Genomic DNA, 57671 nt, shown 5'->3' on the forward strand with positions numbered 1-57671 from the left:
GCCTCGTCTACCTGACCTCGGAAGGCCTGCGCGCCCGCTGGCGCACGCGGCGCTCATAAGGGTTGTGGCGGCGCGCGCGAACCATCAACAGGATGCATCGATCAGGTCAACAATCCTGATTGGTCGCGAGTGAAAGGATGGGGCATGATCGTTCCATCCCTTCCCTGCTAGAAGCCATCCCATGACCACGCTCGCTCCCGGCGCCGCCCTTCGCGACGACCCTGCCCTTTCCCCTCTGGACATGGGGCTTTACGGCCTCACCGTGCTCGCCTGGGGCTTTTCCTGGTACGCACTGAAGCTGCAGCTCGGCGTGGTGGCGCCGGAAGTCTCGGTGTTCTGGCGCTTCATGCTGGCTGCGGCGATCATGATGGGCTGGGCGATGGCGCGCGGCGCGCAGCTGCGCTTCCCCTTGCGCACGCATCTGCGCTTCGCCGGGCTCGGCTTCTTCATTTTCTCGACGAATTTCACGCTGTTCTACTACGGCGGCCAATATGTGCCCTCGGGCCTTTTGTCCGTCGTGTTCTCGCTCGCCTCGGTCTTCAACATGATCCTGGGCTTTGCGATCTTCGGCCAGCGCATCAGCCGGCGGGTGATGCTGGGCGCGCTGCTCGGCTTTGCGGGCGTCGCGCTGCTGTTCCGCCCGCAGATCATGGGCGCGGCCGACAGCGGTCTCGATGCCACCGCCCTGCTCGGCCTTGGACTATGCGTTGCCGGAACGCTGTCCTTCTGCCTCGGCAACATGGTCTCCACCGCCAACCAGAAGAGCGGCATTCCGCTGGTCTCGGCAACAGCCTGGGGCATGGTCTACGGGACGGTGTTGCTCGGCCTGTTCGCGCTGGCGCGCGGGGCATCCTTCGCCATCGAATGGACGCCGGCCTATCTCGGCGCGATGGTCTATCTGGCGGTGGTGGCCTCGGTCGTCGCCTTCGCCTGCTACCTGACGCTGCTGGCGCGGATCGGCTCGGCACGGGCCGGCTATTCGACGGTGATGTTCCCGGTCGTCGCCCTGCTGGTCTCGACCGTGCTGGAGAACTTCCACTGGGGACCGGACGCCATTGCCGGCCTCGTCTGCGTGCTCGGCGGCAATCTCCTGGTGCTGCGCTCGGGCCGCGCCAAGGGCTGAAGACGGCGGCGCGCCGCCTATTCGGCGGCGATCAGCATCTCGGAACTGACATTGCCGATGGCCGCGCGGATATGGGCGCAAAGCGCGTCATGCACCGGATCGGTGGCGGCGGCCGCGCGGACCATGGTGATGTCGCAGGGCGGCAGCATCGGGAAGCCGTCGCTCTCCGACAGGATGCGCATGCCGGCGCGGATCGCGCTTTCCGGCAGGACGGCAATGGCAAGGCCGGCCTGAACGGCGCCAATGAGCGCCGCCGCGCTGGAAGAGGTATAGGCGATGCAATAGGGGCGGTTCATGCGGTCGAGCAGCGAGACCGCCTGGGTGCGCCAGGAACAGGTGGTGGGGCCGAGTGCCAGGCGCAGCACTTCCTCGCAATGCAGGCACTGGTTGGCCGGCGCTACCCAGTGCAGCGGCTCGCGGCGGATCACCTCGCCCTGCACCTTGACGCAATCGCCCGAGGTGACGATGGCAAGGTCGAGCTCGCCGCGCTCGATCATCTCGCCGGTAAAGGTCGACCCCTGGCATTGCACGGCGATCTCGATGGCCGGGTTGAGGCGGGCGAAGGCGGCCAGCACCTGGGGCAACAACCGCTCGGCATAGTCGTCCGGCAGGCCGAGACGGACACGGCCGACGATGGAGGGGGCGGAAAAGGCCGTCACCGTCTCATCGTTGAGACGGATCATCCGCTGGGCGAACTCGATGAGGCGATGCCCGTCCTCCGTCAGGCGCGACTGGCGCCCGTCCTTGACGAAGATCGGCCGCTCCAGCCGGTCCTCCAGCCGTTTCATCTGCATGGAGACCGCCGACTGGGTCTTGTTCACCGCATCCGCCGCCTTGGTGAAACTGCCGAGCTCGGCAATGGCGAGGAAGGTGCGCAACTGGTCGATATCGAGAGCATGGGCCATGGCTGCCGCCTCCGGCTTGCGCAGCGCGCCAAAAGGCCGCGTTCCGCGCTGACTGTGTCCTGATCTCAATACATCACGGATCAAGATCAATATCCATCGAAAACATTCGTTTGTTAAATCGATCCGCGCTTCATATTCTCTTGTCATACGAAACGAACGGAGGCGGCAGCCCCGCCACAGCACATACCAGGCGAACCATACCGGGGCGCCGGAAAGGAGAGTCTTGCCATGACGCAGGCATGCAATACCCCGATCGCCGGGCCGGCGCGTGTTTCCCTTCTCGCCACGCTCGGCACCGCAGCAACCTCGCTTCTGACGCTCACCGTCGCGGCATGGCGCCGCCGGCAGAACCGCAAGGCGATCTCCGGGTTGCTCGATCTCGACGACTACATGCTGGCCGACATCGGCGTGACCCGCTCCGACGTCGCTGCCTCGCTCTATGCGACCGACTATGTCGATCCGAGCGCGCAGCTCTCCCGGCTGCGGAACGAGCGCCGCATGTCGACCCTTTCCGGACGCCGCAAGCGCGGCGCCTGACCCCTCTTTGCACCGGGCGTCTCTCCGAGACCTTCTCCCTACGCCCGGTGTCGAGGCCCTGTCGGCCCCTCGCCGACTCACCTTGCCCGCCTCCCCCCGAGGCGGGTTTTTTTTGCCTTCCGCAGGCATCTGCACAAAATCTGCAGAACTCCTTCAGGCCTCCTGCCGAGGCGCCGTGGCACGCATCCGGCAGCCGATCCGCCCGGATCGGCCCGGATCGGCCCGGATCGCGCCCGAAGGAGGAAGACGATGACGCTTGCCGCAAGGTTGGACCGCAGCCTGCCGCGCCCGCTGCAACGGGAGGCATGGTGGCTGAGTGCCGCCGCCGCTTCAGCCAGCCCCGCCGCAGCAACGCCGTCCCCGCCAGGTGCGGCCCTGTCGGAGGCGGCACCATCGCAAGCCGCCCCGCCGAAGACGGCCACCGCGGAGAGCGGGGCGCAGGCAAAGGCAGGCACCGACCACGGGCCGCCGGACGACCGCTTCCGCTGGCCGCCGACAGCACACCTTGCCGCGCTCATTGCCTGCGTGATCGCCGCGAACCTGCTGCTCTATCACCGCTGGCCGGGGCTCGCCTTCGTGCCGTTCGCCGTCACCGTCTTCCTCGCCACTGTCGCCACCCTGCCCGGCCGCAGGATCCCGCGCGGACCGGCCTTGCTGCTCCTGGCAAGCCAGCTGCCGCTGATCGAGCACCATCAGCTGCTCGCCGTCGCCTTCGCCGTCAGCGGCCTTGCCGTCAGCCTCGTCTGGGCACGCGCTGCGGCAAGACCGGACGCGGCCGAGGTCGCGGTCAAGGCCGCCCAGCTGTTGCTGTCGTCGGTGAAACAGCCCTTCAGGGCGATCCGCTTCGCCTCTCTCGCGGTGCAGGCGGGAGGCCGGGGCGAAGACACCGGAACGATGGCGCTGAAAGCGGCAAGCCGCCTCGCCTTCCCGCTGCTGGGCGCAACGGCGCTGCTGGTGCTGCTGGCGGTGGCCAATCCCGTGATCGAGGGTTGGATCGACCAGCTGTTTACCCTCGACATCCACTTCGCGGCGTTGCTGTGGCGCGCGGTGTTCCTGGCGATCGTCGCCTCGTTCGTCTGGCCGTTCCTGGCGTGGCCCGGCGGCGTTCTGCCGCAAATGCCGGCCCTCGACGCCGGCGCGCCGGCCGGCCGGTGGCTCGGCCTCAATGCCGGGTCGGTAACGCTGGCGCTGGTCCTGTTCAACGCGATGCTGCTGGTACAGGTCGGCACGGATGTGCGCTATCTGCTGGCCGGCGGCGAACTGCCCGAGGGGCTGACCTATTCGGCCTATGCCCGGCGCGGGGCCTTCGCGCTGATGGCCACGGCCGTGCTGGCCGGCGGCTTTGCCGTGCTGGCGCGCCCCTATCTCGGTGCCCGGCCGGGGCTGCGCGGCCTGATGTATCTGTGGCTTGCACAGAACCTGGCGCTGACAGGCGCGGCCGGCTACCGGCTGTGGATGTATGTCGAGGCCTACGGGCTGACCACCTTGCGCATCCACGCGGCGATCTGGACGGTGCTGGTCGGCCTCGGCCTCGTGCTGATCGCCTGGCAGATCCGGCGCGAGCGCTCGACGGGGTGGCTGCTCGCCAGGCTCGCGCTGCTGGGGCTTGCAACGCTCTATCTCTGCGCTTTCGTCAATTTCTCCCATATCGTCGCCAGCCACAACATCGCCCGGCTGAAGGGCCCGGGCGAGCCCGTCTGCGAGACCGGCTACCCGGTGGCGCCGAGCCATGCTCCCTCCGATGCCTGGTGCAGGACCGTGCGGCCGCGCATCGACAGCTGGCGCGATTGGGACTTTCGCACCTGGAGGACCATCGGCTATCTGGAAGCGGAAAAGGTCCGGAGGCGGATGAATGAAAATCCTGGTCGTCGATGACGACCCGCATCTGCGGGACCTGCTGTCGATCACGCTGCAGCGCTCCGGCTTCGACGTGCTGACCGCGGCGGACGGGCAGATCGCCCTCACCCATGCGGCCCGCGAGCGGCCGGACCTGATCGTGCTCGACGTCGGCCTGCCGGAGATCGACGGGTTCGAGGTCTGCCGCAGGCTGCGGACGAGGTCCGAGGTGCCGGTGCTGTTCCTGACCGCACGGGACGAGGAGATCGACCGGGTGGTCGGGCTGGAGCTGGGCGCCGACGACTATGTCACCAAGCCGTTCAGCCCGCGCGAGCTGGTGGCGCGGGTCCGGGCGATCCTGAAGCGCGGAAACGGCGCGGCGAACGGGCGAGTGATGCGGCACGGGACGCTGGAGCTCGACCCGCAGGCGCATGACTGCCGGCTGGACGGCACCGCCATCGCCCTCACCTCCACCGAGATGCGCATCCTCGCCGCCCTGATGCAGGATCCGGGGCGCACGGTGTCGCGCGCTCGGATCGTCGACATCGTCTGGGGGGCGGCGAGCCAGGTCTCCGACCGCACGCTCGACAGCCATGTGCGGAACCTGCGCCAGAAGCTGGCGGGCGCCGGCGGCGGCGAGGCGCTGGAGACAGTGCACGGCGTCGGCATCCGCATGGGGCCCTGCACGCCGTGACCCGCAAGTGGCGCCCCTCGCTGTGGCTGGTGCTGGGCGGCGCGCTGGCAGGCACGCTGGCGCTCTCGCTCGCCGGCATCGTGACGCTGCGCTATCTCGGCCCGGAAATCGGCTTCCGCCATGCGGCGGTGCTACTGGCGGCGATCATCGGCCTGCTGACCGCCGTGCTGTGGCTGATGCTGCTGCGCGTGTTGCTGCGGCCGGTCACGGCCCTTGCCGCCTATGCCGCCGCAATGCGCGCACCTGGCCGCGAGACGGTCGCCCCGCCGGATCATTTCGGCACGCGCGAGCTGCACGACATGGGCCTCAGCGTCATCGACATGGCGGCGACGCTGAGCAACCGCGAGACAACCGTGCGCAGCTTCACCAACCATGTGACGCACGAACTGCGGACGCCGATCTCGACCCTGCGCGCGGCGACCGAACTGCTGGAGGACAGCGCCGAGCTGTCGCCGGCCGACCGACACCTGGTGGCACAGATCCGCGGCGCCGGGCAGCAGCTGGACCGGCAAATGGAGGCGCTGCGCCAGGTGGCGGCAGCGCGCGAGGCGGATTATCGCGGCCGCACGCGCCTATCGGCGGCGATCGAAGGGCTGGCGCCGCGCCATCCCGGCCTGCGCATCGTCGCCGGCAGCGAGGATGCCATGCTGCCGCTGGCGAGGGAGGGGGCGGAGATCGTCTTCTCGCATCTGTTCGGCAATGCGGCCGGGCACGGGGCGAAGACGGTGAGCATCGACGCGCGGCAGGAGGCGGATCTGCTCGTCATCACCGTGCGGGACGACGGGCGCGGCGTGTCGAGCGGCAATCGCGAACGGATCTTCGAACCGTTCTTCACCACCCGGCGGGACAGCGGGGGAACGGGCATGGGACTGCATATCGTCGCCAGCCTGCTGCGCGCCCATGGCGGGCGGATCTCGCTGGAGCCGGCAACAGACGGCAGCGGGGCGGCCTTCCGCATCGAGTTCCCGCAAGCCTGACGCCGCCGCGAGCGGATCAGTCTTTCTTTGCCGCCTGCTCGAACAGGGTCTCGAAGCTGCGGATCTGCCGCTCCTGGATGTCGCGGCCGAGCGAGAGCCAGCCGTCGACGAATGCCGACCCGGCATCGGCGGCCGCCTCGTCGGCGGGCTCATCGACGGGTTCGGGTGCAGGCTCGGGTGCCTTTTCGGGCGCCGGCTCTTCCTCCTGCGCAGCGGCACCGGTCGCGGTGGCGGCGCCGACAAGGCCGAGATAGCCGTCCCAGAACGAGCGCATCGCCTGCGCGTAAGGTTCCATCACCCGCATCGGGTTGGGCACCGGCTTCGGCCGGCCGCGGGCATAGCCGGCAAGGAAGGCATCGAGCAACTCGCGCGCCGGGCCGACGGTGAAGCGCCGAGCCGCCTGGCCGAGCGCAAGCGTTGCGACGACCGGCATCATGGTCTCGACGCCGGGAAGCTCCAGCCCGGTCTGCTGCGCGACATATTCGGCGATGGAGCGCTGCACCTCGGACGGGCCGAAGATGAGGGCCAGCGGCTCGCCCACCAGCGCCGACGGGTCGGGGAGCGCTGCGGCGCGGCCGGGACCGGGCATCAGGGCGAGCAGGCCCTCGAGCGCGGAGGGAGAGGCAGCGTAGCGGCGCATGCCGGCGAGCGCTGCCGGCATCAAGGCCTCGGCGGCGCGGGCGACCTCGCTCTCGCCCCAGCCGAACTGGCGACGCATCGCCTCGCCGACCGCAGCCGGATCGAAGGCGCCCAGGGCAGGAAAGCTCTCGGTCATCGCATGCCTTTTCCACTTTCAGGAACAGGCATCTTCCGCTGTCGCGGCGGCGCGGTCAAATGACTTGCGCCGCCGCGGATCCTCAATAGGCGTAAGCGGTGTAGACCCGGGAGAGATCGCCCTCCCAGTCGCCGTTGTAGCGGCGCAGCATGACATCGGCCGGCGACATGCCGCTCGCAACCGTCTCCTCGACGGCGGCAAGGTGCACGCGCTCGTCCTGGCCGCCATCGTTGAGGCGGGCGCGGCGCTTCAGCCCCTCGCGGGAGAGGCCAACCATCTCGCGGGCGAGATCCAGCACCGTGCCGCCGCGGAACGGCGTCTCGAGGCCAAGGCGCGGCACGTCGTTGCGAAGGGCAACGCGCTCCTCCTCGGTCCAGTCGCGGATCATCTCGCCCGCCTGGTCGAGGATGCCCTCGTCGTAGAGAAGGCCGACCCAGAGCGCCGGCAGGGCGCAGATGCGCCGCCACGGACCGCCGTCGGCACCGCGCATCTCCAGGTACTTCTTCAGCCGCACATCGGGGAACAGGGTCGACAGGTGGTTGTTCCAGTCGCCGATGGTAGGCTGCGCATCCGGCACGACGCCTTCCAGCGCGCCGTTCATGAAGGCGCGGAAGGTGGTGCCGGTGACATCGTAATAGGTGCCGCCGCGCTTGACGAAATACATCGACACGTCGAGCGCCCATTCGACATAGCTCTCGAAGCCGAAGCCGTCCTCAAAAGCGATGGGCAGCGGACCGGAGCGGTCGTTGTCCGTGTCCTTCCAGATCTCGGCCCGGAACGAGCGGAAGCCGTTCGGCTTGCCGTCGGTGAAGGGCGAGTTGGCGAAGATCGCGGTGGCGACCGGCTGCAGCGCCAGGCCTACGCGCATCTTGGCCCGCATGTCGGCCTCCGAGGCGAAGTCGAGATTCACCTGGATGGTCGAGGTGCGGTACATCATGTCGAGGCCGAGGCTGCCGACCTTCGGCATGTAGCGCGTCATGATCTCGTAGCGCGACTTCGGCATCACCGGCACGTCCTCGCGGCGCCAGTCCGGCGTCATACCGAGGCCGAGGAAGCCGATGCCGAGCGGCTCGGCGATCTGGCGCAGCTGCGCCAGATGCGCATTGGTCTCGCGGCAGGTCTGGTGCAGGTTGTCCAGCGGCGCGCCGGACAGCTCGAACTGGCCGCCGGGCTCGATGGAGATCGCACCGCCGCCGACCGGATCGGCAAGGCCGATGACGAGGCCGTTGTCTTCGATCCGCTCCCAGCCGAGCAGGCCTTCCATGCCCGTCAGCAGGGTTTCGATGCCGGCCGGCCCCTCGTAGGGGACCGGAGAATTGTCGGCGAGGCGGAAGGCGAACTTCTCGTGTTCCGTACCGATGCGGAACGAGTCCGTCGGCTTGCAGCCGGCCTCAAGCGTCGCAGCGAGGTCGGCCACCCCCGCGACCGGGGTGGAATCAATGGTATCGCGGGCCATGGGGTATCCCTTCGCGTGGTCGGCGCGCACCATACTCAGCCGCCCCGGCCAAAACAAATGAGATTTTTCGTGATCTAATCCAGTGGCGGAATGCTGCGAAAACAGCGCCGCTGCCGGCGGCAAGGACAGGCTCAGTGCCAGTCGCCGAGCCGCGCCTGAACCACCGCAAGCGCGGCGACGGCCGCCGTGTCGGCGCGCAGCACCCGGGGACCGAGCGGCATCGGCACCACGAAAGGCTGCGCCCGCAGCAGGGCGCGCTCCTCTTCAGAAAAGCCCCCTTCCGGCCCGACGAGCACGGCGAGCGGCACGCCCTGCGACAGGTCATCCAAGGCGGCAAGCGGGTTCTGGCTCGCCTCGCCCTCGTCGCAGAAGACAAGGATGCGCGTGCCCTCGCTCGCCTGCCAGCCGCCAAGGAGCGCCTCCAGCGCCACCGGCTCTTCGATGGCCGGAACGGCAAGGACGCCGCATTGCTCGCAAGCCTCGACGGCGTTGGAGCGCATGCGCTCCAGATTGACGCGGCCCGACTGCGTGTAGCGGGTGACGACGGGGCGCAGGGCGCCGGCGCCCATCTCCACCGCCTTCTGCACCATGTAGTCGAGGCGGGCATGCTTGAGCGGGGCGAAGAGATAGTGAAGGTCCGGGAGCGGCGCCTGAGGGCGGGTCATTTCGCTCGCCACCAGCGAGGCCTGCTTGCGTCCCTCCTGGCGCAGCGCTGCGCGCCATTCGCCGTCGCGGCCGTTGAACAGCAGCACCTCGTCGCCGTCCTTCATCCGCAGGACGTTGAGCAGATAGTTGGACTGGGCCCGATCAAGCGCGATCTCCGCGCCGGCGGACAGGCCGTCTTCGACATGGAGGCGCTGCATGCGGAATTCGTAACGGGGCATGACGGGGTTTTCCGGGACGCGTGAACAGGAGAGCCGTGGACCGGCGGGCGCGCGGTCTTGACGGGGGGACCAAGGTGCGGTCCCCTCGCGGAACACACAGCACCAACCGGATCCCGCCTTGGCAGACAGCGACAACCTTTCCGAATACTCGGTGTCAGAGATTTCCGGCGCGATCAAGCGCACGATGGAAGACGCCTTCGGCTATGTGCGCGTGCGCGGCGAGCTCGGGCGTATCTCGCGGCCCGGTTCGGGGCATATCTATCTGGACCTCAAGGACGCGCAGTCGGTGTTGTCCGGCGTCATCTGGCGCGGACAGGCGAGCCGGCTGAAGATCCAGCCCGAACAGGGGCTGGAGGTGATCGCCACCGGCAAGATCACCACGTTCCCCGGCCAGTCGAAATACCAGATGGTGATCGATTCGCTGGAGCCGGCGGGCGTCGGCGCGCTGATGGCACTGCTGGAGGAGCGGCGGCGCAAGCTTCTCGCCGAGGGCCTGTTCGCCGAGGAGCGCAAGCGGCGCCTGCCCTTCCTGCCCAAGGTGATCGGCGTCGTCACCTCGCCGACCGGCGCGGTGATCCGCGACATTCTCCATCGTATCTCCGACCGCTTTCCGCTGCATGTGCTGGTCTGGCCGGTGCGGGTGCAGGGCGAAACCTCCGCGCGCGAGGTGGCGAACGGCATCGAGGGCTTCAACCGCATGCTGCCGGGCGGCGCGATCCCGCGCCCGGACGTCATCATTGTGGCGCGCGGCGGCGGCTCCATCGAGGATCTGTGGGGCTTCAACGAGGAGATCGTGGTGCGCGCGGCAGCCGCGTCGGAGATCCCGCTGATCTCCGCCGTCGGCCACGAGACCGACTGGACCCTGATCGACCATGCCGCGGACCTGCGCGCCCCGACGCCGACGGGCGCGGCCGAGATCGCGGTGCCGGTGCGCGGCGAGCTGATGGCCACCGTCGACGGCCTGGCGCGGCGGCAGATCTCCGGCCTGCTGCGACTGATCTCCGGCCGGCGGACCGAATTACGGGCGGCCTCCGCCGCCCTGCCCTCGCCGCGCGACCTGCTGGCACTGCCGCGGCAACGGCTCGACACCTATGCGGAACGGCTGGCCCCGGCGCTGCGCGCTGGCCTTCGCGACAAGCGCGGCCGGCAGATGATGGCCGCCGGGCGGCTGTCGCCGCACACGCTGGCGCGCACGGTCCTGATCGCGCGCGAGCGGCTCGGCGGGCTGGAGGCGCGGGCGCTCAGGGCGCATCGCCAGCAGCTGGCCCGCGACCGGGCCCGGCTCGATGCCGTCTCTAAGCTTTTGGAAAGCCTCTCCTACAAGAATGTGCTGTCGCGCGGCTATGCGCTCGTACGCGATGCGGACGGCCAGCCGGTGCGCTCGGCCCACGGCATCCAGCCGGGCGATGCGCTCACCATCGAATTCGGCGACGAGAGCCGGCTTGCCGCGACCGCGTCGGGCGATGGCGAGCCTGATGCGGGCAGCGGGGCCGACGGCGGGGGACGCGAGCCCGCACGGCCGGCGCCGCGTGCCGCTCCACGTGCGAAGGCGCGCCCGGTCGCCAAGCCGCGCGAAAGCGGACAGGGCTCGCTGTTCTAGGGGGCAGCGAGGCTTCCGCGTTCCTTGCGTCGTCCCGGGCAAGGCGCAGTCGCGACCCGGGACCCATTGGCACCCTCGGCAGGTGTGAGGCGGGAGACGCTCACCCCCACTCTCGGCTGTCATACCTGCGAAGGCAGGTATCCAGTATCCGCCGGAGCCGTCAGGTTTGCGAAAGCGGCAACCCCAGCCTCGGCGAGGGTTGCTCACGGCAACGTCGCAGCTCCGGCCGCATGATCGGGGGTTACTGGGTCCCGGTCTTCGGCTTCGCCGAAACCGGGACGACACGCAGTGAGTGGGAGCGCGCGTCGGCGTGTCCTCGCCACCGGACTGGTAACGAATGGGCCCCGGATCTCGCGATGCTCGTCCGGGGTGACGGCAGAGGGCGGGGTGACATCGGAGAGAATGCAAGGCGGCCCCTCCCTCGGAGGCCGAAGCGTTGCAAGAAAAAGGGGCGCCCGGCGGGCGCCCCTTTCTTTTTGTCTTCGGGCCGATGCCCGCCCTCACATGATCGAGGGCAGGAAGGTGATGATGGCGGGGAACGCCACCAGGCCGCCGATGGTCAGGATGTCGGCAACGAAGAACGGCACACAACCGCGGAAGACTTCCTGCACCGGGATGTCGTCGCGCACGCCCGCCACCACGAAGCAGTTCAGCCCGATGGGCGGGGTGATCAGGCAGAGCTCCGCCATCTTCACCACCAGGATGCCGAACCAGATCGCGCACATTTCTCCCGACAGGCCGAAGGCGCTGTCGGCGGCGGAGACCGTTTCGCCGCCATTCAGCGCCATCACCGCCGGATAGACCACCGGCAGGGTGAGGATCAGCATGCCGATCGCATCCATGAACATGCCGAGCACCGCATAGACGCACAGGATGAGGATGAGGATCAGCCAGGGCGACATGTGCAGCGAGACGATGAACTGCTCGAACGCTTCCGGCAGGCCGGCAAAGCCGAGGAAGCGGACATAGACCAGCACGCCCCAGATGAGCGTGAAGATCATCACCGTCAGCTTCGCCGTCTCGTGCAGGGCCTGCCACAGCTGCTTGCCGCGCATGCCGTTGACGAAGGCCGAGACCAGCACGACGAAGGCGCCGAGCGCGCCGGCTTCCGTCGGCGTGGCATAGCCGTAGTAGAGCGAGCCGAAGATGATCGCGACGACGGCGATGATCGGGAGCGTGCCTGGCACGGAGGCGAGGCGCTGGCCCCAGGTGAAGCCGCGCACCGGCGGGGCATCGCCCTTCCACATGGCCATGCCGATGATGATGGCGACGTAGACGGCCGCCGAGAAGATGCCCGGCAGGAAGCCGGCGAGCAGCAGCTTGGCGACCGACTGTTCCACCAGGATGGCGTAGATCACCAGGATCGCGGAGGGCGGGATCAGCGAGGCGAGCGTGCCGCCGGCCGCAACGACCGCCGCCGACAGGCGCTTGGAATAGCCGACCTGCAGCATCTCGGGGATGGCGACACGGGCAAAGACCGCGGCCGTTGCGACCGAGGCGCCGGAGACGGCGGCAAAGCCCGCCGTGGCGAAGACCGTACCGACCGCCATGCCGCCGGGCAGCCAGCCCAGCCAGCGCTTGGCCGCCTCGAACAGCTGCCGGGTGAAGCCGGCATAGAAGGCGAGAAAGCCGATCAGGATGAAGGTCGGCAGCACCGAGAGCGAATAGGTGACCGACTTGGAATGCGGGATGGTGCCGGCCATCTTGAGAGCGGTGACGACACCGCGCTCGAAGCCCATGCGCATGCTGAAAATGGCGATGAGGCCGAGCGTGCCGACAAGAGCGGCGGCGAAGGCAACGCGCATGCCCAGCACGACGAGGACCAGCAGCAGGCCGGTCATGATCAGTCCGATTTCGAACGGGGTCATCGCGGCGTCTCCTGCCCCTTGCCGGAGGCGTCGTCGTCGCCGAGCGCTTCCTCGATTTCATGACGGGCGACGGATTCGACGTCGGCCAGCACCGGCACGGCGACCGGCTCGGCGGAGGGATCGCGCACCAGGCGACAATAGCCGTAGAGCTGCAGCGTCAGGCGCAGCAGCAACAGGGACAGGGCAACGGGGATGACGAGCTTGGACGGCCAGGTGGGCAGGCCGATATCGATGGAGCTGTCGCCGATGGTCCAGGAGCGCTCGAAATGGAACCAGGAGCCGTAGATCAGCGCCGCGACGACGATCCAGATGCCGAGGATGCCGATGACCTCGGCGATCCACATGGCCCGGCCGCTCAGCTTGCCGAGGAACAGCTCCATGCGGATATGGCCGCCGACGCGCTGGCAATAGGCGATGCCCATGAAGGCGAAGACCGCCATCGCCTGTTCGGTGATGTCGATGAAGCCGGGCACCGGCCAGTTGAAGGCATTGCGGCCGACGATCTGCACCACCGCGAGAAGCATCAGGGCAAGGATGCTGACGGCGGCGATCATGTTGAAGGCGTTCTCGACCACGCGCAGCCATCCGTCGAAGCGGATATAGGTGCCGGGCGGGCCGCTCTGGGCGGTTGGCGATGTCATGACAAGCTCCCGCCGGCCGGTCCGCAGCCGCAAGGCATCCGCCTTCGGCCGCAGGCACGGGCCAGCTCATCGGGTCCATGGGGCGATGGGGCAACGGGCCCCGGACGGGGCCCGAAGGAAAGGCGCCGGCCGTTCTCTCAAGCGAGAAAGCCGGCGCCCGTCCGCAATGTCCGCGTCAGTCGAGCTTCGACAGGGCGAGGTCCAGCAGTTCCTGGCCCGGGAGCCCCTGCGCGTTCATCTTCTGCACCCAGGCATCCCAGATCGGCTTGCCGGCCTTCTCCTTGAACGCCTGCAGCTCTTCCTTGGAGAACTCGACCTGCTCGATCTTCATCTGCTCCAGGGTCGGGTACCACTTCTGGTACACCTTGTCGTATTCGGCGAGGTAGTGCTCCATCGCCCCCTGGACGGAACTGTCCAGCGCCTCGCGGAAATTGTCCGGCAGGGCGTCATAGGCGGCGTTGCTGACGACCACCGGGCAGCTGACGGTGCCCGGGTTCAGGTTGTTGGTCCACCAGTTGCCGGCATCGATGGTGCGGAACGACAGGTGGGCGTGCGGGGCGAAGGACGCGGCACGCACCGTGCCGGAATCGATGGCCTGGAAAGTCTCCGAGGCGGTCACGGTGGTCGGCACGGCGCCGATGGTGGTCATGGCCTGGCCAATGCCGCCCAGCGCACGCACGCGCATGCCTTCGAAGTCCGACACCTTGGTCGGCGCCTCGCCCTTGCCGACGAAGTTGTACTGCGGCATCGGCGAGGACATCAGCAGCTTGGCATCCCAGCGCATCAGGTCCTTGGCAACCGCCGGGTGCTGGTAGATCGTATTTTCCAGCTCGATCTGGGTCGGCAGGTCCGGCACGCCGAGGAACGGTAGCTCGATGACCGTCAGGGTCGGGTTCTTGTCTTCGTGATAGCCGGCGCAGATCTGCGCCATCTCGAAGGCGCCGATGGAGATGCCGTCGAGGTTCTCGCGCGACTTCGACAGGGCCTCGCCATAGGCGATGTTCAGCTTGAATTCGCCGTTGGTCTTCTCGCTGACCAGCTCGGCGAGCTTCTCGATATGCTCGGTGAAGGCGCGGCGCTTGCCCCAGACGGAGACGTTCCACTCGAGCGCCATCGTCTCGGTCGCGAAGCCGAGACCGAGGATCGTCGTCGTGCCGAGCACGGCGAGCTTGCGGGAAAGGGTCATGTCAGTCCTCCCAAGATTTCGGCCGGGCGCTGACCTTGCCGCCGCGGCCATCTCGCTATCCTCGCCCGTCCTCCCTGACAGGCGATTGGGAAAAGCTTGGCAAGCCGCGTGCCAGATCGGCCGCAAGCGGCGATATCGGGCCGGAACCGGGAGGGGAAAAGGCGGGTTGCACCATTGCGCAGTGCAACAGGGACGGCATCGACCGGCAAAACCTTGCCGAAAGGTTACCAGCGATCGGCAAGATCTTGCCGATCGCCGCGCTCAGGCGTCGCCCGCTCCATCGCCGGTGCGGCTGAGGCCGAGGCGCGCCATTTTCTCGTTGAGGGTGCGGCGGGGCAGGTCGAACTCGTCCAAAATTGGCGCGATCCGCCCGCCATGCCGGCGCAGCGCATCGACGATGACGCGCCGCTCGTACTCCTCCATCAGGTCGCGCAGGCGCCCGCGCGGCGCCCCTTCCGCGCCGGGGGCTGCGCCGGTGACGAGATCGCGCAGCGAGGGCGCGCCCATCGGCGCGTTGAGCACGAAGCGCTCGGCCGCGTTGCGCAGCTCGCGGACATTGCCCGGCCATTCGTGCGCCGACAGGAAGCCGGCATCGTCGGGCGACAGGGCAACGCCGTCGATGCCGTATTCGGCCATGAAGCGGTTGACGAAACTGTCGAACAGCAGGCGGATGTCGCCGCCGCGCTCGCGCAGCGGCGGAATGCGGATCTCCACCGCGTTGAGCCGGTAGACGAGGTCCTGCCGCATCAGGTTTTCCGCCACCGCCTGGCGCGGGTCGACATTGGCCGCGCTGATGATGCGGATGTCGACGGGTACCGCCGAGCGGCCGCCGATGCGGTCGACCTCGCGCTCCTGCAGCACGCGCAGGAGCTTCGGCTGCAGGGCGAGCGGCATGGAGGGCACCTCGTCGAGGAACAGCACGCCGCGGTCGGCCTGCTCGATCCGGCCGATACGGCTGCGGTCGGCGCCGGTGAAGGCACCGGCCTCATGGCCGAAGAGCTCCGCCTCGACCATGGTCTCGGGGAGCGCGGCGCAGTTGAGCGCGACGAAAGGCGCGTCGGCGCGCGGCGACAGGTCGTGCAGGGCCCGCGCCACCACCTCCTTGCCGGTGCCGGTCTCGCCGATGATCATCACCGAGGCATCGGTGCGGGCGAAGTGGCCGATCTGCTCGCGCAGGCGGACCATGGCGGCGGATTCGCCGATGAGGCGGGCCGAGAGGCCGCTCATGTCGCTGAGCCGACGGCTGAGCGCGCGGTTCTCCAGCACCAGCCGGCGGTGGCCGGTGGCGCGGCGGACCATCGCCGCCAGCATGTCCGGATCGAAGGGCTTTTCGATGAAGTCGGCGGCGCCCTGGCGCATCGCCTCCACCGCCATCGGCACGTCGCCATGGCCGGTCATCAGGATCACCGGCAGGTCCGGGTCGATCTGCTTGACCCGCCGCAGCAGCTCCAGGCCGCTGGCGCCAGGCAGCAGCACATCGGAGATGACGCAGCCGGGAAAGTCGGCGGCAAGGCGCGAGAGCGCGGTTTCCGCATCCACCGCCTCGACCGGATCGAAGTCTGCCAGCCGCATCCACTGGCGCAGCCCGGCGCGCATCGAGGGATCGTCGTCGACGACGAGCACCGGCGTGCGCTTGCCCGCTGCAGCTTGCGGATCGCTGTCGATGGTCATGCTGTCCTGCTCCCCACGCCTCGTGCGCCTGCCGCCCTCACTGCGCACCGGCCTTGTCGAGTTGGTGCGAGGGCGCCCGCGCCTCCTCCCCGCTCCTGTCCGCCGCAACCGTGCCTGCCCCGTCCCTGTCCTCGGCCAGCGGCAGGGACAGGATGAAGCAGGCGCCATCGGACGTGCGGCGCGGCCGCGTCTTCAGGGCGCCGCCGAGGTCTTCCACGATCCGCGCGGAGATCGCAAGCCCGAGGCCGAGGCCGGTCGCCGCCGGCTTGGTGGTGAAGAAGGGCTGGAAGATGCGCTCGCGCAGCGGCTCGGGGATACCCTCGCCGTTGTCGAGGATCTCGATCACGGCACGCCCCTCCTCGATCCGCGCGCGGGCCTCGACGACGGGCGCCTCCACGCCCTGGCAGGCGTCGATGGCGTTGCGCAGCAGATTGACCAGCACCTGCTCGACACGCAGCGGCGCGGTGTTGGCGGTCATCGGCTGCGAGGGGAGATGCAGCTGCAGGGCGACACCGCTTTCCTCGATGCGCGGGCGCACCAGCTTGGCGCTGGTCTTCAGGCAGTCGCGCAGGTCCACCGTCTCGATGCGGGATTCGCCGGGCCGCGCGAAGCGCTTCAGCTCCTGGGTGAGCGTTGCCATGCGGTGGCGCAGCGCATCGATCTCGTCGAGGTTCTCCGTCACCGCGGCGGTCTCGCCGCGCTGCTGGTAGAGCCGGGCACCGGAGACGAACATGCCCAGCGCGGCGAGCGGCTGGTTGAGCTCATGGGCGACGGCCGCCGACATTTCGCCGACGGCGGCAAGGCGCCCGGCGCGGGCTAGATCGGCCTGGGTGTCGCGCAGCTCCCGCTCGACCCGGCGGCGCTCCTCGATCTCGTCGACGAGACGGCGGTTGAGATCGCGCAAGGTCGCCGCGTCCTGGCGCAGGCCGGCGGTGACGCGCCCGAGCCGGCGGCTGCGCAGCACCAGCAGCCAGATGGCATAAAGCAGGATGAGCGCGAAGGCGCCGGCCCACACGATGCCGCGCGGCGCGCGCACCTCGCTCATCGGCGTGAGGTAATGGATGGTCCAGTCGAGCATGCCGACCTTGAGCCGGGCCTGACGCCAGGCGGTGCCGCCGAGGACGAGACGGGTCTGGGCCAGCGGTCCCTGCTGCAGGCTGGCGAGGCGTGCATTGCCGTATTGCCTATCGGAGCGGATGGCGGCGACGACCATGTCGTCCAGCGGGGCGATGGAGGAATAGCGCCAGTCGTCGCGGGTGCCGAGGAAGACGACACCGTGCACGTCGGTGACCATGACGGTCTCGCCGGCCTCGCGCCAGTTGTTCTCCAGCCGCTCCATGTCGACCTTGACCACCACGACACCCTGCACCGGCGCGCCGGCCGGCGTGGAGCGGGCGAAGAAGAAGCCCGGCTCGCCGGTGGTGGCGCCGACCGCGAAGAAGCGCCCTTCCCCGCCGTCCTTCGCCTCGTGGAAATAGGGGCGGAAGGAGTAGTTGCGGCCGACGAAGGAACCGGCCGTATCGAAATTGCTGGCCGCGACGGTGAGCCCGTCCGCATTCATCACGTAGAGCGCATCCGCCCCGGTCGTCGCCGCCAGATCCTTGAGGAAGCGGTTGGCGGAGGCCACCTGATCCGGGTCCGCCAGCACGCCGACGGCGCGGGGATCGCGCGCGACGATGTAGGGAAGGTAGCGATGCTTCTCGAGCTCGCGCAGGATGGTCTCGCGGTAAAGGGTCAGCCGCTCGCGCGCCGCCGCATCGCTGCGCAGACCCGATTGCACCTCGGCCCAGTCGGCGGCGAAGACGGCCAGCAGCAGCACCAGGAGCGGCGGCAGGAACAACAGGGCGCGCCGCACCTGCGGCGGAGGCCGGCGGAACACCCATGCCGGCATGTAGCGGGAGCGGGCCTGCAACCCTTGCGCGCGCGCCGGCGCTTCCTCGACCGTGGACAGCGGGGCCGCCGGGCCGTATGTCTTTGCACCTGTCATGGCCGGTTCTTGCGGTCCTGATCCAAACCTTTGGCGACATCATTGTTCTGGGAGGAACGCCGATGCAGTTTTCGTTGAGCGAGGAAGAGTATCTCATCCAGGACACGGCGCGAAAGCTCGCCGAAGACAGGATCGCCCCGCTGGCCGAGGAACTGGACCAGGGCGGCGGCCGGGAGGCCTTTCTCGCCAATCTGAAGCTGCTTGCCGAAAACGGCTTCATGGGCCTCAACATCTCGCCCGACCATGGCGGCACGGGCGCGGGCAGCGTCGCCTTCGCCATCGCGGTGGAGGAGATCGGCAGGGCCTGCGCCTCCACCGGCGTCACCGTCTCGGTCTCCAACATGGTGGCCGAGGTCATCCAGGCGGTGGGCAATGACGAGCAGCGCGCGCGCTACCTGCCGCTGCTGACCGACGGCACCTATGCCGCCGGTGCCTTCTGCCTGACGGAAACGGGCGCGGGCTCCGACCCGGCCTCGATGCGCACGCGCGCCGAACGCGATGGCGACGACTATATTCTGAACGGCTCCAAGCTCTACATCACCTCGGCCGAATATGCCGGCGTCTTCGTGGTGTGGGCCGTCACCGACAAGGAAGCCCCGAAGGGCAAGGGCATCAGCTGCTTCCTGGTGGAAGCGGGCACGCCGGGCCTCGTCATCGGCAAGGCCGAGAAGAAGATGGGCCAGACCGGCTCGGCGACCAATGAGGTGCATTTCGAGAATTGCCGGGTGCCGGCAAGCGCGCTGCTCGGCCGCGAGAACGACGGGTTTCGCATTGCCGTCGGCGAACTTGCCGGCGGGCGCATCGGCATCGCCGCCCTGTCGCTCGGCATCGCCCGCGCGGCGATGGAGCGGGCCAAGGCCTATGTGAAGGAGCGCCGGCAGTTCGGCAAGGCGATCTCCGACATGCAGGGCGTGCAGTGGATGATCGCCGACCGGGAGACCGAGCTGGAGGCGGCACGGCTGCTGATCCTGCAGGCCGCCGCGCTCAAGGACGAGGGCAAGCCCTTCGCCCGCGAGGCCTCGATGGCCAAGCTCTTCGCCTCGGAAGCCGCCCAGCGCGCCACCTATGCGGCGCTGCAGCTGCATGGCGGGGCCGGCTACATCCGCGAATATCCGCTGGAGCGGCTGGCGCGCGATGCCCGCATCACCACGATCTACGAAGGCACCTCGGAGATCCAGCGGCTGATCATCGCCCGCGAGGCGCTGCGCGACCAGTAGGCGAACGCGGTGCCCGCCACGGGCCACCGAACGAAAAGGCCGGCGCAGACGCCGGCCTTTCCATGCAACGCTTACGGCAAGGTCACTCGGACGGCATGATCACCTTGTCGATGACATGGATGACGCCGTTGTCGGCCTTGATGTCGGCGGTGACCACATTGGCCCCGTCGACGGTGACGCCGCTGTCGCTCTTCACCACGGTGATCGTGCGGTCGCCCTCGCCCTTGAGCGTCTCGACCTCGGTCGTGGCGGCCGGGATCTGATCCGAGGTGATCTCCTGGCCGACCACGTGGTAGCTCAGGAGCGCGGCCAGCTGGCCCTTGTTCTCCGGCTTCAGGAGATTCTCGACCGTGCCCGCGGGAAGCGCGGCGAAGGCCTCGTCGGTCGGCGCGAAGACGGTGATCGGGCCGGGGGCCGACAGGGCCTCGACCAGACCGGCAGCCTGAGCGGCCGCGATCAGCGTGTTGAAGGTTCCGGCTTCCTGGGCCGTCTCTACGATATTTGCCGCATTCGCGGTGCCGGCAGTGGCCAGGGCCGTCGCGAGGGCTGCACCCATGAAGTATTTGCGCATAATTGCCTCCGTATCGCTTGTCATTTTTCGGGATACCGCCGCACATCTCATGCCGCGGGTTCCGATTGTTCTTACGCAGGCAAAAAACATCGGATGAAATACTGACGGGCTAAAATCAGTCCCGATTTAAATCTGATCCATCCTGTGCAACGATGCGTAACCGCGCGCCCATCCCGGGACACGCGCGCATGTCCGTTCCACACCCGAAGATTGATCCCGGTCAAGGATCGGGGGGAGCGGACGTCCTAATTTCGGCACAACCCCCGCGGCAGCCTTTCCGGCTGCAACGGCACGGTGTGAGATGGAGGGACGCGATCCATGGCTATCAAGGACATTCTCACGCTGGTCGACCTGGCCGGCAAACAGCATGCGGCGCAGATGGCGCTCGACCTGGCAACCCGCACCGGCGCACATGCGACCGGCCTGACGGTCGCCTTCGAGCCCGTCGTGCCCGGTTTCATCGCCGGCCCGATGCCGGCGGATTATATCGAGATCGCCCGCGGCCAGGCGCTGAAGGCGGCCAAGAGCGCCGGCGAGACCTTCGCCGAAATGGCCCGCAAGGCAGGCGTCGGCGCCGAGATCCGCACCGCCGAGGTCATCACCGGCGGTTCCGCCGAGGCGGTGCTTAGCCATTGCCGGCTGACCGACCTGGTGGTCATCGGCCAGGACAATCCGGATGCGCCGGAGCCGATGCGCGAGCTGCTGATCGAGACTGTGCTGTTCGAGGCCGGCGTGCCGGTGCTGGTCGTGCCCTATATCGGCGGCGGCCTGCAGATGAAGAATGTCATGGTCGCGTGGGACGGCAGCCCGACGGCAAGCCGCGCCGTGCATGCGGCGATGCCGATGCTGCAGATGGCCAAGAAGGTCACCGTCATGATCGTGGAGACCGGCCGCCGGATCACCGAGGGCGAGCCCGGCTCCGACATCGCCACCTATCTCGCCCGGCACGGCCTGTCGGTCACCGTCGACGTGGTGCCGCGGCCCGGCTCGGGCGTCGCCGATGCGATCCTCAACTACGTCTCCGACCACGGCGTCGACATGATCGCGATGGGCGGCTACGGCCATTCGCGCATGCGCGAGTTCCTGTTCGGCGGCGCAACGCGCGAGATCCTCGCCTCGATGACCGTGCCGGTGCTGATGGCGCATTGATCCGCCGGGCAGAGCGTTTCTGCCCGCAACGAGGTGCTTTCGGGCGCGGCCTTCGGCCCTGATGCCCGGGAGCGAGGCGCCGCCACATCGGGGGAAGTGGCGGCGCCTTCGACATCCCCGCCTTTGACATCCGCCCTCACGCACCACACTCTCCGGCAGGAACCGCCGCGCCGCGGCTTGTTGCGGCCGCATGCGCCGCCCACGAACCCGGGGTGATTGCCGATGACGATCCGCAATCTCGAAGCGCTCTTCCGCCCGGCCTCGCTGGCCGTGGTCGGGCCAAACCGTTTCGGCGGGCAGGTGCTCGAACTTCTGCTGTCGCGCCTTGCGGGCGGCAGCTTCGCCGGCGATGTGACGACCATCGCCTGTCCGGCGGACGGCGCCCGCGGCGGACTGTCCGCCGCCCGCGCCATCGCCGAGCTGACCTCCGCCCCCGACCTTGCACTCTATCTCGGCAGTCCCGAGGACGCGCCGGCCGTGGTCGCGGCGCTGGGGGCCGCCGGCACCCGCGCCGTCGCCGCCCTGTCGCCCGGCTACGACCGATGGGACGAGGCCACCGTCACAGCGACGCTGCAGGCCGCCCGCCCCCACACCCTGCGCCTGCTCGGCCCCGGAAGCCTGGGCATCGCCGCGCCGGCGTCGGGGCTGGCCGCCCATATGGGCGTGTGCGGGGCCGACAAGGGCGACCTTGCCTTCATCGCCCGCTCGGGCACGGTGGTGAATGCGACACTGTCCTGGGCAAAGGCCAACGGCATCGGGTTTTCCGCCATTGCCTCGCTCGGCCAGCGCACGGATATCGACGTGTCGGACCTGCTCGACTGGTTCGCTCTCGACTACCGCACCCGGGCGATCCTGGTGCATCTGGAAACCATCGCCAATCCGCGCAAGTTCCTGTCGGCGGCCCGCGTCGCCGCCCGCTCCAAGCCGGTCGTGGTGCTGCGCTCGGGTGCCAGCCGCGAGCGGATCGGCGAGCGCGTCACCCATGCCGGACGGATCGCCGTGCAGGACGCGGTCTACGATGCGGCGCTGGCGCGCGCCGGCGTGCTGCGCGTCGGCGATATCGACGAGATGTTCGAGGCGGTGGAAACGGTGAGCCGGGTGAAGCCGGTGGCCGGGCGGCGCCTTGCCATTCTGGCGACCGGCGGCAGCCTGGCAACGCTGGCCGCAGACCAGCTGGAGCGCCAGGGCGGGCAGCTCGCCGAGCTGGAGGCGGCCACCGCAACGCAGCTGGAACCGCTGCGCCGGGAAGGACAGACGCGGGCCAACCCGCTGACCCTGCACGAGACCTCGCCGCCTGCCCGCTATGGCGAGGCCGCGAAGACGCTGCTCGGCGACCGCAACGTCGATGCGGTGCTGGCGGTTGCCGCGCCGTCCGCCTTCGTGGACCTGGAGGAGATCGCCGGCGAGCTCGCGAAGGCGCATGGCGAGACGCAAACGGGCTACGGCCGGCGCAAGCCGCTGCTGGTGGCGCTGGCCGCCGGGGCGCCGCTGCCGCGCCAGCCGCTGGATGCCGCGCGCATTCCCTGCCACGCCAGCGCCTCGGAAGCGGTGCGCTCGTTCATGCACCTGGTGCGCTACGCCGACGCCCGCGAGATGCTGATGGCGGCGCCGCCCAGCCTGCCGGCCGGCTTCACCACCGACAGCAAGACGGCACAGCGGCTGGTGCGACAGGTGCTCGACAGCGGGCGAACCTGGCTGCGCCCGGACGAGATCGCCTCGCTGCTCGCGTGCTACGGCATCAAGCAGGCACCGTGGCAGCTCGCCGCAACGCCGGACGAGGCCGAGGTGCTGGCACGCGGCATGCTGATGCAGGCCGAACGGCTGGCGCTGAAACTCGTCTCGCCGCAGCTCCCCTTCAAGTCGGATGTGGGCGGCGTGGTGCTCGACCTTGCCTCGCCCGAGGCGGTGCGGATCGCCGCTGCCACGCTGCTGGAGCGGATCGGCGCGGCGCATCCGGCGGCCGAGATCACCGGCATCCTGCTGCAGCCGATGGTGCGTTCGGCGAGCGGAACGGAGATCTTCATCGGCCTTGCCGACGATCCGGGCTTCGGGCCGGTCCTGCTGTTCGGCCATGGCGGCACAGGCGTCGAGGTGATGGGCGACGTGGCATTCGCCCTGCCCCCGCTCGATCTCAACCTGGCGCAGGCGCTGATCCGCCAGACGCGGGTCAGCCGGCTGCTCGCCGGCTTCCGCAACCGACCGGCCGCCGATCTCGACGCCATCGCGCTGACCCTCGTCAAGGTCGCGCAGATCGCCGTCGACCTGCCGGAGGTCCGCGAACTCGACCTCAACCCGCTGGTCGCCGATGCGGGCGGCGTCACCGCGCTGGACGCGCGCATCGCCCTGTGCGAGCCGGAGGTGCATCGCGGGCGCCACCCGACCTCGCGCCTTGCCATCGCGCCCTATCCGCAGGAATGGGAAAAGCAGCTGCAGCTCAAGGACGGCAGCACCGTCGACATCCGCCCGGTGCGGCCGGAGGACGAGGACCGCTATCGCCGCTTCTTCGAGAAGGTGTCGCCGCACGACCTGCGGCTGCGCTTCTTCGCGCCGGTCAAGGAGTTCAACCACGCCTTCATGCAGCGGCTGGTTCAGCTCGACTATTCGCGCGCCATGGCTTTTGCCGCGCTGACGCCGGGCACGGACGAGATCCTCGGCGTGGTGCGCCTGCATGCCGACCCGGACCACCGCACGGGCGAATACGCGATCATCGTCCAGTCGGACCTGAAGGGGCGCGGCCTCGGCTGGGCCCTGATGCAGCTGATCATCGACTATGCGCGCTCGGACGGCATCGAGACGATCACCGGCGAGGTCCTGAAGGAAAACACCACCATGCTGGCGATGTGCACCGCGCTCGGCTTCACCGTGAAGTCGTCGGTCGACGACGACGCCATCGCCAAGGTGACGCTGCCGATCGCCCCCGCCGAAGGCACAAGCGCGGAGCCCGCCTGAGACGGGCTCCGCGCTTGCTCAGCCGGCGCGGATCTGGCTCAGCGTGCGCACCGGGGTGATCGCCTCCGGATCGAGCTTAAGATGCAGCAGGGCCGGCCCGCCGGAAGCGGCCGCACGCTCGAAGGCCGGGCCGAACTCGTCCGCCGTCAGCACGGTCTCCGCATGGGCACCATAGGCGCGGGCCAGCGCCGCGAAGTCGGGATTGACCAGGGTGGTCGCCGAGACGCGGCCCGGGAACTCCCGCTCCTGATGCATGCGGATGGTGCCGTACATGCCGTTGTCGACGACGACGACGATGATCGCCGACCCGTCCTGCACCGCTGTGCCGAACTCCTGCATGGTCATCTGCAGGCAGCCGTCGCCGGCAAAGCAGACGACGCGGCGACCGGGCGAATGCAGCCCGGCGGCAACGGCGGCGGGAAGGCCGTAGCCCATCGAGCCGCTGGTCGGGGCGAGCTGTGTATTGTTGCGGCGGAAGCGGTGGAAGCGGTGCACCCAGGTGGCGTAGTTGCCGGCGCCGTTGGTCAGCACCGCGTCTTCCGGCAGATTTTCCTCCAGCCAGTCCATCACTTGCGCCATCTGCAGGGCGCCCGGCACCTGCGGGCGGGCACCCGACCAGGCGAGATAGGACTTGTGCGCCTCGTCGGCGCTGCCCGACCAGGAGATCTCGTTCGGCGGCTGCAAGCCCTCCAGCGCGGCGGCAAAGCCGATCGGGGTCGCATGGATCGCCAGATCGGGAAGATAGACGCGGCCGAGTTCCTCGGCGCCGGCATGGACATGCACCAGCGCCTGGCGCGGCGAGGGAATGTCGAGCAGCTCGTAGGACTGGCTCGGCATCTCCGACATGCGGCCGCCGACGAGAAGCAGCAGGTCCGCCTCCTTCACCCGCTCGGCCAACGCCGGGTTGATGCCGATGCCGACATCGCCGGCATAGTTGGGATGCAGGTTGTCGAACAGCATCTGCCGGCGGAAGGAGCAGGCGACCGGCAGGCGGAAGCGCTCGGCGAAACGGGCAAAGGCCGCACGTGCGGCGTCGTTCCAACGACTGCCGCCGAGAATGGCGAGCGGCCGGCGGGCCGCCCACAGGCGCTTTTGCAGCTCGGCCATCTGGGCAAGCGAGGGATGCGTCTCGACCGGACGGAAGGGCGGCAACTCCATCACCTCGGCGGTGCGCGCCAGCGTGTCCTCCGGCAGGGCGAGAACCACCGGGCCGGGGCGGCCGGAGGTCGCAACGTGATAGGCGCGCGACAGCATCTCCGGGATGCGGGCGGGGTCCTCGATCTCGGCGACCCACTTGGCGATGCCGCCGAACATCTGACGGTAGTCGACCTCCTGGAAGGCGTCGCGGCCGCGCATGCCGGTCTCGATCTGGCCGACGAAGAGGATCATCGGCGTGGAATCCTGCTGGGCGACATGCAGGCCGGCGGCGGCGTTGGTGGCACCGGGGCCGCGGGTGACCATGCAGATGCCGGGCCGGCCGGTCAGCTTGCCCCAGGCCTCGGCCATCATCGCCGCGCCGCCTTCCTGGCGGCAGACCGTCACGGGGATAGCCGCATCATGCAGCGCATCCAGCACCGGCAGATAGCTCTCGCCCGGCACGCAGAAGACGCGGCCGGCGCCCAACTGCTCCAGCGCCTTGACCAGCAAAAATCCGCCCGTACCAGCGACCCGGCGCGCCTCGTTCCCGTGCATGTGACTCCATCCCGATCCAAGTGTTGTATACCTCACGGTATACCCGCCGGCAGTCCCGCGCGCAAAGGCACGAGTGTCGGCACCCTATTCCGAAACGGAATGAGTCTTCCGCCGAAGGGAAGGCTCACACGTCCTGGACGGTCACCACCTGAAACGTGTGAAGGTCGCCGTCCTCGTCGCGGATGGAGACATATTCGCCCGGCACGAAGGCATGGGCGGCGAAGCGATAACCGGCCTCGTCGTCCTCGTCGCCGCCGATATCGTAGCGGAAGGCCCAGGAGCCGCCCGGCCGGTGCAGGAGGTGACCGATGTCCTCCTCCTCGTCCGCCCAGAACCGGCGCACGCGGCAGGCCTCGCGATGCGCCTTCCACTGCGCCGCATCGATATGCCCGTCCTCCCCCAGCGGGGCGACGAACTCGTAGCCGTGGCGCGCCGACCCGCTGGGAAAGTCGTGGGTGCGGGCGAGGTTGAGGCGAATCTTCTTCAAACCGGGATGGAGGGTCATGCGGCGTGCTCCCGTCGTGCCGGCCATCGATGCCGGCAGGTCCTGTCGTTTTCGCTGCCAGTTTGCGCGAATGCGCCCGAGCGACAATGAGCAGGATCAAGCCGGCTGGCAAATGCGGCAAGAGCGGCGAGCCGCGAGTTTCAGCCTCGCAGCCCCCTAAAACAAAAAGAGCGAGGCCGTTGCCGGCCTCGCAGCGCATTCAGACAAAAAGGGGGGCGAGGCCGTTGCCGGCCTCGCCCCGGGGTCAAACGCGAGTGGCCTGGGAGGGGGAAGGCCCCCGCGTCGAACCCTGACCCGTAGCGGTCAGACCGCGATCGCTCGAAGCGGCATCGCCTGGACGGCAGCTACGGTGCGCTCGGACGCCTGACGACGGCGACGGACACCCTGATAGGCAAGACCGTGGTGGAACTCGCAATAGGAGCGGCCGTTCTCCGCCTCATGGCTGCAGAAGTGGAAGTCGGCATCCGCCGGATCGCCGATCGGCCACTTGCAGGTGCGGCTGGTCAGCGTCATCAGCGTGACGCGATCGCCCTGCTCCGCCTGGAATCCGCTTTCGAAGCTGAGGCCGAGGCTGCGCTGGAACTGCTTCTCGATGATGCTTTCACGCGGAGCCGGCTTGGCGCCGACCAGGGCGAGCGAGGGCTTGCCGCGCTGGACCCGGGGCTTCGGACGATGGCTGGTAGCCGGCGAACGCTTGGGAAGCCCCATGCGATGGGCCTTGCCGATCACTGCATTGCGAGTGATGCCCGCCATCACATAGGCGATCTGGCTGGCGCTGAGCCCCTGCAGCCACAGCTTCCTGAGCAGATCTTCGCGTTCCTGAGTCCAAGCCATGTTCAGCCCCGCTTTCTTCTCTTCGGTCACCTGGTGCGCACACGCAGGTTCCCTGTTCCGCCGATGCCCCTTTCGAGCGCCGGCAGCTGTCGACATCCTGTTTTTCCGGTAGCGACTCACATCGCCGTGGCGAGCGTTCCGAGCGTTCCCGCCCCCCGGCTCTGTCACTCGATGAACCTGTCATCGAGTATGTGTATTGTATAGTTAACGATACCTTAACAGGTCAATTAAATGAATTTTTCATTCTGAATTTTACTTCTTATTCTCAAGTATTATTGCGTTTATAGACTTAACAACAATATCAATTACATCTTTCTGAAATTTTCTGCTTATCTCTTCTTTATTCTGACCCGGGTGAGCGAAGTTCATCTGGTCTGAGATAGAAAAAACAAGCTTCTGATTTTCTTTTCGCATCTCAAGGATGCCGTCAGCACACATTTTTTCGATTTTTCTACGTACTGTTGAGTACGGAATGTCCGTTTCCTCAGAGATAGTTTCAATATCCGCCTCGATCCTGTTCGCATTAGCGATGGAAATCGTCGTAATAATCATCAGATTTCCAAGGTCGTTTACTCCATACTCTTCCATGAAGCGGAACATGAGGCTGAAAAACATCTCATAGAGGCGCAGAATCCGGTGCGCCTGAGTCGGGAGTTCATCATCTGAATGTGCCATGAAGGTCCTCCCGAGGGTCGTCATTCGTCATTTTGACGAAATAGGCCTGTTTCCGGGGGCGATTCCCGGCAGCTCAAGCGCCAAGTCGCGGGCGCGGCAGGCAATCCACTGGGTAATTTTCGCAGTCATGCAGATTATCCACAATTTTAACCCGCCTGTACCTTGCGTCAGCTCAATCGTTGGCAATGTCAAAAACCATCGCCATGACGGCCCGGACCATCTCGACGCTCATGTCCGGCGGCGCCTCCTCGCGCTGTCCGGCCTCGGCCGACCATAGGTAAACCACTGACTTGCCCCGCCGTTCCTTGGCGATCCGGCCGTCATCCAGATAGGGCTTGAGGCGGCGCTCGATGGTGGAGCGGGAGGAGTCGAGTTTTTCGGCGAGGAGTTCGGCATCCATCGGCGCGCCGCGCAGATCGGCGATCGCAACCAGCACCAGCATCAGGACATCGGACATGTCGTGCACGTGGAGACGCTCGCTGATCTGCAGCGTCAAGTCGTAATAGGTCTCGAGCAGCCGACGCATCCGATAGGCGGTTGAATCGCCGGCATGACCGGTCCGTCCGGTGTCCTCTGCCATCTCCCCCAACCCGCCTGCGTGTCCAATTGTTCCGGCGGCCCCCCTATGGCAGGGTGCCTCAAGATGCGGGACGGAGGCAAGGAAAGTCGGGCGCGGCCGTGCGCAACGTCACGAAAGGCGGCAGCAAGCCGGCCTGTCACCAGACGGCTGGAAACCTCTTGAGAGAGCCAAGAATTGCCGACGCCACTAAAAGCCGCCAGGCCGACGCATCCAGAAAGCGCCGCTATCGCAGAAAAGACAGCTGACTATCGGACCTTTGCCTCAACCAGTCGGGCGTGAGCGGGATCATAGGTATAGTTTTTGATCGTACCGTCCTTGATGCGCGCAACAGCCTCGTCGATCACAGCCAGCGGCACAAGAAACCACTCGCGGGGAACAACCGGATTGCCAAAGCGATCTCTCACCTCAATGTCGAGCCGAGCGGCGTCAAAGACGCGATGAATGAGATTTTCAAGTCTGGTACGGTTGATATTGAAGAGGTCGTAGGTAGAGACAATCTCGACATCGGCCATCAAGAACGTCGGCTGGAGCCTGGCACCTGCCACACGCTTCTCGACAGGCAGGTTGGTCACACCGATCTTGTGAACAAGATTCCGGTGTTCGACGACAAGAGGCAGATCGGATTTGCTTCGCAAGACATAGATCGTCCCGCTCGCCTCATCTCCCTCCCCTGCCGCATCGGCGAAAAGCGGGCCCGCCGTCGGATCCGTGATACGCCTTCCGGCTTCGTCCTTGTTAAGCGCGCGTTGCAATGAACGCATGAGCATGTCGCTCTCGGTGCCATTGTCAAAGATGACGCGCAACCTCGCATCCGTGCGACCATGCTCAGTCCTGGTCAGGTCGCCCATTTCGGCCACATAGGCTTTCTGACCACCAACAATGAAGAACCGACCCGGCTGGATCTCGGCCTTCATCTCAAAGGGCCGCGTCTCGCGGATGCCGCTGTCCAATTCGCGCTGGACCTGCTCGAAAATTGGCTTGAAGCGGTCGAAATCGACGCATTTCTCGCGCGAGGCGATCTCCTCGGCGGCCTTCTTCTCCGCCACCGACCGGACGTGCTTCAACTCGGTGATCGCGGGCGCCTCGGCTTCGATGCCGAGCTCTGCCAGCAATGCCTCGTCGTCGAGACCTTCGGCGTCTGCGTGTTCGAGCCCGGCAGGTTCAAGAAGCCCCTGATGATCAAGCGAAGCGACCAGATCCCGGCACTCCGGTTGCTCCCGAATCTTGTCGAGACGCACCGCATAGAGGCGCTCGAAGATGTCCAGGTCCTCGCCATGGCGCGGCGCCCGACCGTGTTCGTCGAAAAAGCGCTGGATCTCCTCGAAACCAGCAATGATGCGCTCCTCGCGCGGCGTGCGCGCGGCAACAGGCTTTTCCTCGACCTCAACCTCGAGTGCAGCCAGAAGCGCGTCATCGTCCTCGGTAAACTCTTTAGCCACGCGCGGCCTCCGCCTTCATGCGTGCCAGAAAGGCAACACCCTCGGCCATCTTCCGCTCCCAGGCATCGGCTGCGGTGAGAACGGGCAGTCGTCCGCGCTCCTGCTTGAAGCGCAGCGCCCGCCGCGCCAGATCCCGCGCCTCATCAGGCGTCAGCTTCACCTTCTTTGCGGAGATCACGGCGGCCACCTGTCTGAGGCTCTCTTCGCTCATCGTCTTCGCCAGAATGGCATAGGCTTCGCTGAAGGGGTTTATCCGGTCGATCAGGTCGATGTCGAGTTCCCGAACATCCATGGCAAACTTGCGAACACCCTGGATCAGGGCCGTATTGGCGACTGTCCTGTCGTCTTGGACATCGACCGAGACAGCAATCTCCTTGGCCTTCTGGGTCAGGGTGAGCGCCGCGATCGCGTGCTGGCGCACAGCCTCCTGATCCTCGTCATCGAGCTCGGGATAACGGTCCCGGATGATCTTGCCCATGCGGACCTGGGTCAGCTCTTCCGGCACCAGTTCCTCATCAAAGAGACCGCGTTCGACGGTAGGCTTGTCCTGCACGAAGCTGGCAATGACCTCGTTAAGGTCTTCCTGACAGATCCGCTCGGCCTCCTTGCTCCTGGGCGGCACGAGCCCCTTGATCTCGATCTGGAACTGGCCGCTGTCCTCGTTGAAGCCGACATTGCACTTCTGCGGATCATAACCGCCCTCACCATAATCGAACCCTTCCTGCGGGCCGCTGGTCGGCGTCTTGGGGGTGAAGTTGAAGCGCGGTGCGAGCACCTGCTCCATCAGCAAGCTGGCTGCAATCGCCTTCAGCGTGTCATTGATCGCCTCGGTGACGGCTTCTTCCGAGGCATCGGGCTCCGCAATCAGATTGGTGAAGCGGGCCCGTCCCTTGCCTTCGGCGTCCCGGGTAGCGCGACCGATGATCTGCACGATCTCGGTCAGGCTCGCGCGATAGCCGACCGTCAGCGCGTGCTCGCACCAGATCCAGTCGAACCCCTCCTTCGCCATGCCGAGCGCGATGATGATGTCGACGTGATCGCGATTGTTCTTCTGCGCCGGATCCTTCAGTGCGGCCGAGACGGCCTCGCGCTTGGCATCGTCGTCGACGAGATCGGCAATGCGCAGCAGGCGGCCATCGGCCCGGCGAACGAGTTGAAAGCCGGTCTGCGGATCCGTGCCTTCCCAGTCGCCGAGTTCATGCAGGATATGCTCGACCTCACGGATCTTGTCCTTGGTGCTCTCGCGAGAATTCACATTGGGGATGTGAATGATCGTCTTCTCGTCTGTGTCGAGGACCTTGAGGATGTCGTCCGCATAGGCGCCGGTGTAGAAGTAGTAACCGATCTTTAGCTCTTTCAGATACTTGTACCCGTTGAGCTGCTCATAATAGGTGTAGGTGACCGTGTCGAACCGCGCCTCGTCATGCGGCATCAGCACGGGTTCCGCGTCCCCGCGGAAATAGGACCCGGTCATGGCCACCACATGCACCTTGTCGCGCGCGATCAGTTCGGCGAGCTGCGCGCCAAGCTTGTTGTCCGGGTTCGCGGAAACATGGTGAAACTCGTCGATCGCGATCAGGCAGTCGTCGAAGGCCTCGATCCCGAACTTGTCGACCGCAAAGCGGAAGGTCGCATGGGTCGCGACCAGCACCTTGTCGTCACTCTCGAGAAACTTGCCGACGGCACCGACCTTGCCATCATCGCCGCCCGGCGCATTGCACAGGTTCCACCTGGGCTCGACATGCCAGTCCGCCCAGAAGCCGAAGCGCGTCAGCGGCTCGTCGGCGAAGCTTGAGCCGATCGACTTTTCCGGCACGGTGATGATCGCCTTGCGCAGGCCCTGGTTGTGCAGCTTGTCGAGCGCGATGAACATCAGGGCCCGGCTCTTGCCGCTTGCCGGTGGCGACTTGATGAGCAGATATTGCTCGCCGCGGCGCTCATAGGCGCGCTCCTGCATCGGGCGCATGCCGAGTTCATTCGCCTTGGTCGAGCTGCCATTGCGGGAATAGGTGACGGCGACGGAGGGAACCGACCGGCTTGTCTCGCTCATCAGATGGTTTCCTCGTCGTGATCGAGGCCGAATTCCCGGATCAGGAACTCAACCGTCTTCTCGTCATAGATCTTGCAGGCGATGTTCTGGTTGGCAAAGATGCCGGGAAAGGTCTTGGCGTTCGTGCGCTCGACCGTCCGCGTCCAGTCGACGCCGATCACATAGGCCCTCTTTTCGGGATCGTCGCCGAACTCGGAGAAGTAGGCGCGCGGCACCACATCCACCAGGCGCCGACCATCCTTAAGAAGGAAATCGTCGGCGGGCTGCATCTCGGTGCGCACGATGCCGTGGCCGAGATAGCCGGTGTTCTTCTGGTAGAAGAACACCCGGTCGCCGACCGAAAGCCGCGCCAGCCCGTCCGAATACCACTTGCCGCCGGAGGCGACGACATAGCCGTGGGCTCGCAGGTCTTCCCAGGGCACGTCGCTCTCGGCACCGGCCGTCAGGTACCAGTAGCCGCTCCAGGGCGCGCGGGTCTTGCGGGTGGCGCGCTCGGCCACCTCCTCCTGCTCCAGCAGCGTGTCGGTCGAAAGCCACTGAACGCCCTGGTCCTCGAACACGTTGAAGAACGAGACGTTGATGCCGACGCCGTGCACCTCCGACAGGTATTCGATGATGCGTGTGGTCGTCTCGTCCATGCTGGCGGCGACAATCATCATCTGATGCGAGCCGTTGAGTCCGTCGGGCGGCGGGGCCGAGAAGCGCTCGCGATAGACCTCGTCCAGCGTTCTGCCGGTCTTTTCAAGACACAGGGAGTGCACGTCGCGGGGCGAGAGCGACACCACCCAGGAGGCGTAGTCCAGCACCTGGGCGACGATCTCGCGCGGCGTCCGGTCCCGCTTCAGCTCGATGATGATCAGCGAGCCGTCCTTGTCCATCGCCAGGAGATCGATGCGGCCGCGATTGGCGATCGTCACCTCGCGGCCGATGACCACGCCGTTGATCCCGACAAGGCCGAGATTGTCGCGTACCCACTCCTGGATCATCACCTCATTGGCGAGCCTGGAGCGCGCCGCGCGCACCAAGGCGCCGTTCTCGATGCGAAACAGGTCACTCATGTCGTCCCCCCAAAAATGCCAGCCCGAAAACACTTGTCTGAAAACACTTGTCTGTAAATTGGGCCCGCCCGACGGGCCTGTTCATCAGGCCGCGCCCTTGGCCTTGGTCATCTCGGTGTAGAGCTTGAAAAGATGCTCCAGCCGCTCCGTGTCGTTGCGGAAGCGGCGGCCGATATAGATGCGCTCCAGCGTCTCGTCGTTGCGCTCATGAGCGGCGCGCAGGTCGTCGGGCATCGCCTCGGGATCATAAAGATCGGCGATGGTTGCCGGGAAATGCGCCTCGCGCACCAGAAGGATGTCCTCGGCGCAAGCCGTTAGGTCTTCCTTGTTCTTCTCCGTCAGCTTCGGCACAGGGAAGGTGTTCCAACCAAGCGTGTTGGAATAGCTGAAGTCTGTTCGCATACGCACGCACACCGTGCCGATCCAGACCCAATGAAGGCGAGAAGCGATCAGTGCCATGTTCCAGAGCGAAGCGTCGTAGAGAGCGAAAGCCTTCTCTTGCACGATATTGCGAGAAGTAAGCAAATCAACAGGAAGAACGGCCCTGTTTTCAGAGCTAACTCGTGGAACAACAAGAATACTCTCCCTCGCCGTCTCCTGCTCCCTAAATCGGTAGGGGCTCGCAGCAAGTTTTTGAGCCGTCTTGTCATTCGCTGCTGCTAGTCGAGCTTGCTCCACAATTTTGATGCGCTCAGCAATTGGCTGTATGGCCTCTGCATCAGCCACCTGTCCTTCGTCAATCCAGAGACATGCACGCGGTGCCGCCGCAATCAATTCTCTCGAGCCGTAGAGAGGCCGCACAAAGCCCGCCGCCTCGGGATATTCACGGCAGAGCTCTCGCGCTTCGTCCATCGGGAAAATAAGTGCGGCTCCATAGTATGGGTGATTCCCGAATTGCATCATCGCGCGATCGGAAATCGGCTTCGAGCTTGCGGAAACAATCACATTCGGAGCAGACGAGAGATAAGCGTTGATGTATTCGATTTCGCGCACCTCAAGCTCACCTCCCTTTTCTTGCGAAAAGAGCCTCCTTTGAGCAATTTGTCGATTAGATATCCCCACTATTACGACTGTGACACCAGCGTTTTGCGTCGCGAGGTTGGCCCATTTGAAACTTGTGTGGGCGAAAACTATTTGCTGACCACTAGCAAACAGCATGGGCCACAGGATCGAAACTTGTTGCCCTTGGCAGATTGAGTTGGTCGACACCAAAGCAGTCACAGTCGGTGTATGCAGCCCATAATCTGCCGCTTTCATGAACCAACCCGCGACGTAGTCGAGAGACTTCCACCCCTTTACGCGGCCAGCGAAGATGCCGCCCAGATCTCCTTTTTGCTCTGCAGATTGCCATTTCGATCCCAAGTACGGCGGGTTCCCGCAAATATAGGTCTCGCCGCCTTCGTTCTCGAAGTCGATCTGCGCCTGATCGAGCGGGGAGTGGAACAGATCGTCCGCGTGGTGCTTCACGCCCGTTCCCGTCGGCGGGCAGATGGAGAGCCAGTCGAGCCTGAGCGCATTGCCGCAGGTGATCCAGTTCTGCGCGTTGAGCGGCAGGAACGCGGCCAGCGCCTCCTTCTGGCCCCGGTAGAGCACGTCGCACTGATATTCGGCGATGATGAGGGCGAGGCGCGCGATTTCGGCGGAGAAGTCGCGCAGCTCGATGCCGCGGAAATTGGTCAGCGGGATCGCCGTCTTGCGGTCCGCCTCGCCCCGGCGGCGGTTGATCTCCGCCTCGATCTCGCGCATCTGCTTGTAGGCGATGACAAGGAAATTGCCCGAGCCGCAGGCCGGGTCGAAGACCCGGATCCGCGCGATCCGGTTCCGCAGGTTGAGGAGCTTGCGCGCGTTGTCGCCTGCCTCCTCCAGCTTCTCGCGCAGATCATCAAGAAACAGCGGGTTCAGCACCTTCAGAATGTTGGGCACCGACGTGTAGTGCATCCCGAGCGCGCCGCGCTCCTCGTCATCGGCGACCGCCTGGATCATCGAGCCGAAAATGTCCGGATTGATCTGCCGCCAGTCGAGATTGCCGATATGCAGCAGGTAGGACCGCGCGATGCGGCTGAAACGCGGCACCTCGACGGAGCCCGAGAACAGGTGGCCGTTCACATAAGGGAACGTGTCGGCCCAACGTGGCAACCTGACGCTGGCCCGCTTGTCCGGAGCTATGTCCATCGCGCGGAAGATTTCCGAGATCACCTCGTGCGTGTTCGATGAGTCGCTGGCGCTCATCTGCTCGATCGTTGCGGTGAACAGGCCCGTTCCGTTGAAGATGTCCGTGTCCTCCGCGAAGAAGCAGAAGATCAGCCGCGCCATGAAATGGTTCATGTCGTGGCGCCGCTCGGACGTGCCCCAGGCAGGGTTCTCCTTCAAAAGCTCCACATAGAGCCGGTTGAGACGCCCGGTGGCGCGAATGTCGAAGGCGCTCTCGCGGATCTGCTTGACCGTCGAGATGCCCGCCAGCGGCAGGAAGAAGCCGAAATGATCGGCAAAATCGGCATAGGCGCAGGCAATCGGGGCCTCGTCCGAACCAAGCTCCTCCGCCTCTAGCATCACGCCATCGGTCGCCAGGATGAAGCGCGCCTTGGCCTTGGCCGTTGCCGGGCTGGCGCGCAACGCGTCGAGCGTTGCCTTCACCTCGCCTTCTGCACAGGTCTTGATGTGGATGTGGTTGCGCTGCAGGACGCCGCCGAGGTCGGACTTGTTGGAATGACCGGCGCGCAGTCGCTTGAGCTCGGTCTCCTTGCGCCCGAAGGCCTGCAGGAAGGCGTAAGGGAACTCGGCTGCGTCAAAGGGCTGTCCGGCCAGCGCCGAAACGGCTTCCTCGATTTCAACGGCGTTCAAGATCTGATCCCCTGGTCAATGGCCTGAACTATCGGTGAGACTCCGGCAGCGTGTCCATCGCACGGGGCAAATCACACGTCCAGCCAGAGTGCAGGTCGAAAGCAGCCCGGCCGGCACCCGCGTCCCGCTCACGACCGGCCAAACCGTTCTGGCGAAACACTATTCCCGATAGATGCCGCTCCGATCAAACGATAGCGCCAAGGAAAGAGACAGGAAAGAGCGCGCGCTCGGCACCTCGGTTCCTGCAGTTCACCGCGCTTGGGCACGATCCTTCGTGCGCAGGGAGATCAGCTCCTCGCGCTTGCCATACGATTCGACGATGTCGGCAGGAACCACGGCGCGGTGATAATAGACCGCTCCACGGCGATAGAGACGCGGATGTCCGGACACCTTCTTGAGGCCTCCACTGTAGCAGTTTCCTGTAGCAGCGGCCGCAAGTGTGTCTTGCATTTCAATAAATTATTGAGCTGTAAGGGAGAAAAAGGCGAATGGTACAGACGGTTGGAGTTGAACCAACGACCTTCGGAGCCACAATCCGACGCTCTAACCAACTGAGCTACGTCTGCACGTCAATTCGGTGGCGGAACCTAGTTTGAAACGACGGTGATTGCAAGAGGTGCAAACCGCCTTTCCGACTGCTCGTCCACAAGCTGGCATCGCACCGGGCAAACGCCCTGTCGCGACGCAAAGAGCCCGGGCCTTGCGGCCCGGGCTCGATGTCTGTTCCGGTCATCGACCGGAGGCCGATCAGGCCGCCTTGAAGTCCTTGGACGCCTTCTCGACGGCACCCTTGAACGTGTCGTTCATCTCGCCGGCCAGCTTGGTGGACAGCTCCTGCATGTCCTTGGCCTGGGCGCCGAACGCATCGAACTGGGCGCGGGCGAAGGAGGTCTGCAGCTCGATCACCTCGGCCAGGGTCTTGACCTCGAACAGGTCCTTGACGAACTGGAACGTGGCGTCGGTGTTGGCGCGGGCCGCGTCGACAGCCTTGTGGTTGAAGTCGAGCACGCTGCGGCGGGTGGTCTCGAAGCCGTCCTCGATGAGGTCGGTCGCGTCCTCGGCAGCGGTCTTGAGCTTGGCATAGGCCTCACGGGCCTGCTCGATGCTCTTCTCGGCCATCTCGCGGGTCACGGCGGGAATTTCCATCTTCGGCATGGTGAAAGCCTCGAAGTTCGGGAAAGCGGAAACGGTCGCGTCAGCGGCCTTGGCGGTCTTGGCACGCGGCGCCTTCGGCGCAGCGGAAGCGGTCTTGGTCTCGGTCATGGTATGCTCCTTTGGCAGATCCCTGGCCCTTGGGCGGGCTGCCTTACGGGGAAAGCCTGCGACCGGAACGCCAGATGCGCTGGTCGCCATCTACAGACCTCCATATAGCAAAGGGCATTGTGCGTTGCAACATAAATATTGCAACGCACAATGCCCATCTGCATGGCAGTCCCGCCGCTCCCTGGGAAACCGGGCCGCGAAACCCGCCGTTTCCGCCGCCAAAACGGCAGCGTGCCGAGGAGAGATCAGTCCCTGGTCTTGCGGGCCATGTCCTGTGCGGTCCGGGTGGCCTTGTCGCCGAGTTCGCGCACCTGCTCGCCCAAGGCTTCCATCTGCTTCTTCAGATACTCGCTCTGCAGCTGCATCATTTCCTGCGGATCCTTGGCCCGGACCATCTTCTGGGCAAGATCGAAGGCGGCTGAGACGTGTTCCTCGGTGTATTCGAGCGCAGTGCGGCCCATATCATTGGCGCTGGCCTTCACCGTCTGGGCGGTTTCTTCCGCGCTGCCCACGGCCTTGCGCGTCGCCGACATGTATTCGTCGAAGGCCTTGCGGGCCTGATCGACGCTCTGGTCGGCGAAATCGCGCATCTGCTCGGGAATTTCAAAGCCTGTCTTGCCGCTTTTCGTCACGATGCCTCTCCTTCACGCTGATCTGATTTACGCTGACCCGACCCTTGGGCCCGTCAGGCCCCGGCGCGCCGCCGCACGCGAGACGCGCAGTACCCGCGACACATGCGATCCTAGAGGAAATCGGGCCGAATGGGAGTCCCGGGCGTGAATAGGACCTTTCAAAGTCATATCGCCGCCCCACATCCGGATTAACCACAGTTCAAGAGAAACCGGCCATTTACAGTGGCTGACGTGGACGACTCGGATGCGAAACGATATTTACTGTTTGTTTACCGCGTCGGATTTTGAAAGCTCGGCGTATTCTCGAGTGTCTGTCGACAAAGGCCTGAGGAAACAGGACCTTGCCGGCGCCTCCCCTGTCAGGAGGACCGGCCGCGGCGATCGGGATGCCGGCAAGGCTGCAATGGCGGAGTGAGCATGCCCATGAACAGCCAGTTGAGCACCTTCATGGCGTTGAGCGGCCTGGCGGCCGCCAGCAGCCATTTGACGGATGCACGCCCGGCCTGGATCTGGGCCGAGGACGGCAAGACGCTGCTGTGGGCGAACCCGGCGGGCGCTGCCTTCTTCGGCGTCGGCACCCTTGCCGCCCTGTCCGAGCTTTCGGGCCTCGGCCGTGCGCCTGCGCGCCCGCACATCGCGCGGGTCGCGATCAGCGGTTCGACCGAGCGCGACACCATCGACCGGCTGCGCTTCTATCGCGGCTTGCGGGTGATGCTGCTGACCTGCGCCTGCCGCCGGCTCGACCTGCCGAACGGCTCCAGCGGCGCGTTGATCGTCGCGCTCGACGCCCCGGCCAATGCGGGCGATGGCGAGGAAGCCGCACTTGTCGACTTCCTGGGCGGCGAGGATCATGTCGCCGTGCTGTATCAGCGCAGCGGCACCGTGCTGACCAGCGGCACGGGCGAGCTGGATCTGCCCGACGCCGACAGCGTGCGCGCCGCCCTGCGCCAGGCCAAGCATGCGCCCTTGCGCCGGGCCTTCGCTTTCGGCGAAGAGCTGCACGAGACGGCCGTTCTGACGCTGGACAGCGGCGCGGTGCTGATGGTCGCCGAGGCCAGCGGCCGCCCGCTTGCCGAAGACGCGGCACCTGCGATCGCGCCGGACATTGCCGACGCCGCAACGCCGGCCGACGAGACGACGGCAGCGGAACAGCCGGACGAGGCCGGCCCTGTCGAGGCCGCCGCGCCCGTCCCCGCCGAAACCGTGACCGAGAGCGAGACAGAAACCGAAGCGCCGGCAGCGCCGACGCGCAGCCGCCTCAGCAGGGGCGGGCTTTTCGCCTTTGCCAGCGGCACGCGCTTTCTCCCGGCGGGCCGGACAGCAAGCGCCGAGCCTGCGGATATCCCACCCGCAGACGCGGGCGAACCGCTCCCCCCTGCTCCCGTGTCGCAGGAGATTGCCGCAGATGGCGACGGCGCCGATGCGGACACCGCCGAAACCGGAGACTCGGCGTCGCAGGCCCCTGTTCTCGAGACGACCGAAACGCTGGTCGCTGCGGCCGAGGCGGTCGTGATCGCCGACGAAGTGCCGGACGCGGCCCTTGCCGAGACCGCCCCGGAGGCGGACGAGGCGGATCTGCACGAGGAGGGCACGGGCGAAACACGCGAGGCCGACGAGATCGCGGCGCCCTCGCCCGTCCAGGAAGACATGCCTGTTCATGACGAGACCGCGCCCGCCATCGAGACAGTGGACAAGACACGTCTTGATGTGGAGGCCGAGCCGCAATCCGACGCCGATACCGAAATCGACGCCGGACACGGTGAGGCCACAACGCCTGTCGAGGCCCTACCTGCCGGCGCCCTGCCTGCCGGCGCCACGTCCGGTTTCGCCTTCGAGGCGCGCGAGCGGCCGGTGCGCTTTGCCTGGAAGATGGATATCGACCGGCGCTTCACCTTCATCTCGCCGGAGTTTGCCGAGGCGCTCGGCCCGCAGGCCGCCGATGTGGTCGGGCTCAGCTGGGAAGAGGTGGCCGAGAGGTTCGACCTCGATCAGGACGGCCGGGTTGCGGCCGCGCTGCGCCGCCGCGACACCTGGAGCGGACGCACCGTCGACTGGCCGGTCAGCGGTGCGGCCCTGCGCGTGCCCGTCGATATGGCGGCGCTGCCGGCCTTCGACCGCCAACGGGTGTTCGAGGGCTTCCGCGGGTTCGGCGTATGCCGTACCGGCGAGGCGTCACAGGATCCGGCGGCGACCGGCCTTGCGCTGACGCTGCGCGAGGACGCGCAAGCCGAGGCCGAAACCGGCGGCATCGAGACGCACGAACCGGAGACGCCCCCCGTCACGGAGACGGCGGAGACGGCCGACGCCGTGCCGCCGGCAGAAGACAGCACGACCGATCTTGCCGCCGTGTCGGCAGCCATGCTGGCCTCGGACCCGGAAGAGCACGCGGCCGAGCCCGCCCCCCGGGAACTGACCGCCGACGTTGCCGATCTGCTGGACCTGCCGGGCGCGCGGGAGATCGACGACATCCTCGCCGCGGACGATGCGGACACGATCGACGCGGCCTTCTCGCCGGTCGGCAGCGACGAAGCGAGCGTGCAAGAGACGCCCGACCAGCAGGGCGATGACGTGCAGGCCGATGAGCCGCCGGCCGCCCCTGCGGAACCGGTCCTTCCGGTTGCCGAGGGCGAGGCCACCTTCGCGCAGGACGAAGTGGAACCGGAAGCCCAGGGCGAACTCGGGACCGAAGCCGGGATTACGGCTGAGGCTGAAACTGAGGCTGGGGCTGAAACCGAGACTGGAGCAGAAGAGACCGCTCCCGCCGAAGACGAGGCCCAATCCGCCGATGAGACGGCCGCTCCGGTGGAAGCCGGCCTGCTGCCGCTGATCGAGCCGCAGGCACCGGTCCACACGCCGGACACCCGTTCAGACACCCGGTCGGGCACCGGGACCCCGGACCGCGAGGACGGCATTGCCGCGCGCCGCGACGACAGCCTCGAAACATCGCGCCTGTCCAAGCCCGAGCGCGAGGCCTTCCGCAAGATCGCCGAAGCGCTCGGCGCACGCAACGAGCCGGAGGAACCGGCCGCACCGCCTGCCGAGCCGACCCGCAGCGCAGCCCCTGCCCCGCAGGCGCCTGCGACCAATGACCCCGCCAAGGATGCGGCAAAGGACGCGGCAGCCGCCGCACCGGGACCGGTCGCCGCCTCCACGCCGGACACTGCCGGCATCGTCGGCGGACGCGAAGCCTCCAACGTTGCGAGCCTCGGCATCATCCCGCGCGTGCAGGCCCCGGCACCGCGCGCGGCGCGCACCAGCCTGCTCGACAAGCTGCCGGTCGGTGTCGCGATCATTGCCGGCGAGGATGTCGACTACGCCAATGCGACGCTGCTCGACCTGCTCGGCTATGCCGATCTCGACACGCTGAAATCCGTCGGCGGGCTCGACTCGGTCTTTGCCGAGCCCGAGGACTGGCCGAGCGCCCTGCCCGGCGCCATGACCGAGCGGACCATGCGCATCCGGCTCGCCGATGGCGGCACGAAGCCGGTGAAGGCGCGGCTGCACACGGTCCCGTGGAAGGAGGGCACGGCGCTGATGATGTCGCTGCTCGACCGGCACGACCCGGCGCAGGAAGCCGCGCTCGACCGCCTGCACGAGGCCCAGTCGTCGCTGGCGCTGGCCGAAGAGCACCTGGCCGAGATGGATGCGGTGCTGGAAACCGCGACGGACGGGGTGCTGATCCTCGACGAGGGCGGCCGCATCATGAAGGTGAACCGCTCGGCCGAGGCTCTGTTCGACGGGGCGCGCGAGAACATGATCGGCGCGCCGCTGACCGACTTCCTGGCCCCGGAAAGCCATCGGGACGCCAACGACTATCTGGACGGACTGGCCCGCAACGGCGTTGCCAGCGTGCTGAACGACGGGCGCGAGGTGATCGGCCAGCTGCGCTCCGGCGGGCTGATCCCGCTGTTCATGACCATCGGCCGGGTCGGCCACGGCTCGGAAGGGCCGCGCTTCTGCACGGTGCTGCGCGACATCACCCAGTGGAAGACGGCCGAGGAGGAACTGACCGACGCCAAGCGGCAGGCGGAAAACGCCAGCTCGCAGAAGTCGGACTTCCTGGCCAAGATCAGCCACGAGATCCGCACGCCGCTCAACGCGATCATCGGCTTTTCGGAAGTGATGATGGAGGAGCGCTTCGGCCCGGTCGGCAACGACCGCTACAAGGGCTACCTGCGCGACATCCACAATTCCGGCTCGCATATCATGAGCCTGATCAACGACCTGCTCGACCTGTCGAAGATCGAGGCGGGCAAGCTGGACCTGACCTTCGAGGCGGTGTCGGCCAACGACATCATCCGCGAATGCGTCGCCCTGATGCAGCCGCAGGCCAACCGGGAGCGCGTGATCATCCGCGCCAGCCTTCCGACCTCGGTGCCGAAGATCGTCGCCGACGGCCGTTCGGTGCGCCAGATCGTGCTGAACCTTCTGTCCAACGCCATCAAGTTCAACCAGCCGGGTGGACAGGTGATCGTCTCGACGGCGCTGGAGGACACAGGCGAGGTGATCCTGCGGGTGCGCGACACCGGAATGGGTATGAGCCACCAGGACCTGGCCGCGGCGATGGAGCCGTTCCGCCAGCTGCACACCGCCCGCCACGGCGGCGGCACCGGGCTCGGCCTGCCGCTGACCAAGGCGCTGGTGGAGGCGAACCGGGCGAGCTTCCGGATCGACTCGGAGGTCAATCACGGCACGCTGGTGGAGGTCACTTTCCCGCCGCAGCGCGTGCTGGCGGAGTAACCGGGGCCTTTCGCGTAGGCTCTGCGTGCGGGATGGGCGGGGATTGACCCGCCCCTCCGGGCGCGCCACTGTACCGGCCTCGCCAAACGGGAAGCTGCTTTGCAGGTCCCGCCACCGTTTTCCGGATCCGCCATGCTGACGCTTGCCGCCATCGAGGATGCCGCCGAGACCGTCTACCGGTCGATGCGCCCGACCCCGCAATATGCCTGGCCGCTGCTGGCGGACGCGGTGGGACGGAAGGTCTGGGTCAAGCACGAGAACCACACGCCGACCGGCGCCTTCAAGGTGCGCGGCGGACTGGTGATCACCAGCGGCATCGCGCGCAACTCGCCCGCCGGCACCGGCATCATCTCCGCCACCCGCGGCAATCACGGCCAGAGCCTTGCCTTCGCCTCGGCCCGCAACGGGCTGGCCTGCACCATCGTCGTCCCGCACGGCAATTCGGCCGAGAAGAATGCCGCGATGCGCGCCTTCGGGGCCGAGCTGATCGAGGCCGGCGGCGATTTCGACGAGGCCAAGCAGCATGCGATGGCGCTGGCGGACGAGCGCGGCCTGCTGATGGTGCCCAGCTTCCATCCCGATCTGGTGCGCGGCGTTGCCACCTACGCGATGGAGTTCTTCCGGGCGGCCGACGATCTCGACGTCGTCTATGTGCCGATCGGCCTCGGCTCGGGCATCTGCGGCATGATTTCGGCGCGCAACCTGCTAGGGCGGCGCACGCGCATCGTCGGCGTCGTGTCCGACAAGGCCGACGCCTATGCGCTGTCGCTGGAAAGCGGCCAGCGGGTGGAGACGGCAAGCGCCGTCACCTTCGCCGACGGCATGGCCGTGCGCGGGCCGGACGAGACCGCGCTGGCGGTCATTCGCGCCGGCGTCGACGACATCCTGCGCGTCAGCGACGAGGCGATTGCCGAGGCCGTGCGCCTGCTCTACCGCACCACGCACTCCGTGGCGGAAGGCTCGGGTGCAGCGGCCCTTGCCGCGCTGCTGCAGGACCAAAGGCGCGGAGAGGTCGCCGGCATCGTGCTCAGCGGGCAGAATATCGACACCGCCTGGATGGCCGAGATCCTGGCCGGCGGCACGCCTGCCGCGTGAGAAATCAGCGCGGCTTCCCGCAAGCCGCGAAAACTTGCCAAACACACTCACCTTAACTTAGAATAATTCTAAACTATTGATTTTGCAGGCGATTATTCTTGACACCAGAACTCCTGTTTATAGGATGCCAGCGCCTGACGAGGAATTGCCGCAACGGCAGTCCTGCGGGCCAATGCAACCGACATCAGGGCCTTGTCCCCTGATCGCTGGGAGATTTCCATGTTCCACAAGGTTTCCGCTCTGCGCACCGGCCTTCTGTCCGCCGCGCTTCTCGCATCCGCCGCGATCGCCACGCCGGCCGCTGCCGAGGGTGAGGTCAACATCTATTCCTATCGCCAGCCGTTCCTGATCGAGCCGCTGCTGGAGGCCTTCACCAAGGAAACCGGAATCAAGACCAACGTGATCTTTGCCGCCGACGGCCTTGCCGAGCGCATCCAGGCCGAGGGCGAGAACTCGCCGGCCGACGTGCTGCTGACGGTCGACATCGGCCGCCTCGACGGCGCCAAGGAAGCCGGCATCACGCAGCCGGTGACGTCCGAGGTCGTGAACGAGAACGTGCCGGCCGCGTTCCGCGATCCGGAGGGCCACTGGATCGGCCTGACCACCCGCGCGCGCATCGTCTACGCCTCCAAGGAGCGCGTGGAGCAGGACAGCATCACCTATGAGGAGCTGGCCGACCCGAAGTGGAAGGGCAAGATCTGCACCCGCTCCGGCCAGCACGTCTATAACGTCGCCCTGTTTGCCTCGATCGTCGCCAACAAGGGCGCCGAGGAAGCCGAGAAGTGGCTCGCCGACGTGCGCGACAACCTCGCCCGCAAGCCGACCGGCAACGACCGCAGCCAGGTCCAGGCGATCTTCGCCGGCGAATGCGACATCTCGCTCGGCAACACCTATTACATGGGTGCGATGCTGAACAACGAGAAGGAGCCGGAGCAGAAGGACTGGGCCAACTCGGTCAAGATCCTGTTCCCGAACACCGACGACCGCGGCACCCACGTGAACATCTCCGGCGTCGTGATGGCCAAGCATGCTCCGAACCCGGAAGCCGCCGTCAAGCTGATCGAGTTCCTCTCCTCCGAGGAGGCCCAGCACATCTACGCCGAGGCCAACAACGAGTACCCGGTGAAGCCGGGCGTCGAGATCTCCGAGCTGGTCGCCTCGTGGGGCGAGTTCAAGCCGGACACCCTGTCGCTCGACGAGATCGCCAAGAACCGCAAGACCGCCAGCGAGCTGGTCGACAAGGTCGGCTTCAACGACGGTCCGCAGAGCTAAGGCCGCGTCCTTTCACGCGCTGCCTCGAAACTCCGCGGCGCCCGGTCCTTGCGACCGGGCGCCGTTCTCCGTTTCCGGCCGATGCCGGAAAAGGCCCCCAGACCAGCCAGATCCGGGCCCGACCTGCCGGGTTTCGCTGATCAAGCCCCGTCAGATGCACCCATGAGCGACACTGCCCGCCTCGACGACATGACCGCGATCCCGGTCGCACCGCGCGCCTCGCGCAGCCTCGCCGACCGGCTGTGGCTCGTCGCGGGCCTCATCGTCGCCGGTCTGACGCTGCTGCCGATCGGCGCCCTCGTCGTTCTTGCCGCCCAGCCGACAGGCGATGTGTGGAGCCACCTGATCGGCACGGTGCTGCCACGCTCGCTCCAGACCACCTTCCTGCTGCTGCTCGGCGTCGGCCTGATCACGCTGGTGGTGGGCACGGGCACCGCCTGGCTCGTCACCATGTGCCGTTTTCCAGGCCGCGCCCTCTTCGATTGGGCGCTCCTGCTGCCGCTGGCGGTGCCGACCTACATCATCGCCTATACCTATGTGGAGATCCTCACCTTCACCGGGCCGGTGCAGAGCCTCGTCCGCGAGATCTTCGGCTTCCGCACCTCGCGGGAGTACTGGTTTCCGGAAATCCGCTCGCTCGGCGGCGCGATTTTCGTGATGGGCTTCGTGCTCTACCCGTATGTCTACCTGACGACGCGCGCCTCGCTGCTGCTGCAGTCGGCCTCGACGCTGGACGTGTCGCGCACGCTCGGCGCCGGCCCCATGCGCCTGTTCTTCCGTGTGGCGCTGCCGCTTGCCCGTCCGGCCATCGTCGTGGGCATCTCGCTCGCCCTGATGGAGTGCCTCAACGACATCGGCGCGGTGACCTTTTTCGGCGTCCATACGCTCAGCTTCTCGGTCTACGACACCTGGGTGCATCGCTCGAGCCTGGCCGGTGCGGCGCAGATCGCCTGCGCCATGCTGGCGCTGGTCTTCGCGCTGCTTTGGATGGAGCGGCGCGCCCGCAAGGGCCAGCGGTTCCACACTCCCTCGGCCAGCTACAAGACGCTGCCGAGCTACCGGCTGAGCGGGCCGCGGGCATGGCTTGCCACCGCCGCCTGCGCGCTGCCGATCCTGATCGGCTTCGTCTTCCCGGCCGCGCTGCTTGCCGACTATGCCAGCCGCCGGCTCGACGACCTGTTCGACCCGCGCCTGCTCGCGGCGATGCAGAACACGCTGGTCCTGTCGGTCTCCGCCGCCGTGCTGACCGTGGTGATCGGCGTGGTCCTGACCTATGCCCACCGCGTCCAGGCCAGCCGGACAACGCAGCTCTTCGGCCGCATCGCCTCGATCGGCTATGCCATTCCCGGCACGGTGCTTGCCGTCGGCATCCTGATCCCGCTGGCGAAGTTCGACAATTTCATCGACGGCATCGCCCGATCGACCTTCGGCTATTCCACCGGGCTGCTGCTGATCGGCTCGGGCACGGCACTGGTCTATGCCTACATGGTCCGCTTCCTGGCCGTCTCCTACGGCCAGATCGAGGGCGGCTTCGGCAAGGTGACGCCGCATCTCGACATGGCGGCGCGCACGCTGGGGCGCAGCTCCGGGCGGATCCTGTTCCAGGTACACCTGCCGATCCTGCGCCCTGTGCTGCTGACAGCGCTGCTGCTGGCCTTCGTCGACTGCATGAAGGAACTCCCCGCCACGATCCTGCTGCGCCCGTTCAATTTCGAGACGCTGGCGACGACGGTCTACAATGCCGCCTCGCGCGAGGCCTTCGGGGAAGGCGCCCTGCCGGCGCTGCTGATCGTGCTGGTCGGCCTGCTGCCGTCGATCCTGCTGGCGCGCACCTCCGCCCGCAGCTTCCGCGACAAGGGCAGCACGCGCCTTTGACGGATCCGGCCGGCTACCAGAGCCGGTCGCGCAGGGCGAACCAACTCATCGCCAGCACCAGGATCGGCCAGCGGAACGCCCGGCCGCCCGGGAATTTCGGCGGCGAGAGCTTCTCGAACACGTCGAACCGCTCGGCATCGCCCAGCATGGCGCTGGCCGCCGCATGACCGCAAAAGCCCGCCATCGCGACGCCGTGGCCGGAAAAGCCCGCCGCGACATAGACGCCCGGCGCCGTGCGCCGCAGGCACGGCATGCGCGAGGTCGTGACGCCGAGCGTGCCGCCCCAGGCATGGGAGACGGGCGCGGTGGCAAGCTGCGGATAGACATTGCTCAGATGCGAGCGCACGAAGGCGCGCAGGTCCGGCGGAAAGCCGCGCCGGTACGTCTCGCCGCCGCCGAACAGCAGCCGCAAGTCGCGGGTCAGGCGCCAGTAATAGACGACGAAACGGCTGTCGGAGACCGCCTCGCGGCCGGGGATCAGGTGATCGGCCGCCTCGCGCGACAGCGGCTCGGTGGTCAGGATGTAATTGTTGATCGGCATGACGCGGGCCTCGCTGTCGCGGTCGAGCCCGGCGAGATAACCGTTGCCGGCCAGAAGCACGCTGCCGGCGTCGATCTCGCCCTGCCCCGTCTCGACCAGAACCCGCCCGCCCGCATGCCGCAACGACACGGCATGGGTCGCCTCGTGCAGGACGGCGCCGGCTGCTTCCGCCGCATCGGCGAGCCCCTGGGCCAGCTTCAACGGGTGCAGATGCCCGGCCCCGCCATCGCGTACGCCCCCGAAATACTGCTTCGTGCCGATGGCAGCCGCCAGCTGCGCCCGGTCCAGCGGCGTGACCGCGTCATAGCCGTAGTCGCGGGCGAGCTTCTCGGCATAGTCCCATTCCTCGGCAACGAACCGCTCCTTGTGGGCGGCGTGGATCAGGCCTTCCGTCCAGTCGCAGTCGATGCCGAAGCGCTGCACCCGGTCGTGCAACAAGGCCTTGGCCTCCTCGGCGAAGGTCCAAAGCCGGCGGGCGGTGTCGAGGCCGTACTGCTTTTCCAGATGCGCCTGGTCGCGCCGCTGGCCGCTATGCAGCTGGCCGCCATTGCGCCCGCTGGCGCCCCAGCCGATGCGGTTCTGCTCGATCAGGACGACCGAGCGCCCCGCCTCGGCAAGGGTGATCGCCGCGTTGAGGCCGGTGAAGCCGCCGCCGATGATGGCCACGTCCGCCTGCCGCGCGCCGGCCAGCGCCGGGCGGACAGGACGGTCCTCTACGCTGGTCGCGTAGTAGGACGGAGCATGGGCATGGGCGATTTCGGTCACGTCCGCCTCCCCGCGGTTTGGTGTGCGGCGCGTCTCAGGCTGCGAGCCGGCCGTCCTTCTTCAGGGCTGCATAGGTCTCGTCCAGCGTGCGGGCGGCACGTGCGACGAGTTCATCCGCCTCCTCGTGGGTCAGCACCAGAGGCGGCGAGATGATCATGCTGTCGCGCACCGCGCGCATGACCAGCCCGTTGCCGAAGGCGATGTCGCGGCAGAGCGTGCCGACCTCGCCGACCGGCGCGAACTTGCGCGAGCGGTCGCCCTTGGCCGGCACCAGCTCCAGCGCGCCGACGAGACCGACCATGCGCGCCTCGCCGACCAGCGGATGGTCGCCCAGGCCCTTCCAGCGCTGCTGCAGATAGGGCCCGATATCATCGGCCACCCGCTCGACCAGCCGCTCGCGCACCATGATGTCGAGATTGGCGAGCGCCGCCGCGCAGCAGGCCGGATGACCGGAATAGGTGTAGCCGTGGTAGAACTCGCCGCCCTTTTCGATGAAGGCGTCCGCCACCCGGTCGGCGATCATCACGCCGCCGATCGGCAGGTAGCCGGAGGACAGGCCCTTGGCGATCGGCATCAGGTCCGGCTCGATACCGTAATGCTGCGAGCCGAACCAGCTGCCCAGGCGCCCGAAGCCGCAGATCACCTCGTCGGCGACCAAGAGAATGTCGCGCTCGCGGCAGATGCGGGCGACTTCCGGCCAGTAGCTGTCCGGCGGGATGATGACCCCGCCCGCGCCCTGGATCGGCTCGGCGATGAAGGCCGCCACCTTACCCTCGCCGAGGACGTCGATGGCGCGCTCCAGCTCGCGCGCTGCCCACAGGCCGAACTCGTCCGGCGACATCTCGCCGCCCTCGCCGAACCAGTAGGGCTGGGGGATGTGATGGACGCCGGGCACCGGCAGGTCGCCCTGCGCATGCATGCCGGTCATGCCGCCGAGGCTGGTGCCGGCCAGCGTGGAGCCGTGATAGCCGTTCCAGCGGCCGATGATCGTCTTCTTCTCCGGCTTGCCCATCAGGTCCCAATAGGTGCGGACCATGCGGAACACGGTGTCGTTCGCCTCCGAGCCGGAGGAGGTGAAGAACACGCGGTTGAACTGCGGCGGGCTAAGCTGCGCCAGACGCTCCGACAGGGCGATGACCGGCGGATGGCTGGTCTTGAAGAAGGTGTTGTAATAGTCGAGCTCGCGCATCTGCTTCTCGACCGCGTCGACGATCTCGCCGCGGCCGTGCCCGACCTGGCAGCACCAAAGGCCGGCCATGCCGTCGAGATAGCGGTTGCCGTCGCTGTCGGTCAGCCACACGCCCTCGGCCGAGGTGATGACGCGCACACCCTCCCGGTTCAGCGCCCCCGTGTCGGTGAAGGGGTGGAAATGATGCGCAGCGTCGCGGGCGCGCAGGTCGGAGGTCGGGTACAGGTTCGAGGCACCGGTCATGGTGGCGTCTCCCGGTTTTTCTGGTTGTCGATCTCGTTGCCCCGCCCGACGCGCGTCAGACGTTGAGCAGCAGGTATTCCCGCTCCCATGGGCTGATGACCTTCATGAAGGTCTCGAATTCTTCCTGCTTGATGGCGCGGTAGGTGGCGACGAACTTCTCGCCGAACACGTCGATCAGCTCCTCGCACTCGCCGAACAGCGCGACCGCCTCCAGCAGGCCGCGCGGCAGGGCGTGCATGTCCTCGCTGAAGTTGCCGCTGCGCGGCTCGTCCGGCGTCAGGCGCTGCTTGATGCCGAGATAGCCGCAGGCGAGCGACGCGGCGATGGCCAGATACGGATTGGCGTCGGACGAGGGAACGCGGTTCTCGAGCCGGCGGGCGCCGGGCTTGGAGTTCGGCACGCGCAGACCCACCGTCCGGTTGTCGTAGCCCCAGTGCACGTTGACCGGCGCCGTGGTGCCGCGGGTGAAGCGGCGGTAGGAGTTCACGTAAGGCGCCAGGATACAGGTCACCGCCGGCAGGTAGGCCTGGTGACCGGCGATGAAGGACAGAAACTCGCTGGTCGGCTCGCCGTCCTCGCGCGAGAAGATGTTGGTACCCTTGTCCGCGTCCATCACCGACTGGTGGATGTGCATGGACGAGCCGGGCTGGTTCGACATCGGCTTGGCCATGAAGGTCGCGTACATGTCGTGGCGCAGCGCCGCCTCGCGGATCGTGCGCTTGAACAGGAACACCTGATCGGCAAGCTCGAGCGGATGGCCGTGCCGGAGATTGATCTCCATCTGCGCGGCGCCTTCCTCGTGGATCAGGGTGTCGATCTCCAGACCCTGCGCCTCCGACAGGTCGTAGATGTCGTCGATCAGGTCGTCGAACTCGTTGAGCGCGGAAATCGAATAGGACTGGCGACCGACCTCCGGCCGGCCCGAGCGGCCCGTCGGCGGCTCCAGCGGATAGTCCGGATCGGTGTTCGGGCGGACCAGATAGAACTCCATTTCCGGGGCGACCAGCGGCGCCCAGCCCTCGTCCTCATAGAGCTGCAGCACGCGCTTGAGCACGTTGCGCGGCGCCGTCTCCACCGGAATGCCCTCGCGGGTGTAGGCGTCGTGGATCAGTTGGGCGGTCGGGTCGCTTTCCCAGGGCACGGCGGTCAGCGTCGAGTAGTCGGCGCGGAAGAACAGGTCGCCGTCGGTGGTGTTGTGCTGGAACCGCTCGTCGTCCGGCGGGTAATCGCCGGAAATGGTCTGGGCGAAGATCGAGGCGGGCATCGTCATGACCGGGCCGGAGAAGAACTTCTCCGTCGGCATCATCTTGCCGCGCGCCACGCCGGCAAGGTCGGGCACGATGCACTCGATGTCCTCGATCCCGCGCTCGGACAGCCACAGCTGGGCCGCGTCGAAGCTCTCGACGCCCCGGCGGCTGGCAATCTTCGGTGCGGATTTCTTCTTCTTGCTCACGGGTCTCGCCTTTCGGGCGCAGGGCACGCGGGGCAGCGGACACCTTTCCGCCTCCTCACCACATACGCTGCATTTTGTGATCACATTTTCAACGAGTCAATTGCCGGCGATCATTCGGCAACCGACGGCCCGCCATCGGGAAGCCCGGTGTCGAGCAGATCCATTCCGCAGCGGATGTCCGCCGCCACAGCCTCTCGCAGTGCCGCAGCATCGCGGGCCCGCACGGCGTCGATCGCCTCCTTGTGGTGATCGACGAGGGCCGACGTTCCCACCCGCCCGTAGACGGTGCGCATGAACGGGGCGAACTGCAACCACAGACTTTCGACCAGGGGAAGCAGCACCTGCGAGCCTGCCGCACGATAGATCGCGAAATGAAAGGAATGGTTGAGGCGCATGTAAGTCTCGGCATCCCCGCCATCCAGGCTGGCGTCGATACGGTCGTCGATGGCGGCAAGCCGCGCCGCATCGCGAGGCCCCAGATGCGCCGCTGCGGCATGGGCGAGCTCCGGCTCCAGCAGCACCCGTGCCTTGACGATCTCGGCAAGGCGCGGAGCGGTCATGGTCGGCACCTGGATGCGTCCATTGGAGCGAATCTCCAGCGCATGGCCGGCCGACAGCGCCCGCACCGCCTCGCGCACCGGCATCGGGCTGACCTTGAGTTCCTGCGCCAGCCCGCGCAGCGTGACAGCGCGCCCGGGAACGAAGCGTCCGGTCAGCAGCGCCTCGCGCACCGCCTGCTCGACCGTCTCGCGCAGGGAATGGCGCGCCGGCGCATCGGCAGTCTCCGGCGCGTCCTGCGCCTTTTGCGGACGGCTACGGTCAGCCATTTCCCTCGTTCCCTCCCGGCCTTGCTTGACAGCCTTGCCGCTACGTGATCACATTTTTGCATAAACGGCAATTCGCGCGGACCACAGATCCGCGCCCTGGAGGATCTGATGTTGCAGACCCATCGCACGGCCTGGCAGCGCCCGGCCGGCGGCGTCGACTGGCAGGAAGAAGTGGCCCGCTTCGAGGCGGAATATCCCGACCTCGACACGCTGGAGGTGATCCTGCCCGACAGCAACGGGGTTCTGCGCGGCAAGTGGCTGCCCGGCAGCGCGCTGCGCAAGGTGTTCGAAAGCGGCGTCGCCCTGCCCTTCTCGCTGTTCGGCCTCGATGTGTGGGGCCGCGAGGTCGAAGAGACCGGCATGCATATCGAGACCGGCGACAAGGACGGCGTGTGCTGGCCGGTGCCGGGCTCGCTGCGCGCCGTGCCGTGGGCCGAGCGCCCGACGGCGCAGGTACTGCTGTCGATGCACGACCGCGACGGCAGCGCCTTCATGTGCGATCCGCGCCACGTGCTGGCGCGCATGGCCAACCGGCTGGGCGAGCATGGACTGACGGCGACGGCCGCCTTCGAGCTCGAGTTCTACCTGTTCGAGGACAAGGACGACGGCGACTGGAGCAGCGCGCCGACGCCGGTCTTCTCCACCCATCTGGGCCCGGCGCGGCAGAACATGTATGCGCTGTCCGACCTCGAGGCATTGATGCCGCTGGTCGACGAGATCCGCCGCTCGGCCGATGCGCAGGACATTCCGGCCGACGCGGCCGTCTCCGAAGCCGCGCCCGGGCAGTTCGAGCTCAACCTGCACTACCAGCGCGATCCCTTGCGTGCCGCGGACGATGCGGTGCTGCTGCGCCGGCTGGTCGCGGGCGTCGCCCGCAAGCACAATCTCAAGGCCTCCTTCATGGCCAAGCCCTTCGTCGAGTGGCCGGGCAACGGCATGCACGTCCATGTCTCGATGGAGGACGGCACGGGCAACATCTTCGCCGATCCCGAGACCGGCGAGACGCGCCTCGGCTACGCGATCCGCGGGCTGCTCGACACGATGCCGGAAGCGCATCTGCTGTTCGTCTCCACCTTCAACGGCTTCCGCCGCATGCAGCCGGGCTCCTATGCGCCGACCTCGATCTGCTGGGGCTACGACAACCGCTCGGTCGCCTTGCGCGTGCCGGCCGGAACGCCGGCCTCGGCCCGGATCGAGCACCGGATCGCCGGTGCCGACGCCAATCCATACCTGGTGCTGAGCGGGGTGCTGGCGGGGATGATGCAGGGGGTGCTCGGCGAGTTGCCGCCGCCGCCGGCCGTGGACGGCAATGCCTACGAGAAAACCGCCCCGCGCCTGACGCCGTGGATGGACGAGGCGATCGACGCCTTCGCTGCCTCGCAGCGGATGAAGGACGCGGTCGGCGAGGAAATGCACAAGGTGCTGGTCGACATCAAGCGTCACGAACTCTTCGCATTCGGACGCGAGATTTCGTCACTGGAACGACAGACTTACCTGTAATCCGGCCGCGGCTGGGGAAATGCCTGTCCGTTGGGGAAGTTCGTGGCGATTGGCACGGATGCTCTCTTGAGGACGGGCGGCATCGCTTCTAGGCTGCGGGGCAGAGGGGCCGCACGCGGCCGACCATAAAGACACGATCCGGAACGGGCGCCAGCGTCCGCAGCCGGAAACGACAGGGGCCGGGGTGCGAGCCGCGCCGGCGCAGGCCAGACGGAGGGACTGATGAAGAAGCTGCTGTTCACCAGCGTCGCAATGCTCGGCGTGCTTGCCGCCACCGCGGCATCCGCCCAGGACCGCGAAGTGCGCGTCTACAACTGGTCGGACTATATCGACGAGTCGGTACTCGAGGAGTTCACCAAGGAGACCGGCATCAAGGTCGTCTACGACGTGTTCGACAGCAACGAGATGCTGGAGACCAAGCTGCTGGCCGGAGGCACCGGCTACGACGTCGTCGTGCCGACCGGAACCTTCCTCGGCCGCCAGATCCAGGCCGGCGTGTTCCAGAAGCTCGACAAGTCGAAGCTGCCGAACCTGAAGAACATGTGGCCCGAGATCTCCAGCCGCATCGAGAAGTTCGATCCGGGCAACGAGCATGCCATCAACTACATGTGGGGCACCACGGGCTTCGGCTACAATGTCGACAAGATCAAGGAGCGCATGCCGGACGCCCCGCTCGACAGCTGGGACATGATCTTCAAGCCGGAAGTGATCTCCAAGTTCGCCGATTGCGGCGTGCACCTGCTCGACACCGCCGACGAGATCTTTCCGGCCGCGCTGAACTATCTCGGGCTCGACCCCGACAGCGGCGATCCGGAAGACTTCAAGAAGGCCGGCGAACTTCTCATGAAGATCCGCCCCTACATCCAGAAGTTCCACTCGTCGGAATACATCAACGCGCTGGCCAATGGCGACATCTGCCTGGCCGTGGGCTGGTCCGGCGACGTTCTGCAGGCGCGCGACCGCGCCTCGGAGGCCAATAACGGCGTCACGGTCGAATACGTCATCCCCAAGGAGGGTGCGATGATGTGGTTCGACAACATGGCGATCCCGGCCGACGCGCCGCATGTGGAGGAGGCCCATGCCTTCCTCAACTTCATCATGAAGCCTGAAGTCGTCGCCAAGGCGACCAACTACGTCTTCTACGCCAACGGCAACAAGGCGAGCCAGGAGTTCGTCGACAAGGAAGTGCTGGACGATCCGGCGATCTACCCGAGCGCGGAGACCGTCGACAAGCTGTTCACCACCACCACCAAGTCGCCCCAGGCCATGCGGGCACGCACCCGCGAGTGGACCCGGGTCAAGACCGGCCAGTAAGGCGGATCTTCGTCCGGCCGCCGACCGGCGGCCGGGCCCTTTCCTCCCGTCGACGAGGGGGCTGACTTGGCAAAGAAACCGATCGGGCCGGTGCGCCGCGAATTCGCACCCTGGGACGACCCGCAGGCGAAGCCGTATATCGAATTCAGGAACGTTACCAAGACCTTCGGCGACTTTACCGCCGTCGACAACCTTTCTCTCAAGATCTACGAGCGCGAGTTCTTCGCCCTGCTCGGCGGCTCCGGCTGCGGCAAGACGACAATGATGCGCATGCTCGCCGGCTTCGAGACGCCGAACGCGGGCGAGATCTTTCTCGACGGGCAGAACCTTGCCGGGGTGCCGCCCTACAAGCGCCCCGTCAACATGATGTTCCAGTCCTACGCGCTGTTCCCGCACATGAGCGTGGAGGCGAATGTCGCCTTCGGCCTCAAGCAGGAGGGCATGCCGAAGGACCAGATCGCCGCGCGCGTGGAAGAAATGCTGAAGCTGGTGAAGCTGCAGGATTTCGCCAGGCGCAAGCCGCACCAGCTGTCCGGCGGCCAGAGGCAGCGCGTCGCGCTGGCCCGTTCGCTCGCCAAGAAGCCCAAGGTGCTGCTGCTCGACGAGCCGCTCGGCGCCCTCGACCGCAAGCTGCGCGAGGAGACCCAGTTCGAGCTCACCGACCTGCAATACGAGCTCGGCATGACCTTCCTTATCGTTACCCACGACCAGGAAGAGGCCATGACCATGGCCGACCGGATCGCCGTCATGGACCGCGGGCGGATCATCCAGATCGCCACGCCGGCGGAAATCTACGAGCTGCCGAACTCGCGCTTCGTGGCGGATTTCATCGGCGATATCAACCTGATGGAATGCAAGATCATGGAGCGCGGCAGCGAGCGCTCCCGCCTGAAGTCGGTGGAGTTCGGCTGCGACATCGAGGTGATGCAGCCGCTGGACGCGGCGGTCGGCGAGACGGTGTGGTTCGCGATCCGCCCCGAAAAGGTGCGCATTTCCTTCGACGAGCCGGCGAGCAAGATCAACGCGCTGACCGGCGAGGTCTGGGACATCGCCTATCTCGGCGACGTGTCGATCTACCACACCCATATCGCCAACGAGCAGACCGTGCGGGCGACCGTCGCCAACCGCTCGCGCGTCGTCGAGCGGCCGGTCGGCTGGGACGACAAGGTCTGGCTGTCCTGGGACGCGGATGCCGGGGTCATTCTGACGAAGTGACGCCGTCCGGCGCGCCATGAGGCAGCCGGACTCAACGGGGAGACGACACGATGCCCGAGCAGGTGAGCACGAGACCCAGGCGCGGCCTCGGCGGCTGGTTGCTGATCGCCGTGCCCTATGCGTGGCTGCTGTTCTTCTTCCTGGCGCCGTTCTTCATCGTCTTCAAGATCTCGCTGTCGGAGATCGCCGTCGCGATCCCGCCCTACATGCCGACCTTCGACCCGGCCGCCGGCTGGGACGGGCTCATGAAGATGCTCGGCGGACTGTCGTTCGGAAACTATGTCTGGCTGACCCAGGACGACCTGTACTGGAAGTCCTACCTCTCCAGCGTCTCGATCGCGGCCGTTTCGACGCTGATTACGCTGCTGGTCGGCTTTCCCATCGCCTACGGCATGGCGCGCGCGCCGAAGGAGTGGCGCACGACGCTGCTGATGCTGGTGATCCTGCCGTTCTGGACCAGCTTCCTGATCCGCGTCTACGCCTGGATCGGCATCCTGAAGAACGAAGGGCTGCTCAACCAGTTTCTCATGTGGCTGGGGCTGATCGACCAGCCGCTGACGATCCTCAACACCAACATCGCGGTCTATATCGGTATCGTCTACTCGTACCTGCCGTTCCTGGTGCTGCCGCTCTACGCCAACCTGGAAAAGCTGGATACCAGCCTGCTGGAAGCGGCCGCGGACCTCGGCTGCCCGCCCTGGCGCAGCTTCTGGACGATCACGGTGCCGCTGGCGATCCCGGGCGTCATCGCCGGCTGTTTCCTGGTCTTCATTCCGGCCGTCGGCGAGTTTGTCATTCCGGACCTTTTGGGCGGCTCGGAAACCCTGATGATCGGCAAGACGCTGTGGATGGAGTTCTTCACCAACCGCGACTGGCCGGTCTCCTCGGCGGTTGCCGTCATTCTCCTGCTCATCCTGGTGGTGCCGATCGTGCTGTTCCAGAACCAGCAGCAGAAAGCCGCGGAGAAAGGCCTGTGAGCACCCGACCGACAGACCCGGACGCGGCCGGCACGCGCGAAAGGACGGCACGATGAGACAGGGGCCGAGCTGGTTCAACGTCACCTCGCTGGTGCTGGGATTTTCCTTCCTGTACCTGCCGATCGTGCTGCTGGTGATCTACTCGTTCAACGACTCGCGGCTCGTCACCGTGTGGGGCGGCTTCTCGACGAGATGGTACGGCACGCTGCTCGGCAACCAGCAGCTCCTCGATGCCGCCTGGGTGACCGTGCGGGTCGCCTTCGCCTCGGCGACCATCGCCACGGTGCTGGGCACGCTGGCCGCGCTGGTGCTGGTGCGCTCGGGCCGGTTCGTCGGCCGAAGCCTGTTTTCCGGCATGGTCTACGCGCCGCTGGTGATGCCGGAGGTGATCCTGGGCCTCTCCCTGCTGCTGCTCTTCGTCGCCATCGACCAGGCCCGCGGCTTCTGGACGATCATGATCGCGCACACGACCTTTGCCATGTGCTACGTGGCGGTTGTGGTGCAGTCGCGCCTTGCCGGCTTCGACCGGTCGCTGGAGGAAGCAGCGCAGGACCTGGGCTGCCCGCCGGCGCGCACCTTCTTCTCGATCACCCTGCCGATCATCCTGCCGGGCGTCGTCGCCGGCTGGATGCTGGCCTTCACCCTGTCGCTCGACGACCTGGTCATCGCCAGCTTCACCACCGGTCCGGAAGCCACGACCCTGCCGATGAAAATCTACTCGCAGGTGCGCCTCGGCGTGACGCCGGAGATCAACGCGGTCTGCACGATCCTGGTCGGTGTGGTGACGGTGGTGGTGGTCTGTACCTCGCTGCTGACCAAGCGGCGCGAGGTGCGGCGCGCACAGGACATGCGGCGGGCCGAAGCGCAGGGCTGACCTGGGATCAGAACACCAGCCGTTTTCGCCGGTTACGGCGCGCCGATGCCGGTCATGTCCGGCAGGAGGCTCGGCCGGGCGAGCGTGCCGCGCACCAGCACCGGAATGCCGCCGGAAGCCTGTCCCACTGCAGGATCGGGCGCTGCCGTCGTTGGCGCGCCGGGCGCGGGATCGGCCGCAACCGGGCGCGGCAGCA

Annotated in this window: 46 protein-coding genes and 1 tRNA gene (2 of these 47 running past the window's edge); 19 read left to right on the forward strand and 28 right to left on the reverse strand. The window is 66.8% G+C overall.

Annotated features, from left to right (window positions below):
- Window positions 1-59 carry the final stretch of a hypothetical protein gene (locus ACVJ6E_RS05245; protein ID WP_120268600.1) on the forward strand. Its footprint begins 199 nt before the window's first position, so 59 of the gene's 258 nt are visible here — the last part of the coding sequence; its start codon lies beyond the left edge, outside the window; the stop codon is at window positions 57-59.
- Window positions 60-181: 122 nt separating this feature from the next.
- Complete coding sequence (locus ACVJ6E_RS05250) at window positions 182-1123, forward strand: DMT family transporter (protein WP_120268599.1); 942 nt, start codon at window positions 182-184, stop codon at window positions 1121-1123.
- A gap of 17 nt (window positions 1124-1140) precedes the next feature.
- Here ACVJ6E_RS05250 and ACVJ6E_RS05255 read toward each other — a convergent pair whose 3' ends face one another.
- A complete protein-coding gene (locus ACVJ6E_RS05255; RefSeq protein ID WP_120268598.1) occupies window positions 1141-2028 on the reverse strand; it encodes a LysR substrate-binding domain-containing protein in 888 nt (295 codons plus the stop codon).
- A gap of 228 nt (window positions 2029-2256) precedes the next feature.
- Between ACVJ6E_RS05255 and ACVJ6E_RS05260 the strand changes: the two genes are divergently transcribed.
- The 4 genes from ACVJ6E_RS05260 (at window position 2257) to ACVJ6E_RS05275 (ending at window position 6072) form a co-directional block, all read left to right on the forward strand.
- Window positions 2257-2565, forward strand: coding sequence for a DUF1127 domain-containing protein (locus ACVJ6E_RS05260; protein WP_120268597.1), 309 nt, complete (start codon window positions 2257-2259; stop codon window positions 2563-2565).
- A 249-nt stretch (window positions 2566-2814) separates the two neighbouring features.
- Window positions 2815-4440, forward strand: coding sequence for a DUF4153 domain-containing protein (locus ACVJ6E_RS05265; RefSeq protein WP_120268596.1), 1626 nt, complete (start codon window positions 2815-2817; stop codon window positions 4438-4440).
- Entirely contained in the window at window positions 4418-5095 is a 678-nt protein-coding gene (locus tag ACVJ6E_RS05270; RefSeq protein ID WP_120268595.1) for a response regulator transcription factor, read from the forward strand. The genes ACVJ6E_RS05265 and ACVJ6E_RS05270 overlap by 23 nt, the downstream gene beginning before the upstream one ends.
- Entirely contained in the window at window positions 5092-6072 is a 981-nt protein-coding gene (locus tag ACVJ6E_RS05275) for an ATP-binding protein (protein WP_208996684.1), read from the forward strand. The genes ACVJ6E_RS05270 and ACVJ6E_RS05275 overlap by 4 nt, the downstream gene beginning before the upstream one ends.
- A 16-nt stretch (window positions 6073-6088) precedes the next feature.
- Here the strand turns inward: ACVJ6E_RS05275 and ACVJ6E_RS05280 are convergent, their stop codons facing one another.
- The 3 genes from ACVJ6E_RS05280 to ACVJ6E_RS05290 all read right to left on the reverse strand — a co-directional run bounded on the left by ACVJ6E_RS05280 (window position 6089) and on the right by ACVJ6E_RS05290 (window position 9187).
- The gene (locus ACVJ6E_RS05280) at window positions 6089-6847 is read right to left on the reverse strand and encodes a DUF937 domain-containing protein (RefSeq protein ID WP_120268593.1); all 759 of its coding nucleotides are present in this window, start codon (window positions 6845-6847) and stop codon (window positions 6089-6091) included.
- 82 nt (window positions 6848-6929) lie between these two features.
- Window positions 6930-8303 (reverse strand): glutamate--cysteine ligase, encoded by a 1374-nt coding sequence (locus ACVJ6E_RS05285; RefSeq protein WP_120268592.1) that lies wholly within the window; start codon window positions 8301-8303, stop codon window positions 6930-6932.
- A gap of 131 nt (window positions 8304-8434) precedes the next feature.
- Entirely contained in the window at window positions 8435-9187 is a 753-nt protein-coding gene (locus ACVJ6E_RS05290) for a 16S rRNA (uracil(1498)-N(3))-methyltransferase (RefSeq protein ID WP_120268591.1), read from the reverse strand.
- A 118-nt stretch (window positions 9188-9305) separates the two neighbouring features.
- Here ACVJ6E_RS05290 and xseA point away from each other — a divergent pair, with 118 nt between their 5' ends.
- On the forward strand, window positions 9306-10787 hold the full coding sequence (gene xseA / locus ACVJ6E_RS05295; RefSeq protein ID WP_120268590.1) for an exodeoxyribonuclease VII large subunit: 1482 nt from the start codon (window positions 9306-9308) through the stop codon (window positions 10785-10787).
- Between the two features lie 500 nt (window positions 10788-11287).
- On the opposite strand, the gene ACVJ6E_RS05300 is transcribed toward xseA, so the two are convergent.
- From ACVJ6E_RS05300 to ACVJ6E_RS05320, 5 genes are all read right to left on the reverse strand, one after another.
- On the reverse strand, window positions 11288-12655 hold the full coding sequence (locus tag ACVJ6E_RS05300; RefSeq protein WP_120268589.1) for a TRAP transporter large permease: 1368 nt from the start codon (window positions 12653-12655) through the stop codon (window positions 11288-11290).
- Entirely contained in the window at window positions 12652-13296 is a 645-nt protein-coding gene (locus ACVJ6E_RS05305; RefSeq protein WP_120269227.1) for a TRAP transporter small permease subunit, read from the reverse strand. The genes ACVJ6E_RS05300 and ACVJ6E_RS05305 overlap by 4 nt, the downstream gene beginning before the upstream one ends.
- A 175-nt stretch (window positions 13297-13471) precedes the next feature.
- Window positions 13472-14482 carry a TRAP transporter substrate-binding protein DctP gene (dctP, locus tag ACVJ6E_RS05310; RefSeq protein WP_120268588.1) on the reverse strand — a complete coding sequence of 337 codons (1011 nt, stop codon included), beginning with the start codon at window positions 14480-14482 and terminating at the stop codon, window positions 13472-13474.
- 261 nt (window positions 14483-14743) lie between these two features.
- Window positions 14744-16153 (reverse strand): sigma-54-dependent transcriptional regulator, encoded by a 1410-nt coding sequence (locus ACVJ6E_RS05315; protein WP_120268587.1) that lies wholly within the window; start codon window positions 16151-16153, stop codon window positions 14744-14746.
- 37 nt (window positions 16154-16190) lie between these two features.
- The gene (locus ACVJ6E_RS05320; RefSeq protein ID WP_120268586.1) at window positions 16191-18140 is read right to left on the reverse strand and encodes an ATP-binding protein; all 1950 of its coding nucleotides are present in this window, start codon (window positions 18138-18140) and stop codon (window positions 16191-16193) included.
- 62 nt (window positions 18141-18202) lie between these two features.
- On the opposite strand from ACVJ6E_RS05320, the gene ACVJ6E_RS05325 reads away from it, so the two are divergent.
- Entirely contained in the window at window positions 18203-19357 is a 1155-nt protein-coding gene (locus ACVJ6E_RS05325) for an acyl-CoA dehydrogenase family protein (RefSeq protein WP_120268585.1), read from the forward strand.
- 82 nt (window positions 19358-19439) lie between these two features.
- On the opposite strand, the gene ACVJ6E_RS05330 is transcribed toward ACVJ6E_RS05325, so the two are convergent.
- Window positions 19440-19928, reverse strand: coding sequence for a fasciclin domain-containing protein (locus ACVJ6E_RS05330; RefSeq protein ID WP_120268584.1), 489 nt, complete (start codon window positions 19926-19928; stop codon window positions 19440-19442).
- A gap of 318 nt (window positions 19929-20246) precedes the next feature.
- Between ACVJ6E_RS05330 and ACVJ6E_RS05335 the strand changes: the two genes are divergently transcribed.
- Together ACVJ6E_RS05335 and ACVJ6E_RS05340 are read left to right on the forward strand one after the other, a co-directional pair.
- Window positions 20247-21077: a universal stress protein gene (locus tag ACVJ6E_RS05335; protein WP_120268583.1), complete on the forward strand. Its 831-nt coding sequence runs from the start codon at window positions 20247-20249 to the stop codon at window positions 21075-21077.
- A gap of 222 nt (window positions 21078-21299) precedes the next feature.
- Window positions 21300-24026 carry a GNAT family N-acetyltransferase gene (locus tag ACVJ6E_RS05340; RefSeq protein WP_120268582.1) on the forward strand — a complete coding sequence of 909 codons (2727 nt, stop codon included), beginning with the start codon at window positions 21300-21302 and terminating at the stop codon, window positions 24024-24026.
- Between the two features lie 18 nt (window positions 24027-24044).
- Here ACVJ6E_RS05340 and ACVJ6E_RS05345 read toward each other — a convergent pair whose 3' ends face one another.
- From ACVJ6E_RS05345 to ACVJ6E_RS05405, 13 genes are all read right to left on the reverse strand, one after another.
- Entirely contained in the window at window positions 24045-25718 is a 1674-nt protein-coding gene (locus tag ACVJ6E_RS05345) for a thiamine pyrophosphate-binding protein (protein ID WP_120268581.1), read from the reverse strand.
- A gap of 124 nt (window positions 25719-25842) precedes the next feature.
- Window positions 25843-26223, reverse strand: coding sequence for a hypothetical protein (locus tag ACVJ6E_RS05350; RefSeq protein WP_120269226.1), 381 nt, complete (start codon window positions 26221-26223; stop codon window positions 25843-25845).
- 303 nt (window positions 26224-26526) lie between these two features.
- Complete coding sequence (locus ACVJ6E_RS05355) at window positions 26527-27057, reverse strand: GcrA family cell cycle regulator (RefSeq protein ID WP_120269225.1); 531 nt, start codon at window positions 27055-27057, stop codon at window positions 26527-26529.
- A 252-nt stretch (window positions 27058-27309) separates the two neighbouring features.
- The gene (locus ACVJ6E_RS05360; RefSeq protein WP_147421848.1) at window positions 27310-27732 is read right to left on the reverse strand and encodes a helix-turn-helix domain-containing protein; all 423 of its coding nucleotides are present in this window, start codon (window positions 27730-27732) and stop codon (window positions 27310-27312) included.
- A 172-nt stretch (window positions 27733-27904) separates the two neighbouring features.
- On the reverse strand, window positions 27905-28312 hold the full coding sequence (locus ACVJ6E_RS05365) for a hypothetical protein (protein WP_120268579.1): 408 nt from the start codon (window positions 28310-28312) through the stop codon (window positions 27905-27907).
- A 245-nt stretch (window positions 28313-28557) separates the two neighbouring features.
- Entirely contained in the window at window positions 28558-29751 is a 1194-nt protein-coding gene (locus ACVJ6E_RS05370) for a GIY-YIG nuclease family protein (protein WP_120268578.1), read from the reverse strand.
- Complete coding sequence (locus ACVJ6E_RS05375; RefSeq protein WP_120268577.1) at window positions 29744-31801, reverse strand: DEAD/DEAH box helicase; 2058 nt, start codon at window positions 31799-31801, stop codon at window positions 29744-29746. The genes ACVJ6E_RS05370 and ACVJ6E_RS05375 overlap by 8 nt, the downstream gene beginning before the upstream one ends.
- A complete protein-coding gene (locus ACVJ6E_RS05380; protein WP_120268576.1) occupies window positions 31801-32859 on the reverse strand; it encodes an endonuclease NucS domain-containing protein in 1059 nt (352 codons plus the stop codon). Before ACVJ6E_RS05380 ends, ACVJ6E_RS05375 begins: the two co-directional genes overlap by 1 nt.
- An 84-nt stretch (window positions 32860-32943) precedes the next feature.
- On the reverse strand, window positions 32944-35700 hold the full coding sequence (locus ACVJ6E_RS05385) for a DNA methyltransferase (RefSeq protein ID WP_120268575.1): 2757 nt from the start codon (window positions 35698-35700) through the stop codon (window positions 32944-32946).
- A gap of 249 nt (window positions 35701-35949) precedes the next feature.
- Window positions 35950-36090, reverse strand: coding sequence for a DUF6538 domain-containing protein (locus ACVJ6E_RS05390; RefSeq protein WP_158592668.1), 141 nt, complete (start codon window positions 36088-36090; stop codon window positions 35950-35952).
- Window positions 36091-36189: 99 nt separating this feature from the next.
- Window positions 36190-36266 (reverse strand) — tRNA-His (locus ACVJ6E_RS05395).
- 181 nt (window positions 36267-36447) lie between these two features.
- Window positions 36448-36963 carry a phasin gene (locus tag ACVJ6E_RS05400; protein WP_120268574.1) on the reverse strand — a complete coding sequence of 172 codons (516 nt, stop codon included), beginning with the start codon at window positions 36961-36963 and terminating at the stop codon, window positions 36448-36450.
- A 245-nt stretch (window positions 36964-37208) separates the two neighbouring features.
- On the reverse strand, window positions 37209-37595 hold the full coding sequence (locus ACVJ6E_RS05405) for a phasin (protein ID WP_371811352.1): 387 nt from the start codon (window positions 37593-37595) through the stop codon (window positions 37209-37211).
- A 417-nt stretch (window positions 37596-38012) separates the two neighbouring features.
- Between ACVJ6E_RS05405 and ACVJ6E_RS05410 the strand changes: the two genes are divergently transcribed.
- The 4 genes from ACVJ6E_RS05410 to ACVJ6E_RS05425 all read left to right on the forward strand — a co-directional run bounded on the left by ACVJ6E_RS05410 (window position 38013) and on the right by ACVJ6E_RS05425 (window position 46577).
- A complete protein-coding gene (locus ACVJ6E_RS05410; RefSeq protein ID WP_208996683.1) occupies window positions 38013-42335 on the forward strand; it encodes an ATP-binding protein in 4323 nt (1440 codons plus the stop codon).
- 132 nt (window positions 42336-42467) lie between these two features.
- Window positions 42468-43430 carry a threonine dehydratase gene (locus ACVJ6E_RS05415; RefSeq protein WP_120268573.1) on the forward strand — a complete coding sequence of 321 codons (963 nt, stop codon included), beginning with the start codon at window positions 42468-42470 and terminating at the stop codon, window positions 43428-43430.
- 219 nt (window positions 43431-43649) lie between these two features.
- Window positions 43650-44702 (forward strand): Fe(3+) ABC transporter substrate-binding protein, encoded by a 1053-nt coding sequence (locus ACVJ6E_RS05420; RefSeq protein WP_120268572.1) that lies wholly within the window; start codon window positions 43650-43652, stop codon window positions 44700-44702.
- Window positions 44703-44864: 162 nt separating this feature from the next.
- A complete protein-coding gene (locus ACVJ6E_RS05425) occupies window positions 44865-46577 on the forward strand; it encodes an ABC transporter permease (protein WP_245164963.1) in 1713 nt (570 codons plus the stop codon).
- A 13-nt stretch (window positions 46578-46590) separates the two neighbouring features.
- Here the strand turns inward: ACVJ6E_RS05425 and ACVJ6E_RS05430 are convergent, their stop codons facing one another.
- The 4 genes from ACVJ6E_RS05430 to ACVJ6E_RS05445 form a co-directional block, all read right to left on the reverse strand.
- Window positions 46591-47883, reverse strand: coding sequence for an NAD(P)/FAD-dependent oxidoreductase (locus ACVJ6E_RS05430; protein WP_491676402.1), 1293 nt, complete (start codon window positions 47881-47883; stop codon window positions 46591-46593).
- Window positions 47884-47917: 34 nt separating this feature from the next.
- Entirely contained in the window at window positions 47918-49315 is a 1398-nt protein-coding gene (locus ACVJ6E_RS05435; protein ID WP_120268571.1) for an aspartate aminotransferase family protein, read from the reverse strand.
- Between the two features lie 55 nt (window positions 49316-49370).
- Window positions 49371-50768, reverse strand: a complete 1398-nt coding sequence (locus ACVJ6E_RS05440) for a glutamine synthetase family protein (protein WP_120268570.1) — start codon at window positions 50766-50768, stop codon at window positions 49371-49373.
- A gap of 110 nt (window positions 50769-50878) precedes the next feature.
- Entirely contained in the window at window positions 50879-51595 is a 717-nt protein-coding gene (locus ACVJ6E_RS05445) for a GntR family transcriptional regulator (RefSeq protein ID WP_120268569.1), read from the reverse strand.
- Window positions 51596-51703: 108 nt separating this feature from the next.
- On the opposite strand from ACVJ6E_RS05445, the gene ACVJ6E_RS05450 reads away from it, so the two are divergent.
- The 5 genes from ACVJ6E_RS05450 (at window position 51704) to ACVJ6E_RS05470 (ending at window position 57475) form a co-directional block, all read left to right on the forward strand.
- Window positions 51704-53095, forward strand: a complete 1392-nt coding sequence (locus ACVJ6E_RS05450; protein WP_120268568.1) for a glutamine synthetase family protein — start codon at window positions 51704-51706, stop codon at window positions 53093-53095.
- A 222-nt stretch (window positions 53096-53317) separates the two neighbouring features.
- Window positions 53318-54409, forward strand: coding sequence for a polyamine ABC transporter substrate-binding protein (locus ACVJ6E_RS05455; RefSeq protein WP_120268567.1), 1092 nt, complete (start codon window positions 53318-53320; stop codon window positions 54407-54409).
- 66 nt (window positions 54410-54475) lie between these two features.
- Window positions 54476-55624 carry an ABC transporter ATP-binding protein gene (locus tag ACVJ6E_RS05460; protein ID WP_120268566.1) on the forward strand — a complete coding sequence of 383 codons (1149 nt, stop codon included), beginning with the start codon at window positions 54476-54478 and terminating at the stop codon, window positions 55622-55624.
- Between the two features lie 50 nt (window positions 55625-55674).
- Window positions 55675-56601, forward strand: a complete 927-nt coding sequence (locus ACVJ6E_RS05465) for an ABC transporter permease subunit (protein ID WP_120268565.1) — start codon at window positions 55675-55677, stop codon at window positions 56599-56601.
- A gap of 52 nt (window positions 56602-56653) precedes the next feature.
- Complete coding sequence (locus tag ACVJ6E_RS05470; protein ID WP_120268564.1) at window positions 56654-57475, forward strand: ABC transporter permease; 822 nt, start codon at window positions 56654-56656, stop codon at window positions 57473-57475.
- 32 nt (window positions 57476-57507) lie between these two features.
- Here the strand turns inward: ACVJ6E_RS05470 and ACVJ6E_RS05475 are convergent, their stop codons facing one another.
- Window positions 57508-57671 carry the end of an AsmA family protein gene (locus tag ACVJ6E_RS05475; protein WP_120268563.1) on the reverse strand. The gene runs 1621 nt beyond the window's last position, so 164 of the gene's 1785 nt are visible here — the last part of the coding sequence; its start codon lies beyond the right edge, outside the window — the gene reads right to left on this strand; the stop codon is at window positions 57508-57510.

This window comes from Stappia sp. G46H5W, assembly GCF_058448995.1.

What these genes read in the sequence shown, in the direction of transcription:
- ACVJ6E_RS05250 (WP_120268599.1), top strand. Translation starts at nt 182, where the DNA reads ATGACCACGCTCGCTCCCGGCGCCGCCCTTCGCGACGACCCTGCCCTT.
- ACVJ6E_RS05255 (WP_120268598.1), bottom strand. Translation starts at nt 2,028, where the DNA reads ATGGCCCATGCTCTCGATATCGACCAGTTGCGCACCTTCCTCGCCATT.
- ACVJ6E_RS05260 (WP_120268597.1), top strand. Translation starts at nt 2,257, where the DNA reads ATGACGCAGGCATGCAATACCCCGATCGCCGGGCCGGCGCGTGTTTCC.
- ACVJ6E_RS05265 (WP_120268596.1), top strand. Translation starts at nt 2,815, where the DNA reads ATGACGCTTGCCGCAAGGTTGGACCGCAGCCTGCCGCGCCCGCTGCAA.
- ACVJ6E_RS05270 (WP_120268595.1), top strand. Translation starts at nt 4,418, where the DNA reads ATGAAAATCCTGGTCGTCGATGACGACCCGCATCTGCGGGACCTGCTG.
- ACVJ6E_RS05280 (WP_120268593.1), bottom strand. Translation starts at nt 6,847, where the DNA reads ATGACCGAGAGCTTTCCTGCCCTGGGCGCCTTCGATCCGGCTGCGGTC.
- ACVJ6E_RS05285 (WP_120268592.1), bottom strand. Translation starts at nt 8,303, where the DNA reads ATGGCCCGCGATACCATTGATTCCACCCCGGTCGCGGGGGTGGCCGAC.
- ACVJ6E_RS05290 (WP_120268591.1), bottom strand. Translation starts at nt 9,187, where the DNA reads ATGCCCCGTTACGAATTCCGCATGCAGCGCCTCCATGTCGAAGACGGC.
- ACVJ6E_RS05300 (WP_120268589.1), bottom strand. Translation starts at nt 12,655, where the DNA reads ATGACCCCGTTCGAAATCGGACTGATCATGACCGGCCTGCTGCTGGTC.
- ACVJ6E_RS05305 (WP_120269227.1), bottom strand. Translation starts at nt 13,296, where the DNA reads ATGACATCGCCAACCGCCCAGAGCGGCCCGCCCGGCACCTATATCCGC.
- dctP (WP_120268588.1), bottom strand. Translation starts at nt 14,482, where the DNA reads ATGACCCTTTCCCGCAAGCTCGCCGTGCTCGGCACGACGACGATCCTC.
- ACVJ6E_RS05315 (WP_120268587.1), bottom strand. Translation starts at nt 16,153, where the DNA reads ATGACCATCGACAGCGATCCGCAAGCTGCAGCGGGCAAGCGCACGCCG.
- ACVJ6E_RS05320 (WP_120268586.1), bottom strand. Translation starts at nt 18,140, where the DNA reads ATGACAGGTGCAAAGACATACGGCCCGGCGGCCCCGCTGTCCACGGTC.
- ACVJ6E_RS05325 (WP_120268585.1), top strand. Translation starts at nt 18,203, where the DNA reads ATGCAGTTTTCGTTGAGCGAGGAAGAGTATCTCATCCAGGACACGGCG.
- ACVJ6E_RS05330 (WP_120268584.1), bottom strand. Translation starts at nt 19,928, where the DNA reads ATGCGCAAATACTTCATGGGTGCAGCCCTCGCGACGGCCCTGGCCACT.
- ACVJ6E_RS05335 (WP_120268583.1), top strand. Translation starts at nt 20,247, where the DNA reads ATGGCTATCAAGGACATTCTCACGCTGGTCGACCTGGCCGGCAAACAG.
- ACVJ6E_RS05340 (WP_120268582.1), top strand. Translation starts at nt 21,300, where the DNA reads ATGACGATCCGCAATCTCGAAGCGCTCTTCCGCCCGGCCTCGCTGGCC.
- ACVJ6E_RS05345 (WP_120268581.1), bottom strand. Translation starts at nt 25,718, where the DNA reads ATGCACGGGAACGAGGCGCGCCGGGTCGCTGGTACGGGCGGATTTTTG.
- ACVJ6E_RS05350 (WP_120269226.1), bottom strand. Translation starts at nt 26,223, where the DNA reads ATGACCCTCCATCCCGGTTTGAAGAAGATTCGCCTCAACCTCGCCCGC.
- ACVJ6E_RS05355 (WP_120269225.1), bottom strand. Translation starts at nt 27,057, where the DNA reads ATGGCTTGGACTCAGGAACGCGAAGATCTGCTCAGGAAGCTGTGGCTG.
- ACVJ6E_RS05360 (WP_147421848.1), bottom strand. Translation starts at nt 27,732, where the DNA reads ATGGCACATTCAGATGATGAACTCCCGACTCAGGCGCACCGGATTCTG.
- ACVJ6E_RS05365 (WP_120268579.1), bottom strand. Translation starts at nt 28,312, where the DNA reads ATGGCAGAGGACACCGGACGGACCGGTCATGCCGGCGATTCAACCGCC.
- ACVJ6E_RS05375 (WP_120268577.1), bottom strand. Translation starts at nt 31,801, where the DNA reads ATGAGCGAGACAAGCCGGTCGGTTCCCTCCGTCGCCGTCACCTATTCC.
- ACVJ6E_RS05380 (WP_120268576.1), bottom strand. Translation starts at nt 32,859, where the DNA reads ATGAGTGACCTGTTTCGCATCGAGAACGGCGCCTTGGTGCGCGCGGCG.
- ACVJ6E_RS05400 (WP_120268574.1), bottom strand. Translation starts at nt 36,963, where the DNA reads ATGACCGAGACCAAGACCGCTTCCGCTGCGCCGAAGGCGCCGCGTGCC.
- ACVJ6E_RS05410 (WP_208996683.1), top strand. Translation starts at nt 38,013, where the DNA reads ATGCCCATGAACAGCCAGTTGAGCACCTTCATGGCGTTGAGCGGCCTG.
- ACVJ6E_RS05415 (WP_120268573.1), top strand. Translation starts at nt 42,468, where the DNA reads ATGCTGACGCTTGCCGCCATCGAGGATGCCGCCGAGACCGTCTACCGG.
- ACVJ6E_RS05420 (WP_120268572.1), top strand. Translation starts at nt 43,650, where the DNA reads ATGTTCCACAAGGTTTCCGCTCTGCGCACCGGCCTTCTGTCCGCCGCG.
- ACVJ6E_RS05425 (WP_245164963.1), top strand. Translation starts at nt 44,865, where the DNA reads ATGAGCGACACTGCCCGCCTCGACGACATGACCGCGATCCCGGTCGCA.
- ACVJ6E_RS05435 (WP_120268571.1), bottom strand. Translation starts at nt 49,315, where the DNA reads ATGACCGGTGCCTCGAACCTGTACCCGACCTCCGACCTGCGCGCCCGC.
- ACVJ6E_RS05445 (WP_120268569.1), bottom strand. Translation starts at nt 51,595, where the DNA reads ATGGCTGACCGTAGCCGTCCGCAAAAGGCGCAGGACGCGCCGGAGACT.
- ACVJ6E_RS05450 (WP_120268568.1), top strand. Translation starts at nt 51,704, where the DNA reads ATGTTGCAGACCCATCGCACGGCCTGGCAGCGCCCGGCCGGCGGCGTC.
- ACVJ6E_RS05455 (WP_120268567.1), top strand. Translation starts at nt 53,318, where the DNA reads ATGAAGAAGCTGCTGTTCACCAGCGTCGCAATGCTCGGCGTGCTTGCC.
- ACVJ6E_RS05465 (WP_120268565.1), top strand. Translation starts at nt 55,675, where the DNA reads ATGCCCGAGCAGGTGAGCACGAGACCCAGGCGCGGCCTCGGCGGCTGG.
- ACVJ6E_RS05470 (WP_120268564.1), top strand. Translation starts at nt 56,654, where the DNA reads ATGAGACAGGGGCCGAGCTGGTTCAACGTCACCTCGCTGGTGCTGGGA.